The organism is Microcoleus sp. Aus8_D2 (assembly GCF_036702665.1).
Classification (GTDB): Bacteria; Cyanobacteriota; Cyanobacteriia; order Cyanobacteriales; family Microcoleaceae; genus Microcoleus.
Genome location: NZ_JAUBUN010000022.1, coordinates 1 through 57,671 on the forward strand (window position 1 = coordinate 1; position 57,671 = coordinate 57,671).

Consider the following 57,671-nt stretch of genomic DNA (forward strand, 5'->3'; position numbering starts at 1 on the left):
GGTGATGTTGTCGGGGATGGTGATGTTGTCGGGGATGGTGATGTTGTCGGGGATGGTGATGTTGTCGGGGATGGTGATGTTGTCGGGGATGGTGATGTTGTCGGGGATGGTGATGTTGTCGGGGATGGTGAGGGATTTAATGGAATGGTGTCAGATCCCGATCGCACTAAAGCCACACCTAATAATAACGGGCCTTGTCGATCAGTCTTCGGATCGAACTCCAATTTCTTAGTAGTCAAATCGCTTTCCGCCCAACTTTCCTGACTCGTCCAAAGCAGCGGTTTTTCCTCTATCCCCACTACTGGCGAAGTTGAGAGAGCACGCGCAAACGGAAAGAAAGAAATGCGGGTGTCAAAACTTTGAGTAATCGGATGTTGGCCGTAACGCCTGACTGTCGGAACCGTGGGGCCCAGGCCAAATCTTTGACCGGTGCCCGAAGCATCGATGGCCAAACGGGAGTCTAGTTTTACGCCCCATTCTTGCAGGAATTTGTCCAATCCCGTATTAATTGCGGGATCTACCATTAAAAATAAACTGCCGCCACGATCGAGATAAGCTTTTAATGCTTTAATTTCTGTATCGGAAAACGGTTTTTCCTGACCGGGAACGATTAAAGCATCTGCATCTTCGGGAACTTCTTTGCGTTCGGTCAAATTCAGGGTTTGAGTGTTGTAGTATTTATCTTTCAGAGCTTTTTCAGCTTGCTGAATTCCGCCTTGACCTTCTTTCAGCGGGCGGGATCCTTTCCCTTGCAAAAAGTAAACTGTAGGAACGCGAGTGCTAAGAATTTCTTCTAAGCCATTGGTAAGTTTGATCTCAGAAAGACCTTGATTCGGGTCACTACCAAAAGCCGTACCACCTTTTTGCAGCACCTGTTTTTTGTCACCGGATTGCAAGTAAACTTCTCCGATGCTGGTAATGTTAAATTCTCGGATTTTTCCCGGTTGGGCCTGCGGGTCAACAAACTCGAATTGGAACTTTTCGCCTCCCTCGCGTTTGTAGCTTTGCAGCAATTCTTTAATTTGCGGGTTTTGGATGGGGTCAAATACCCAAACTTTGACTGTTTGTTGCAGGTTTCGCAGGATTTGTTGAGTCTGGGGGGCGAGGGTAAATTGTTGGCTTTCGGTTAAGTCGATGCGGACGGGATAGCGAAATGCTATGAAGTTAATTACCCCGATAATCACAAAGACGGCGAGGGTAGCAATCAAGGCGTTGGTACTCGCTTGAGTGGAACGCCGCCCCCAAAAGCCTTGTTCGTAACTCAAAGATAGCAGCCAAAGCGCGATCGTCACTATTCCAGCAATAACTAAGCCGACTGTCAGCGGTTCCCATACTCCGGATACAAGTGCTGCTGTTACCCCCGCTGCGGTGAGAAGGGGGCCCAGCAAAAAAACGTATTTCCAATTTGTTTTGCTAATTTTCATAACGTAAATATTGTGTGACCAAATTCCGGTTAGAGAATGTTATTCTATATCCTATTAGCCTGCTGCAACCACGCTGTTAAATCTGACTGATGGTTGAAATCCAGCACGGCATCTCCTAATTCTTTTAATTCCTGTACGCCTAATTGACGAATGCTGTTTTCTGTTTCCGGTTGTATTGTGCCTAAACGCCGCACGATTTGACGCAATATTAACGATAGTTGAGCGGTTTTTGTCACCTCGTCTATTGCTAAATCTATGGCAATCTGCTGGGATTGAATCCACAGTTCTTGGTTCTGCAATTCATTTAATTCTTCCTGAGTGAAGTTGTCCTCGCTGGTTATCCTCAAAGCTTTATGAATTTCGGGAACAGCACTGAGTGTTTCTGGTACGGTCTCCAGATTCCTGGTGTTTTTTAGAAAGTAAATCCATTGTTCGGCGGTTGTTTCTAATTGTGCTAATTCTTTGCTAAATTTTGGCAGTTCTACAAATACTAATTCTATTTCTGTATCGGGAAAATCTAACTGTTGCTCTTTTTCTTTGAAAACAAACCTAGTCATAAATTCTGGCTGATTTTCAAACATTTCAAAATCGGCAATTTTCAAGGAAATTACTGTTTTCAGTCTTTCGTAGCGTTCTTCTCCTGTTAATTGTAGGCTGTAGGTTTTGGCAGCGTTGTACAACACTCTTTTCTCCAAGGAAGGCACGTTAAGTAGTTGGATTTCAATGAGGGCGATTCTGCCGCTGTTAATTGTGGCTTTGACATCTAGGTGTGTGTCTTGGATTCCCAAAGTTGGATTTACAGGTTGGGAGTCGATTATTTCTAAGTCTTCGATGACAGGCTGTGCTTCATAAAGGATGGCGTTTAAAAAATTAATTAGGATGTCTTTGCTGTCGGTGGAACCGAATATTTTTTTAAACGCAAAGTCGATTTTTGGATTGACAAATCTCATTGTTTGAGGTACTTTTTAGTAGTCAGTAGTCATTGGTCCTGCCGTCATTGGTCAGTAGTCAGTAGTCAGTAGTCAGTAGTCAGTAGTCAGTAGTCAGTAGTCATTGGGAATTCGTTGCTCCTCTTCCTCTCCGTGTCTCCCCATCAGACCCTCTCCGTGTCTCCCCCTCTTCCTTCCCCTTCGCTAAGAACGCTGATATCGCAAGGCGTCGATGGATTGGGCGGTGAGAAATACTCCTAAAATGATGTAACTGACCAACATAATTAAACTGCTGGTATCAAAAACTCCCTTGACAAGATTGGTGTAATGTGTTAGGAGCGAAAGTTGTCCTAATGCTGCTCCGAAGGGGCCGCCGATAGTGACGGCGGCGGCATCGATTACCCACAGAAATAATACTAGAGCGAAGGTGAGGATGGCTGATAAAATTGTGCTGTCTGTGAGGGAGGAAATAAACATTCCGAGGGACAATACTGCTGCTGCTAGGAGGATTAAGCCACCGTGTCCTAGCGTGAGGACGCCGGGGGGTACGGGTGGGGTTGAGGAACTGAGGGCGATCGCCTCGCAGAAGAGCAGGGGCAGCAACATTGTGGTATAAAATGTTAAGACGCCGAGGAGTTTGCCGGTAGCAACTGCCCAGTTTGTTAAAGGCGATGTGGCTAAAAGTTCCAAGGTGCCACGTTTGCGTTCTTCTGCGTAAAGTCCCATTGAGAGTGCGGGTAGTACGAACAGTGACAGGGAACCCATGATTCGCAGGAAGAGTTGCAGGAATTCGTAGGCTACGTCGATGGGAGGTTCGGTAATTCCCGCTTGGTCTCGCTGGGCGATTTGGGGAATTAACCCGTCGGGGGCGAGGAGAATGGCGATTAAAAAGTAGCCTGTGATCAGCCAAAAGACTGCGGCGATGGCATATGCTAATGGCGAGGCAAAATAGCTTTGCAGTTCTTTGCGGTAAATTGCGACAATATTACTAATCATTACTAACATTTAGGAACTGGGAATGGGTAATTGGTTATTTGTAATTGGTTGATTCTGAGTCGCCTGCGGGTGGTGTTTGGCTGTCGTTGCTATCCTGGCTTTCTTTCTATTTGTCGCTTTCTGGTAGCAGGTGGCTGTTCTGCTTGAACATCGCTACTCGGTTGTTGCTTTTTCTTGAGTAGCCGATTTTTTGCAACTGGTTGCGATTGAGGTGGAGAATGCTCGATCGACTCTACAGTTTCCGCAACAGGTTCGGATTCCGGTTCACGATGCTCGATCGACTCTATGATTTCCGCAACAGGTTCGGATTCCGGTTCACGATGCTCGATCGACTCTATGATTTGTGCAGCAGGTTCGGATTCCGGTTCACGATGCTCGATCGACTCTAGGATTTCCGCAACAGGTTCGGATTCTGGTTCACGATGCTCGATCGACTCTAGGATTTCCGCAACAGGTTCGGATTCCGGCCCAAGATACTCGATCGACTCTACGGTTTCGACAACGAGCAGATTTTCGACAATCGGTTCCGGTTCACGATGCTCGATCGACTCTAGGATTTCCGCAACTGGTTGCATTTCTGGTTCACGATGCTCGATCGACTCGACGATTTCCGCAACTGGTTGCATTTCTGGTTCACGATGCTCGATCGACTCTACGATTTCGACAACTGGTTGCATTTCTGGTTCACGATGCTCGATCGACTCTACGATTTCCGCAACTGGTTGCATTTCTGGTTCGTGATGCTCGATCGACCCTTGTCTTTCGACAAGGAGCAGAAATTCTGCAACAGGTTGCATTTCTGGTTCTATATCGCCGATCGACTCTACAGTTTCTACGACTGACTGGGATTCTGGTTCGTGATACTCGATCGACTCTACAGTTTCTACAACAGACTGGAACTCTGGTTCGTGATGCTCGATCAACTCTACAGTTTCTACGAATGGTTCGGATGCTGGTTCGTGATGCTCGATCGACCCTACAGTTTCTACGACTGGTTCGGACGCTGAATCTGAATCATAGAGTGACTCTACAGTTTCTGCAATCGGTTCGGATGCTGAATCTGAATCATAGAGCGACTGTTGCCTATCTGAAACTAGCAGATTTTCCACAATCGGTGGCGATTCCGATTGATGAGCATCCGCGATTGTCGGTTGTGATTCCGATTGATGAGCATCCGCGAGCGCATCTTGAATTTCTGCCACTGCTTGCAGATTTCGATCGACCTCCGGTTCGCTGTGAACCAGACTTTCTTCCGGTTTCTGTTGGGCCACTGTCAGCCGTAAAAACACATCTTCCAGACTAGCCCGATTGCGGCGCATTTCGCAGAGTCCGAATCCTGAGGCGATAATAGCTGTGGCGATGTCTCGTCCGGGTTCTATGTCCGATTCGCACAATGCCCGCAGGCGGTAGCGACTGGTTAAAAATTGCTGGCTGGGAATCAATTCGACCGATCGAACTCCCGGCACATTTTCCAAAGAAGGCAACAGCAGACTGTTCAGCAAATCCGCCTCACCTTCAACTTCGACTTCGTAACCTTCCCCGGTGGCCAACTCTCCCATCAAATGTTCGGGAGTACCTGCTGCGACGATTTGACCGCGATTGATGATGGTGACGCGGTTGCAAGTCATGCTGACTTCCGGCAGAATGTGGGTCGAAAGGATGATTGTGTGTTGGTCGCCGAGGCTTTTGATTAAATTGCGAACTTCGATGATTTGCCGAGGGTCTAGGCCGACTGTTGGTTCGTCTAAAATAATCACGGGCGGGTCGTGGACGATCGCCTGCGCGATACCAACTCGTTGCTTGAATCCTTTGGAAAGTTTGCGGATTAAAACTTTGCGTTTTTCAATCAGGCCGCAGCGTTCGATCGCGGAAGTAACTCGTCGCGCGCGATCGCCCGCAGGTACTTGCTTAATCCGCGCCACAAAAAACAGAAACCCTTCCACGCTCATTTCTGGATAAAGCGGCGGGTTTTCCGGTAGATAGCCGATGCGCTGTCTGACAGCCATCGAGTTTTCGTGAACATCGAGGCCAGCGATGCGGGCGGTACCGCTGGATGCGGGCAAATATCCCGACAAAATCCGCATGGTTGTGGTTTTACCGGCGCCGTTTGGCCCCAAAAACCCGAGAATTTCTCCTGATTCGACCGAAAAAGACACGTCCGCGATCGCTGCGGTCGAACCGTAAGTTTTGCTTAAATGTTCTACTTCAATCATTTGTCAAGGGTTTCAGCCGATGGGGGGCTATTTTCTAGGAATTGTCCAGTAAATCAACCAATTTAGGTACTTTCAGACCTTGCTGCCACTTACCAGTGTCCCTTAACTGCTACCGCTACACAAGCAATCTCATCTAGCATTATTCTAGAGCTAGCTTAGGATCTTGTATTTTATTACTCACCCATTTTAACCCCTTAAATAAGGAATTAAAACATAAAAATGAGCCCCCCTACCCAAAGGACTCATTAGCATATTTATTTGCGATTATCTTACCGATGTCTCGACACTGGTAAACCCCCCCAATCTAAAGTAGTTTCACCTTCTATTTCCCTACCCAAAAAGAAGGGACTAAGCGCTTTGTTGGCGTGAGCTTGACACAAAGAAAGTTGGCTACTGTCAGTGTCTTCTTGCCACACAGAAGGTTCGTTACCGCCGGGTAAAAGTATCCACCTAATATACGAGTCAAGTCCTAAGTTTGTCAAGGTAGTTACCTCTCGTCTTCTGTGTCCTGCAATTGGACACTTAGCGATAGATATGCGTGTATAAACAGGTTCCCAAGAAACTTTTAAGTTTTGAGATTTGCCTACATAAATAACTTTTGGTTCTGTTTTGCTTGCCATCACAAAGAACAAACCACGAAGAGCGGGTAAAAATTGTGGTGAAGAAAGAGGCAATATCGGTAGCTGCAAAATACTTGGTGGGGTGATGTCAGTTACCATGTTTATTTGCGCTTTGTCGCTATTCCCTAAGTATTCCTCCATTACAATCGCTTTCTTAAGAGCGATATGTGGACTCTCATTCGGTAACTGCGTTTTTCGCTCTGTTCGCTCTATCGATTCAGGAGGAGGAAACTCACCCTCATAATGCACTAGACGTTTCCATGTTTCCGTTATAGTTAAGTGACCGAAACATTTTGCATAGGAATCTATGCCTAACTTTTGGGCAAGCTTTTTGTAAAACGGAAGGGGATGCCATAACTCGTATTCTGTCCGATTTTGTCGTGCCGACGTTACGATTTGCGATCGCAAATCACTTGATAACGGTAAATCTGTCATAATTATTCTGTTCCAATCGTTGTGTGGCAACTTTTGGGGAAGCCGTGGTTAGTTGGGCTGTGAGAAGCCTCGCTACCGCGCATCAATCTTCCTTAACTACTTACCATTGCAGGTTTGCAGCCACTTGTCAACAGGTGCGACTGTAAAGTTTTTTTACGGGTAGTGGTACAGAAAAAATAAAAGTTCGTTATATAACCTTTGTTTGTAGCGTAAGTCGCTAATATGGTTTATTTATTATAGCTTACTTAATTAGACTAAAAGGTACAAAAAAGTTGAATAGGAGGGTTTTTAATTTACTATTTACACCCTATCCTAACATATTTTGGAATATGTTGTTTTAGTCCATTTTAACGCTATACTATTTTTGTAGACCTATATGGTTTAGAATTATTTTGACCTATACTGAAAACAGCCAGCGATTTAAGCGCAAAGTATTCTGAACAAGGAAGTGGCAGAATGACTGTGAATTACGAAAATACACCCGTCTCTATGCCCCATTATTGGGAACACATAGTAACATCTCATTACCTGACAAAGAATAAGTACGTCCCTGCTTATAAGCTAGAAGCGCTTAAGGATGGCGATAGCATAATTGATAGATGCCGTCGGAGATGGTGGAAAATTAAACTAGACGAACACAACCAACATTTGAAACCACAAGGTGCTATTATCCGTTTTGTTTACTGTAACGGCTAAAGCACTATTAAACCGTAAATCAAAGTAGGTCAATCTCAGTTGGTCTACTTTTTTGTGGGTAAATAAAGCGGATTTAAGTAGTACAAATTTACAGAACTTTATAGGTTGGTAACATCGTTGTCAACATTAAACAGTGTTATTTAAGTGATGTACATATGTAAGATTTGTAAACATTTACGAGTATAGGGGGTAGAATAGATAAGTTTTATTAATATTAAAATTAGAGTAATTGTAAATTAATGTAACGGAAATATTGCATTAGAACTAACTAACTAGATAAAAAACATGAACAGAGAGGTACAAAAATAGTGGGTAGAAAGAGGTAGTAAAGAAAAATAATTCCCCCCCGGGTTTTGTAACTTTCAAGTCTTAAAGGAGGCAAAAATGGCTGTTTCTGTAGCGATTAAGAGCATGAGTGATATGTAAATTACAAAAAAATGAAGGGAAAGGATAGCGACTCACTTCATTAATAAAACTTATCTATTTAAATATAGCGGGGGATTTAATTTTGATTAGTAGCTGTAATATATTTACGATTTATCCCCCTATTTAAGGGGGTAAATGGTAAATCATATCTGTATTCTCGGTAAAGTAGAACATGATGGCTGCTTAAATCCCGTTCACTCGCGGTCGGAACAAAATTAATCTTCAGTCGAGGTATGCACATAGTGTGAGTGAAGCAAAGGTAAGTGTCAGGTAACAGACAAAGGTTGTAAAATAGTCAATAAAAAACCCCCTAATTTAACCTAGGGGGTTTATTTTTTGTTTGGTTTATGTACTGGTAGGGTTAGATGTCAGGGAACTGTGCGTTTTCGTTAACGCCTAGGTAGTGTCGTTGGATAACTTCTACACTGTTACCGCACGCCGTAGCTAGCAGGAATAAGTCAGTACCAGCCTGTGCCATTAAGGTAATGAATGTATGACGTGCATGGTAGGGAGAGAGGTAGCGGGAAATTAAGGTAGATGCTACTAAACGACTAACAACGCCGGGATTTTCGTTTCTTATTCCGTTTTTGTCAGTCTCAGGTTTACCATTCCATACAATACCGATACAGCCAGAGTTGTATGCGTCCCCACGGGTATTAGTAAAAACTAAATCGTTAGGTTGTGCAGTAGCAGGTTTGATACGTAGCAATAGCTCGCGTAGCTTGGGGTACATTTTGAAGATGCGTATATCACCTGTTTTGGTGACTTGGACATTTTTAATTTGTCCGTTATAGGACTTGCTAAATCGGATATAGTCTCCATCTTTTCCCATAAATAGGTCTTTCCATTCAAGCGCAAAAGCTTCACCGGGACGACAACCTGTTAAAAACAGAAATTCGATTAAAGGTGCAGCTTTTCGATCGCCGTGTCGTGTAGACTCATAAAACGCTTTGATGATGATGTCCCGTTCATCTTTTGTAAATGCACGTCTATCGCGTTCGGCTAGATTCTTTTCTGTATCTTCCTTATCCCACCATCGGTAATTAACCGATCCCTCTGTATCGACTACCGATTTGTATTTATCAGTTTTGTTTTCAGCAATGGTACTAACGATTGCAAAGGGATTTACCGCTAGCTTAGTTTTACCCTGTGACTGTAGGCGCGTGAAGGCTTCTGACAAAGAAGAAAATAAGTTGCTTTTGCTGTCAGCGCTCATTTTGTGAGCCAATATCAAGTCAGTAACACTAGGGCATAGCGGTAAATCCCATACACTGTTTTGGGAACCTGTAAATGACTTAGTTTTGCCATCCCAAACTAACCCTTTAAGCGCGTTAGTAAAGGTACTGTTAAACTTAAACTGAAACGTAGTTGGTTGCAGTTGTGGTTGTTTCCAAATTAGGTAATCCTCCCACATTGTACCTACCGTTATCTCAGGCTCTACGATAGGCGGAGCTGCCAGCTTCAACGCCGCTGATGTGTACTTGACCGCTAAGCCGTACTTAACAAACGTAGGGTCAAATAGTATTTGCCAGTTTTCAGAGTCTGACAAATCACGCTCTATACGCAGCGCTGCTGACTGGGCTAACTTCCAATTCTCAGGTGACTCCCTTAAACCTAGTCCCATAGTCCGTTGCTTAGTTGGGGCCTTGCCGTCCAAGATTTCAAACAGCGGATTGTACTTGCTGCTGAATCGGAAGGCTAAGACGCCCTTCTCAGCGTAGACAGAGACTAGGGGCTTAGGGGTTGTAGTTTTAGCTTGCATATTCTGTTTTCAATGTTCGGTAAGGGTAACAGCATTCTAGGAAAGTTCTAGACTATTGAGGAGATTAGCTAGAAATACATTTCTGGATTTAACCCCTTATTTAAGGGGATAAACCAGAAAATCAGTATAACAGAATAGTTGCTAAACCGGCTTAAGTGTTCTACTTCAATCATTTGTCAGAAGTCAGTCGATTTTAGGTTTGAGATTTGAGATTGATTCTGCCAAAGCCTGTTCCGCTAAGACCGGCCCGACGGCTGTTCCACAAAATGCACAGTCCCGCTAGCAGTGCGGGTCGATCGAATTTTTGGCGCAAATTCTAATTTGATTTTGTCTTCCAGTGTAGTCCGGCAAGAACCAAATCTATCATAAGTGTCGATCGTACGATAGAAACTGGTGGCGAGTTTTCGGCTGCTGTTGTCTGACTTCGGCTAAGGCTGAGATTGCTTTTGCTAATTTATAGGTTTAAATAATACTTTTGTCACTTCAGTTTTAATTTTTCAAACAATCACTATTTTTATGGCTGTTGTGTTCGCTTTTTTATTGATTTCATTCTCATTTATTTTACGAATTTAGGTCGTTTGCGTGGTATTATCATTTTGAGAATCTTGGCGACGTATATCAATTTATCAAATTCAGCTTGAAACCCTTTATATTGCGTTGTTGGGGGTTGTGTCACGTAGTTAATTGTTTTTTATACAAGTGTGTCAAAATATATTTTTGTTGCGGATTGTTAAGCAAGTGTCAAGTGGGGATTGACAAATTGACGCTTTTATGAATAAGACTTTTGAACGAACCGCAAAGGCGCAAAGGGCGCGAAGGAAGAGATGAGGAAAAAAGCAGGGATTATTGTTGCTGAAATTGAGTTAACAACCAAGCACCTACCTGGGCTTGGTCTTGAGTCCGACTTCGGCCCAGGGCTTCTAACAAAGCAAAGCAATAGGTAGTCCTGGCAAAACTTCGGATTGTACGAGTCGCCGGCTGCCATTATCGGCGATGATGGCAAAGGCAAGGATTTCTGTTTTTTTACGTCTATCACCCAGTATTCAGCGACTTTTAGTTCTTCGTAAAGCAACCGTTTTTCGCCGATGTCGGATAAGGTTGAGTCGGCAACTTCGATGACTAAATCTGGCTGTGGGGTAAGGTCAAGACAGGCGATCGCACTTCCTTGAGGTGCTAATTGCGATCTTTCTCCAATTTCGATCGCCCGTTCAATTCTCAATTTAATCAAACGATAAAATCCTAAACATCATAGTTAGGTTGCTCTAGGAAACTCCAAGTATTTGACCCGACGAGCCCATCAACCGTTAGCTTGCGATCTGCTGGGAATTGCCGTACCAGAGCTTCAGTTTTGGAGCCAAAGCTGCCATTGACAACAAGTTGATCTCCATAGTACCCATTTAGCCGCACTTGTAAATATTTGACCTCATCGCCTCGCTCGCCACTGCGTAAAGTAGGGTGAGTTTTTCCGGTGTTATATTTAACTTGTTCTAGATCGAGCCACGTCTCGCTCGCCAACTATGCTATTAACCGTTAGGCTGCAAGCTGCTTGGAATCGCTTAACTAAGTCTTCAGTTTGGGAGCCAAAGTTACCATCAACGGTAAGTACAGAACCGTAGAAATGATTGAATCGACGACTTTGAGCCACCTTTAATATTAAGGGAATAATATGCCATCAATATCACAATTGGGAACCGTCAATTTTATTGGAAAGATTCTTCACAATCAAGATATCAGCGCCATCGATGTCAGCGTCATCAATGTCAGCAAGAAATTCCTGGCGATCGGCTCAGACGAGGGAAACCAAGTGCAAATCTTGGGGCGTGACGGTGAGGATTATCAGGTCATAAACGAGATCGCCCTGAACAAGTATGCTGTTGAGATCGACATTGAGGGAATTGCCTGTGAGGGTAACACAGTTTATGTTGTGGGTTCTCACTCATGCAAAAGCAACAAGAACAACAAGGAAGCGAAAATAGACCCAGATCGCGATCGCTTGTTTCGCTTTTCCCTGGACGACTACGGTAAAAAGCAGGCATTGGAGGAAACTAGCCTGCGAGACTTCCTCGATAGCCAAGAAGTCTTGAAAGACTATAGCCACATTCCAAGTCAAAAGAACGGCGTTGATATTGAAGGGATTGCTGTCCGCAAGGAACAATTGTATATCGGCTTCCGCAGTCCTGTACTGCCAGGAAACTGGGTACCAAGTATTGAAGTGTCGATTTGCAAACCCGATCGCTGAGGCGAAGTTGGTTTACGTGTAACTGGGTGGACTAGGTGTCCGTGACATCACTCGTGTTGAAAAAGGCTTTCTAATCCTGGCTGGACCACGTGAGGATAGTTCGGATTCATACCAAGTTTATTTTTGGGACGGCAAGGATTGCCAGTCTGATAAATCAGGGAGAATTGGTCAGATGGAGCATTTGGGCGAAATTCCCACCCCCAAGGACGGGAAAGCAGAAGGTTTAGTAATGTTGGAAGAGAGTCCTTCAGACTATGAAGTCCTGATTATCTACGATCACCTAAAGAATGGCGCTCCAACTCGATTAAGAATTGAGAAATGATTCCGTTGTATGTAGCTGCGAGCAGAGTATTTGCGGATGAAAGAGGGATGGTAGTCCTGCAAAAGCGCTGTAGCTGTTGGTAGTGCAACAATCCTCGGTGAGTTGCGCGGTACAACTTCACCGTTAGTAGCAGAATTACACCGACTCCACTACCCAAGAGAGTTCGCAAATCACCCCTCCCTTGGGCAAAGATTCTCGCCGAAACAGTCCGCCCAATCTTGTGGCCAAAAGGTTACAGTGCTTGGTTCTCTCTCCCTCTCCAGGTTTCATTCCAGCGCCATTGTCCTGCACTTTCAGGATATATTGCCGATCGAGATGTTGTCCCGTCACCACAATTCGAGTCGTTCCCTGAGCGTGTTTCCCCACATTGCATAGAGATTCCTCTAACCACAAACACAAATCCCGCTTCATCTCTAGGGTGAGGGTGGGTCGATCGAGGGGGGGCGAAATTTCGCACTTTGACTTGAATGGTTTTGAAGTAGAGCAATAGGCAAATACTTTCTCACTGGCGTTAGAGCTTCCTGGACTGTTTGGGCTGAGCGGATTTGTGTACTAGGAAAGCGATCGCTTTCCCAGACTAATCGTTCCATTGAGAAGCAGGCGATGGTCATCAACAATCAAAATTTTTACTTGCTGCGCATCCATCGAGTTATAGGAAATTAACGCTGACCTTACGCAACAATTTTATCTTACAGTATTTTTCAGCAGAGATAGAGGACACGGCAGTGCCGTTTCCCGCTTAAACATCGATCGCAAACCTCTCTCCTGCATCTCTCACTCTGCGCCCTCTGCGCCCTCTGCGGTTCATTTAAAAAAATCTTAACTCCTTTTCCAAATCTTAATTTCCCCCAACCAACCCGCACTCACAATAGTCTTAGCATCAGCGCTAATTCCCACAGCAGTAACGTAGCCAGAATGACCGCTCAAATTACCCCTCAATTGGCCCGATCGCAAATCCCACAGTTTCACACTCTTATCCCAACTCCCAGTAACCAGTATACTGCCATCCCGACTGATTGCCACAGACCAAACTCCGTCAGTATGTCCGCTTAAACATCGATCGCAAACCTCTCTCCTGCATCTCTCACTCTGCGCCCTCTGCGCCCTCTGCGGTTCATTTAAAAAAATCTTAACTCCTTTTCCAAATCTTAATTTCCCCCAACCAACCCGCACTCACAATAGTCTTAGCATCAGCGCTAATTCCCACAGCAGTAACGTAGCCAGAATGACCGCTCAAATTACCCCTCAATTGGCCCGATCGCAAATCCCACAGTTTCACACTCTTATCCCAACTCCCAGTAACCAGCATACTCCCATCCCGACTGATTGCCACAGACCAAACTCCGTCAGTATGCCCGCTCAAGCGCCGAATTAACTGCCCGTTTCCGGTATTCCATAACCCAACAGTACCGTTGCTGTTTCCGGCGGCCAAAGTTTTGCCATCGGGAGTAAAAGCTAGGGACAAAACAGACAAGTTTTTGCCGCCAATCGTCTGAATTGCTTGACCGTTAGCTAAATTCCACAACCTAATTGAACCATCTTTGCTACCGCTAGCCAAAGTTTGGCTATCGGGACTGATTGCAACAGCATTTATCAGCCCAGAATGCCCGGTTAAAGTCCGCAGCAATTCCCCTGTTTTCGCATTCCAAATCTTAATCGTTTTATCCCAACTGCCACTCGCGACAAACTGAGCGTCGGGACTGACGGCAACGCTCGAAACAGCACCGGAATGCCCGCTCAAAGTGCGTACAACCGCGCCAGTTTCTAAATTCCAAATTTTTACAGTTTTGTCGTCGCTGCCGCTAGCTAACACGTTTCCGTCCGCATTCGATGCCAGTGCATTTACCGCTTCCGCGTGTCCTTGCAAGGTAGTTTTTAATGGCCCGCTGGGAAAATTCCAAACAGAGATTGTGCCGTTGCTGTTTCCTGTGGTAAAATAAGCGGAAGCAAGGGCAAGGGAACTGACAACTTCCGAAGGCCCTTTGAGGGTATTTGTCGCAGCAAAGGCGATCGCACTTGCAGGGTTCCGTGGCGCATTGTTCGCCGGAGTTTTTGGGTTTCCGGCTGTTGGAGATTGGGGTAGTGCAGGTAGCGAAACAGTCGATCGCCATTTCATGAAAGTATTGATTTCTATCCCCGCCGCCACGATTTTATCCGAATTCTCTTCTAACCTGACAATACCGTTAATTGCCACAACTCGCCCCGCGTCATCGAGCACTGGGCCGCCGCTCATGCCAGCTCTCACTAAGTTATTGTATACCAAAGTATAACCGTTCCAGGGAGTTTGGCGGCCGGTAAGTTGACCTTCCGTAGCTATGAAAATCGGTTGTTGCAGGGAACCGCCGGATATCGGCCAACCAGCCACATAAGCCTTTTTTCCGGGAGTTGCCGCAGAATTGGCTAATTCAGCGAGACGGTAGCTTTGAGGGCTGCTGATGGGGACGATCGCTAAATCCGCACCGGGCATTCGCCGGATTAGACTGTATGATACAGAGTGAGCTTTGCCGTCGGGAGTTACAACTTCGTAATCGCCAGCTTTATCGACAACGTGCCAGTTTGTGAGTATATAGTATGTGCTGCCTTGTTTCTCTAAAATTACTCCTGAACCGCCTTTTGTGCCCTGGATGCGCACGGTGATTTCTTTGGCGACGGTTTTAACTGCGTCGGCGGTTAATCCTAGGGCGATTTCAGGTGATGTGAGTGGAATAAGTGCGATCGAGCTTAGGGCGATCGTAGCACTCAAAATAGCCGGAATTGTTCTGCTGTAGTTCATTATTGTGTCAATTTAACATACCCACCTATCAACGGACGGATAAGTTTTCCGGTTTGTGGCATATTGTCACACAAACAGGACTGACGCATTTGGGACTCCTCGAAACCGGGTTTTTTACCTAATCTACGGGTAACAAGAAAGATTTTCGTCCATCAAACCCGGTTTCTGTCCACCCGTGCGTCCAGGACTAACAAGCAGGAGGACGCTCAGTCCTCACTACGAACTTATAATGGCATTTTTATTCTCGCAATACTTGAATTAGTATCAAACCGAGCTAATGAGTTTGTCCTCCATTTAAAGAATGAATTTTTGTAAAGGTTTAGAGAAAATTTCTGAAGCTATCCTGCAACAGGCGTAAGGGTATAAATCACTTGTCGCAACCAATTACGAAAAAATATCAATGAATTTTTGTAAAGGTTTAGAGAAAATTTCTGAAGCTGTCCAGCAACAGGCGTAATGGTGAAAATTACTTGTCGCAACCAATTCCGAAACAATATCAACTAACACAATCTTTCCCATTGGTTGCGAGAGGCTGGCTCCTACTCGGCGCTAGCTCATATTCAGGATGCATCTGTTGACCAAATCAACCTTTAAAAAAGGACAAACTAGAATGTCAAAAAGATCGCTTGAAATCTTCGGCGATGGTCGCGTATACGAAATCAAAGACGACCTAGCTATTAAAGTCACGGAGACTAACGGGCAAATAAAAGCATTAATCGATGCTTTAAAGTTCAGCGTGGCTAAAACATATCATATTCATCCTGCCGACAAACAACCGCCTGATGTGGCAGAACGCAAAGGTTCAAAGCACATAAATCAAGAAGGCTTTAAGCTTCTGACTGCGTTTGAAGGATGCGAGCTGACTGCTTATGATGATGGCGGTGGAGTTTGGACAATTGGTTACGGACACACTGGCGATGATGTGTTTCCAGAAATGACCATTAGCCAAACGGAAGCAGAAGACTTGCTGATCGGAGATTTAGAAAAATTTGAATCCTATGTTGAGGATGCCGTTGAAGTTCAGCTTAATGACAATCAGTTTTCTGCGCTGGTTTGTTTCTGCTTCAACGTCGGCCCAGGAACAGAAGGTTTTGGAGGTTCAACTCTTCTGAAGCTGTTGAACGACGGAGATTATCAAGGAGCAGCCAATCAGTTTCCTGTGTGGAATAAAGTCAATGGTGAACCCTGGCCAGGGCTGACACGCAGGCGCTTGGCCGAGCAAGCTCTGTTTTCAGGAATGCCTGAAGTTCGGGTTCTCAAACTTACCGAGCCAATAATCCAAGGTGAGGATGTGCGACAAGTGCAACAAGCTTTGATTGATGCAGGTTTTGATGTCGGAGCTGATGGAGCTGATGGCATCTTTGGAAAGGGAACGGATCGAGCTGTCAGAGAGTTTCAAAAGCAAAAAAAACTGACTGAGGATGGGATTGTTGGTGATGAAACTCTTCAATCACTGGGATTAACAACTTAACCTGCTTGAGTGCTGCACCTAGAACTTTGATGCAAATTGACTAAGGCTGTACGGCTGGTTTTACCTAATTCTGCCAAGTCCACGTCCAAAGAGCGCAGGCTCTCCAACAAAGTTTTTGCAACAGGTACTTGATGGCTAGTTGCAACACAAAACAGATTCAATTGCACAACTTACTCAACAAATAAAAGACCTATGAATATCCAAGATTTCGTCGGCAAAAATATCCGCTACGATACCAACGACATTGCAAAAGACAAAGAGTTAACCGTTGAACTCCAAAAGCTATTCATCGAGCAGGGATTGCTCAACGATCCACCAGAGGACACATTTGGCTTGTTGTCCACAGCAGCTCTCAAGAGATTTCAGCAACAGACTGGCTGTGACGAACCAGAATTTCTCGGGCCCCAAACCGCTGACAAATTAATAGCAGCTCCAAAAGGGGTAACCAGAGGAGATGCGTCAATCCTGCTTCAGGTGATTAAGAACACCATCATCAAGAATAAACCACTCCAATCTGAGGCCCTCTCTGACAAACAGAAGTACAATCTCACTGCGGGAACTCAACTCAATCTTGTCTTTTTTGACGTGGAGCGCCAACATTTAAAAATTACCTTAAGCGAACCATTCCATAACTCTGTGGTTTGGTATGTCTTTGCAGAACACGTCGAAGTTTTGGAGGGTAACAATAAAGTTTATCCCCAACAAAACCCCGATCAAATAAAGTTTGATGTCCCCTATAAACCTCAGAATGACAATATCGAAAACCCTACAGGCGCTTGCAATGTGACTTCACTTGCTATGTGCTTAGAATACTTTGAAGTTCCTCGCCGTACAAGTGAGGGACAGTTTGAAGACGAGCTTTACCGATATGCCTTAGACCAGGGATTAGACAGGCACGATCCTAACGATCTGGCTCAAATTGTACGAGACTACGGAGCGAAAGATAGCTTCACCCAAGCAGCAACCATCGACGAGGTAAAAGACTGGTTAGGCAACAAAAAGCCGGCAATAATACACGGCTACTTTACCCGATCCGGTCACATTATTGTAGTGGTTGGATACGACAGCACTGGCTTCATCGTTCACGATCCCTACGGCGAATGGTTTGCTGATGGCTACGATTTCAACGACCCAGAAGGAAACAATGAAAAGGGTAAGTTTCAGCATTACTCTTACAACTTAATTCGGGAAGCCTGCATTCCTGATGGACAGTTTTGGGTGCATTTTATTTCCCAATAGACTTGGGTGTATCTCAAGCAAAACGGTTCAGTTAAAACTGTTTGTTCCTCGGATATCCCCGTCGCATCCCCGCAACGATTCGGGGGACGCAAGATTAAGTTATTGTCCCCCATTTTTAATGGGGGCTAGGGGGATATGGCTTAACTGAACCCTATTGGAATATAAAGAGAGCGAGTTCTTAGCCCGATTGAGTAAAAACTAGAAAGTGAAGCAATATCATGACTGATAAATCTGAGCAAACACCGAATATTTACGCCTTATTAATTGGAATTGACGGCTATAAACCTAATCGGTTCTACAAGAATCTTAAAGGATGCGTGCGCGACATTAATCTTGTAGCAAGCTACCTCTTAAAGACACTGAATATTCCATCCGAACGGATTTTTAAGCTGACTTCTCCGAATCCCGAAGTGGCTGAAACCATCGAAACGAAAGACCCGGAACCAACTTATGAAAATATTGTGGCGAAGTTTGATGCCATTACAGAAATAGCGAAACAGGGAGAGCAGGTATACATTCACTATTCTGGGCATGGAGGACGTGCGGCGACAATTTATCCACAACTCAGAGGACAGGGGCAATTCGATGAAGCACTCGTCCCAATGGACATTGGCGAAGACAAATCCCGCTATCTGCGCGATCTTGAATTCATAACACTTCTCAAACGGATGACTGACAAGGGATTAGTTGTCACAGTTGTGCTAGATAGCTGCCATTCTGGAGGGGAAACACGAGGTGAATACTCTGACATTCGAGGAGGGGATAGCGATGACAACTCCCAGCGACGAACCGACAGCTTAGTAGCATCAGAGGAGGAATTGATCCGTAACTGGGGCTTAACCGGGGGAACAGCTCGCAATGCGACTCCTGGGGGTTGGTTCCCTCAGTTGAGCGAGTATGTTGTACTGGCTGCTTGTCGTCCTTCGGAATTGGCCTATGAGTATGCTTTTAATGGTACAGAGCGTCAGGGAGCGCTGACTTACTGGCTGTTAGATACTTTAGCTAACCGGAGTTCTGAACTGACTTATCAGTTACTTTACGATCGCATCTATGCTAAGGTGCAGGGCCAGTTTCAAACTCAAAGCCCCATGCTTTTCGGTGAGGGAAATCGTCAAGTCTTTGGCAGCGATCGCACAGAGTATCATTACACTGTCCATGTTATTAAGGTAGATCCAGCCGAGAAGAGGGTGCTGTTGGACGCTGGCAGAGCGCAGGGTATTGGCAAAGGCGCACAGTTTGCCATTTATCCATTGGGAACAACGGATTTCAATCAGAAGGAATTAGCAATTGTTGAAGTTACAGAAGACATCACTGTAGTAAATGCTTGGGCGGTTATTGAGCCTGATTCCTTGCCGGTAGGAAGCAAGGTTGAGGCTGGAGCTCCAGCAGTCATGTTGGCCGCCCCTATAGAGCTTATCCAGCGAGTCCGTCTGTTTTTCAAACAAGAGGATACAGGAGATCGGAAACTGCCACCAAATCAGGTGCTGCCTCCAGAGATACTAAAAATTCAGGCTGAAGCACTCGCGGCAATCAAGTCAGCTATTCCTCATGTAGGAAAAGGTTGGGTAGAGTTAGTTTCTGAAGGTCAAGCCGAACAATACCAAGTTGCTATCACTAAAGATGGCGAATACGAAATTTGCGACCCAAGTGGAGAGCCATTTGAAAATTTACGACCACACCTGAAGGTAAACGAGCCTAATGCTCCTGAAAAGGTAGTCAAACGCTTAATCCATCTCGCTAAGTATCAGGCTGCCGAAGTGCTTAAAAATACTTCAGCTTTAACCAACAAGCTAATCGTCCAGTTAGCAGACGAAAACAAAAATCCCTTGGCTGACCCAACAACGCAAACCCTGAAGGAGGCAGAAAGAACATACTTGCATATCAAGAATGATTCTCCTCAAGATTTGAGCGTTGTCGTACTAGATTTTCAGTCAAATTGGGCGATCGATCAACTCGATATTTTTGGAGATGGTGCAGAGTTTGCCACATTTAGTCCCGGAGCCGAAGAGTTAATCCCCATAAAATTCAGTCTTCCCAATGGATACAAAGAAGGCCAAGACATTTTGAAGGTCTTTGCTGTTGCCAACAAATCGGCTAAGTTTCACTGGCTAAAATTACCACCTCTCGACGCACCGATTGAACCTAAATCAGCAGTAGAAAAAGGAGAACAAGAAGCAGCAAGAAACAGCACAAACCCACTCGATAAACTCCTCGCAGCGATTAGTGCTGACGTTGATAATGAACTTTCTCTTCGTGCAGTACAAGTTGACGATCCCAACCGAGGTTGGATGACTAAATCGGTGACAGTGACCGTGACCAGGTAAGCAGAATCAGGGGGCGATATCCCCCTGAGCGGCGTTTGTATAACCGTTTTTCGTTTCAGAATGGGAGGCTCAAAATGAGCGAGTTTGACTTCTTACAGCACGGTGTTGACTGCTTTAACCAAAAAAACTATGAGGAAGCGATCGAGGCATTTAATCAGGTACTACACATTAATCCCAACTTAGCTGAAGCTTATTATCTACGAGGGCTTGCTCGCAGCCAACTGGGTGATACTCAAGGAGCCATTGGAGATTACGATTTAGCATTACAAATTAATCCCGACTGGGTGGATGTTTACAGGAGTCGAGCCTCCGCCCATACAGCGCTTGGAAATCAGCAAGGTGCTGTTGAAGACTACACTCAGGTGTTGCGGATTAATCCCTTAGAGATTGAAGCTTACGTTAATCGGAGTCTTACCCGCACTCGACTAGGAAATAACCGGGAAGCCATTGAGGACTGTACCAAAGCAATACGCCTCAATCCCAACTATGCTGAAGCTTACGTCAACCGAGGTCTGGCTCGCTCTAATCTCAGAAACCTTAAAGGCGCTCTTGAGGACTGGACACAAGCGCTGACCATTGCTCCAGATGACGCTCAAGCTTACTCTAACCGATGCTTTGTTCGCGCAGAACTTGGAGAGCCTCATGGCGCTTTGGAAGACTGCAACCGAGCCTTGCAGATTAATCCTGAGTTTGACCAAGCTTACACTAATCGGGGTTTTGTCCGATCGCAAGTTGGAGATTACCAAGGTGCATTAGAAGACTGCGAACAGTCACTGCAAATTAATCCCAATGAGCCGGAAACCTATTACCATCGAGCCACTGCACGTTATTACTTAGGGAACCGTCAGGGCGCTATTGAAGATTCTCAAAAAGCGGCTGATTTATATGTACAACAAGGCAGGACAGATGATTACCATTACCAAGCTGCACTAGACAATATCAAACAGCTTGAACTCGGTGCTACTTTAACGCCTCCTATAGTGTCTGTTGCTGATGAAACTCAAGTTATTGATATCTCAATTAGCTCTCGTCAAGCTGAGGCTGATTCTCTGTTGCGGCAAGGTCTTGAACAGAGCAAGACTAATCAGCTTGATGCTGCTTTAGCGTCCGATCGACAAGCTTTGACCATCTATCGAGAGGTAGAGGATAGCTGGGGAGGAAATCTTGCCATCCTAGCTTTACAAAACTTAGGGGGTACGTATCACGATCGAGGTCAAGAACAATATCAGAATAGAGAATTTGAAGCATCTTTAAACTCTTATCAACAAGCCCTGAGCATTTATCGAATCAGTGGCGATCGTGCTGGAGAAGCCAACGTTCTCTACAATTTTGGAATAGCTTATGATGTTTTCAACAGATACGAAAAGGCGATTGAATACTTTCAGCAGAGTTTAGATATAGCACGGGAAATTGGCGATCGTTCTTTTCAGGGGCGTATTCTTGGAAGTCTTGGTATCTCCCTAGGTAGAAGAGAGAGCAAAACTAGCGAGGATTATCAAAAGATAATTGATTGCCATGAGGAAAGTTTGAGAATTGCTCTAGAAATTAGTGATTTGCGCGGTCAATCGTTAGCTTTAGAAAATATAGGAAATGTCTGGGCGCTGCAAGAAGACTACAACAGTGCAATTGATTACTATCAGCAGAGTTTAGCTAAAGCCAAGGAAATCGGCGACGCCTACGGAGAAATGTTTGCTGTGGGAAATATAGGGGCTGTTTATCTATATCAAGAAAATTACAACCAGGCTATTGAATATTTCCAGCAGGGGTTGAAGATTGCCAAGGAATACAAAGAATGGCAGTCAGAAGCCATCAATCTGGAACGATTAGGATTGGCTTTTTTCAAAGCTAAAAACTTAGGAGAAGCAGAAAGTCACCTACACCAGGCTATTGAAGTTTATGAAACAACCTGGGCAGGCAATGGCAACAACGATCGAGAAAAAACATCAATGTTGGATATCCAACAGATGGCTTATCTTGTTATGCAAGAAGTATTAATTGAGCAGCAAAGATTTGAAGAGGCTTTAGAAATTTCAGACCGCGGTCGTGCTAGAGCAATTGCCTATCTATTAGCAAGACAGTTATCTTCAAGCCAACCGGAGCCAGTACCAAAATTTCATCTGACAATTGAACAGATTAAAAATGTAGCAAAATCTCAGAATTCCACCCTCGTAGAATACACAATTATTAATAATTATGATGGCACAACAGAAGCCAAATTACGGCAATCAAAACTGTTTATTTGGGTGATTAAACCCACAGGTGAAATCACTTTTAAATCGGTTTACCTCAAACCCTTGTTACAAGGACGTATTACCTCTTTGGAAAAACTGGTTGGCAATTATCGCCACTCGATTGGTGCTAGGGGGCTGAACCGCAAGGCTGTAGTGGACAAGGAAGAAACAGTCCCTGGTGACCCGGTTGAGCGATCGCAGAAACTTTATCGCATTCTGATCGAAGATATCGCTGACCTTTTACCAACCAATGTGGATGAGCGCGTCATCTTTATTCCCCAAGGTTCACTATTCCTAGTTCCATTCCCAGCTCTCAAAAATGAGTCGGGTAAGTATTTAATTGAGCAACACACTATCCTCACAGCTACCTCAATCAAAGTTCTAGAACTAACTCACGAACAGCAGGAACGAGTCCAAGCGGTAGGTATGGAAGATATGCTGGTAGTTGGCAATCCTACTATGCCGTCTATTTCATTTGAATTTGGGCAAAAACCTGAAAAGTTAGACTCTCTTCCTGGTGCAGAAAAGGAAGCTCTAGCCATAGCTCCTTTATTGCACACTCAGGCATTAATCGGCAACGAAGCTACTAAAGTTGCGATTGTCAAACGAATGCCATCTTCACGGATTATTCACTTAGCAACCCACGGCTTGCTCGAAGACTTCAGGAAACAGGATGTCCCAGGAGCCATAGTGCTAGCACCATCAGCAACAGATGACGGTTTGCTAACAGCAGCAGAAATTTTGGAATTCAAACTCAATGCTGAGTTAGTCGTTCTGAGTGCTTGTGACACCGGACAAGGAACATTAACTGGGGATGGTGCGATCGGGCTGTCTCGCTCCTTGATTGCGGCAGGCGTTCCCAGCGTGATTGTGTCCCTGTGGTCAGTACCAGATGCTTCCACCGCCTTGTTAATGGTGCAGTTTTATCAAAATCTCGATCGCAAGTTAGACAAAGCTCAGGCGTTGCGGCAAGCGATGCTGACCGTAATGAAAATGAAAGAATATCCCAATCCAATCAACTGGGCTGCCTTTACCCTAATTGGTGAAGCGAACAGTGCTTTCAGCTTTGCAACTACAGGTAAGTTGGTGGGAGTATCTCAGTAACTAGAATATTGCTGATCGTCCTTTGCCGGGGAAGCTGATGAGTGAAAACCCATCTATATAGCTTAACCAAGACAGAGCTACAGAGCGGAAATCTTAACTATTATTTAGAAAAGTGCGATCGACCGTCAAACTGCTGCTCAGTATGTTAGGATGCGGCATTTTATGCTAAATTAAACGGTATTAGTAGGGTGCGTCAGCTAGAGTTTTTTCTGCATAATGCAGAGTTTAAGAACTGACGCACCTGCAACTAATATTTGGCATCATTCCCAACAAGCTGGTAGGGGCGGGTTCACCAATAATCCCAAACAGTACAAACAGATTAAATAAACCCGCCCCACCCCACCAGCCAACCCTTTGCTGACAATAGAAACCTGGAATAATGGTGAAATAGGAGGTATAACCATACAGAAACAATGTTTGTACTATGACAATTTTATGCCAAATCGAACAGCAAAAATTCCGCATCTTCCGCCGCTTCGATCGCCAACTCAGCCTCGCCGCTAACCGCCGCACCGTCACCTTTTTCTAAAGTCAAGCCGTTGAGCAAAACAGCGCCGCGAGCAACTTGTATCCAAGCATGGCGATTTGGCTGCAAAGCATGAGAAACCCGCGAGTTTTTATCCAAAACAGCAGCGTACAAATCCACATCTTGATGCACTTTCACCGCACCATCTCTCGCATCATGCGCCGCCACCAACCGCAGTTGTCCGCGCCTTTCTGCTAGGGGAAACTCCCGCTGTTCGTAACTCGGCTCTAAGCCATTTGTATCGGGTAACAGCCAGATTTGCAGCAAATGAACTGGGTCAGTTTGCGAGTGATTGAACTCGCTGTGCTGGATGCCCGTACCTGCACTCATCCGCTGCACTTCACCGGGTTTAATCGCTGCACCAGTACCCAAACTGTCCTTATGTTCTAATGCTCCTTCCAGTACATAGGTAATGATTTCCATGTCCCTGTGCCCGTGAGTGCCGAAACCTTTGCCGGGGCTAATCACATCCTCGTTGATTACCCGCAACGAGCGAAAATTCATATAATTGCGATCGTAATAATCGGCAAAGGAAAATGTGTGATAACTGTCCAGCCAACCGCGATTAGCGTGTCCTCTTGCTGCACTTTTTCTGATGGTAATCATTTTCTGAATCCTCCTGCGATTTTAGATTTTAGATTTTAGATTGAATAATTGGGAATGACTGAGGTCGCTCGTGTTTGGGAGTACGGGCCTACAGTTCCATTGTTTTCGGGAACTGGTATTAGTGAAAATTCTCGGGTATTCCTGGGATGTTTCTACTTTAAACCGAGTCAAGCTATTATGGGAAGTACGTACTGAAAAGTGCGGTAGTTACCAAAAAGATACTATGCAAGTTAAAGCCGGAAGTATTGAGCGCGCAAATTGCCCGGTCGAGAGGACTTTAGAGGTGATTGGCGGGCGCTGGAAAGTCTTAATTCTGCGGGAGTTGTTTCAAGGAGTGAAGCGTTTTAACGAGCTGCAACGAGCTGTCAACGGCATTACTCAAAAAATGCTGACGCAGCAATTGCGGGAGATGGAGTCAGACGGGATTGTGCATCGGGAAATTTACCTGCAAGTTCCGCCGAAAGTTGAATATTCGCTCACGCCTTTGGGCGAAAGTCTCAAACCGATTATTGATACGATGCACGAATGGGGAATTAAGCATATTAACTATAGTTAAGTTTATTCAAGTCTAGTTAATTCCCAATTTGCGATCGTCGCCGATTATATCATAAAATAACCCTTATAAAGTTTGTAGTGAGGACTTCAGTCCTCTCTGATTTGAAGAGGACTGAAGTCCTCACTACGAACCTGTTATAAAGTTTGTAGTGAGGAATGCGAGTCCTTTATGACTTGAATAGGACTGAAGTCCTCACTACGAACCTGTCAGGGCGATGCTTTTTCCGTCTTCCGACTGATGGCAATTTTTCCAGCTAGTTGAACAATAATAGCATGAACAAAATAGAGCGTCTCGCCACCCTCAACCGCATCCGCAAACTCAGCCGCCTGATGGATACCGCCATTGGTATCCCCGGCACTAAATTTCGCATTGGTTTAGATCCAATTATCGGTTTAGTTCCCGGTGCTGGGGATATAGTAGATACTGCGTTTTCCGCCTACCTAATTTATTTGGCTACTCAATTCAATATCCCCGGCAAAACCCTAGGCAAAATGATTTACAATATCGGTCTAGAAGCTGTTATTGGCTCAGTGCCTTTAGTCGGAGATATCTTTGATGCTTTTTATAAGTCAAATATGAGAAATTTGGCGCTTTTGGAATCGCATCTCGAAGCAGAGGAACCGGAATTAGCCGCTGTTGCAGAACCTATTCCTGAATCGATTAAACTCTAGGTTCGTAGTGAGGAATACGAGTCCTTAGGTTTTTAGAAGGACTGAAGTCCTCACTACGAACCGTTTTAAATATTATGGGAAAGCTCGCCCTTACAAAAATCAACAAAAGCATTAACATCTGCTTCTTTAGTATTAAAAGCCGTTACCAGTCTCACGCTAGATTTATCCCACCCATAAAACTGAAAACCCTGATTCAAAGCTGCTGCAATCAATGATTCGGGAAGCTGCACAAAAATCTCGTTAGCTTCGACAGGATGGCAAAAGTTGACTTTCTCAAATCCCGCCAAACCTTGGGCTAATTTAGCTGCCATCTTATTGGCGTGAGTCGCATTCTTTAGCCACAAATCATCCGTTATATATGCTTCCAACTGCGCAGACAAAAACCGCATCTTTGAGAACAGATGCCCGCTGCGCTTGCGGTAAAATGGGAAAGTCTTTGCTAATTCTTGATTAAAAAATACCACAGCTTCCGCAGCCATTGCGCCGTTTTTTGTCGCTCCAAACGAGAGAATATCCACACCTGCGCGCCAAGTAATCTCCGCAGGAGCACAGCCCAAACTCGCCACAGCATTAGCAAAGCGAGCTCCGTCCATGTGCAGGTGCAAATTATGGCTGCGCACAACCTCCGAAATCTGGGCAATTTCCGCTGGATTGTAGACTGTGCCGGCTTCTGTGGCTTGCGTGATGCTGACGGCGGCGGGCTGTACGTGGTGGACGACTCCTGCACCGGCGCGATCGACTATTTCACCTAAAGTCTCTGCCTTGACCTTACCATGACTTCCTGTTAATGTCACCAACTTTGCACCGCCCGTAAAAAACTCCGGCGCGCCGCATTCATCCAGATTAATGTGAGATTGAGCGTGACAGTAAACAGCCCCGTAAGGAGGAGTCATCACTGCTAGGGCTAAAGCGTTAGCAGCAGAACCGGTTGCTACCGGAAAAACTGTCACCGATGTCTCGAACAACTCGGAAAATTTAACTTGCAAACGCTGTGTATATTCATCGTCTCCATAGGACATAACTGCACCACAATTAGCGGCTGCAATCGCTGCCATAATTTCCGGCGAAACCCCGGTTGCATTGTCGCTACAAAAATTCATTTGAATAATCGGTAAACAGAATCTATAATATAACTCAACAGTCACAACTCAACCGTCAAACATTAAACTAAGAGGAACTATGGCAGAGTATCGCCAAATAGAATACCGCATCGGCAAAGACGGCAAAATTACCGAAACCGTCCTCAACGCCACAGGTTCGAGTTGTACCGAAACCACCGCCGGAATTGAAACAGCCCTCGGTAAAGTAGAATCTCAAGACTTGCTGCCAGAATACTACCAAGGCGAAGAAAATTTGACCGCCGAACAAACTCAGACTTTAAAACAAGTTTAGAAAAATTAACAATGTTCTATCTCCTCGGTGCAACAGTTGATATAACAACAGGGCCTGCTTTCGGTATCGCGCTAGCTGTCGGGGGCATTTTTCTAATTTTAGTCTATGCTTATGCTGCATCGGAGGCCGGAGATGCGATCGACTTTAAGTACGATACAGTCCTCCGGGAACGCATGAATCAGCTAGAGATTCTCGATTGGCAAGATTTAGGCGAAAAAGCCGGCTTAAGTCGGTTCGGGGTGCGCCTAGTGCGGCAGGGAGACGTGGGAAAACTCACGCTGAACCAACTGCGGCGGCTGGCAACTGTGCTAAATTTGAATTTCCAGGAATTCGATCGCACTTTAAGCGCACTGCCCGTATCGACTGGAATCACCACGTCTCCCAGCGAAATCGAAGAATTGAAACAGCAGTGTTTCCGGCTGCGCGAAGAATTGCAGCAGCAAAAAACTCAACTCACTGCCGATTTTCGGCGCGCCACCTTTGAACAGTTGCAAACTTTGTTAACCAACTATCCCGCCGCCCGCAAAATGGCCGAAGCCAAGCCGGATATGCCTGCAAAAAATCTCTCTGCTTTGTTTACTCCCTTAGAAAATCTCTTGTCTAGTTGGGATTTTGAAACAATCGGTTCGGCTTGGGAACAAGTGACTTACAATCCGCAGTTGCACCAGCCGGATGTTGAGGATATAGTAGAAGGAGAATTAGTCTATGTTAGATTTGTCGGGTATCGGAATCGAGAGGAAATTCTTACTCCTGCTAAAGTTAGTCGCACTCTTCCAGCGGGCATGAAAAAGTAAATCTAAAATCTCCCGAAGCATGAAATCTAAAATTCTCAATCTTCGCCAATAAATCTAAAATCTAAAATCTAAAATCGACATGGCTACAGTTGCAATTGACTTCGGTACCAGCAACACAGTTGTCTGCATTCTCAACCCGGACACGCAAACACCAGAAACTTTGAGGTTGGGCGAGATGTCCCGGATTTTTAAAACGAATAAATCGGGCGCAGATATTCGAGAAATACCTGTAGTGCCGACTTTAGTGTTTGTGAAAAATGCGAGGGAGTTGGTGTTGGGAGAAAAAGTGCGAGCGCAACGCTTAGGACAATCCCAGCCCGACCGTTTTTTCAAAGCTTTTAAACGCGATTTAGCCGCCGATTATCAGCCTCCAGCCAGGAATTTAGACGGCGAAACCTACACACCAGAATCAGTAGCAGAACAATTTATTAGAACTATATGGAAACAATTATATCACCAAAATATCCAACCAAACAAACTAATTTTTACAGTGCCAGTCGGAGCATTTGAGCGCTATCTGGATTGGTTTCGCGACTTGGCGGAAAACTTAGGAGTTGAGGAAGTTCAGCTAATCGATGAATCTACAGCCGCCGCCCTGGGATATGCCGTGAAACGCCCCGGTTCTTTAGTTTTAGTAGTCGATTTTGGCGGCGGTACTTTAGATTTAAGTTTGGTGCGCACAGCGCCTCCTTCCTCTGTCAAAAATAGCCAATCTCAGAGTCCGAATTTAATGCGCGGCGAAGTGTTAGCAAAATCCGATGCTTATGTCGGCGGCGAAGATATTGACATCTGGATTGTTGAAGATTATTTGCGGCAAATTGGTTCGTCGCGCGCAGAAGTTGGCGGCGTGGGCTGGCAAAATTTATTAGAAATAGCGGAAAAGTTAAAGATTCAAGTTTCTCAAGTTAATGAGGCGAAGGAAAGTTGGTTTGATGACGAAAATTTTATGTCTTACGACTTGCAGCTAAACCGAGATCAACTTGAGGAAATCCTGGAATCTCGGCAGTTGTTGGAACAGTTGCGGGAATCTTTAGATGAAGTGTTGAGCATTGCGCTGGGAAAAGGTATCAGTAAAGCAGATATCGAACAGGTTTTGCTGGTAGGAGGCACTTCTCTGATTCCGGCTGTATCTAATTTAGTTGTTTCCTATTTCGGGCGGCAAAAAGTTAAAACTGACAAGCCTTTTGAAGCAGTGGCGCACGGTGCTTTAGCCTTGACACAATTGGCGAGTGTTGACGATTATTTGCGCCACACCTATGCAATTCGCCTCTGGGAACCTTATGCTAAAGCTTATGCTTATTCGCCGATTTTTAGCAAAGAAATGAAGTATCCTTGTGAAAGTTCCGAAGAGTTGACGCTACAAGTGGCAATTGAAGGTCAAAGGGAAATTAGGTTAGATATTGGGGAAGTTGCGGAGGTGTCGCAGGCGGAGGTTGTTTTTAATGAAAAAGGGCAAATGACGAGCAGTTTGCTCAACAAACACAGCGATTTTCGCTCTTTGGAAAGCCACCACCAGCAGGTTTGTGTGGCGCATTTGAATCCGCCGGGGGTTTTGGGGATCGATCGGGTTTCGGTGAGTTTTGAGGTGGACCAGAGGCGGGTGTTGTTGGCTACGGTGCGGGATTTGGTGACTGGTAAGGTTTTGGTGGCTAAAGGGGCGATCGCCAAACTGCAATAATGATATAATTTTTACTAAGCTTTTTGACGAAGATCGGATTCGGCGATTGAAATCGCTGCTAGACAAACGAAGTCCGGATGGTGTGCGGACTGAATAAATTCGGCGATTGAAATCGCTGCTAGACAAACGAAGTCCGCCTCCGCGGACTGAAGAGTATCGATTTAAATCCAATTTATGCCACCATGAAGAAGCAACAAAATAAATTCAGCCACCTGACGGCAATCGAAAGAATTTATCTATCATTTCCGGCGAAAATTTTATTAGAGCAAAACTTGCTACAAGGAAAAATATTAGACTTTGGTTGTGGCTTTGGTAGCGATGTTAAACTATTACAGCAAAAAGGTTTTGACATTGCGGGCTACGACTCTTATTATTTTCCAGAATTCCCCGAACAGCAATTCGATACTATTATTTGCTTTTATGTTTTAAATGTCTTGTTTCCCGAAGAACAAGCGAATGTGCTGATGGAAGTTTCGCATTTGTTGAAACCTGGAGGTCAAGCGTATTTTGCAGTGAGAAGAGATATCAAGAAAGAAGGCTTTCGAGAACATTACGTCCACAAAAAACCTACCTACCAGTGCATTGTAAAACTTCCATTTAAGTCATTTCTGTTAAATGAGTCTTGCGAGATTTATGAGTACGTGCATTACAACTATCAAAGAAATTCTACAAATAACTGCATATTCTGCAATCCGCACCGCAAGCTAACTTTGCTCACGGAGTCAGCAACAGCCTATGCAATGTTTGACGGCTATCCCGCCAGCAAAGGTCATGTTTTAATTATCCCCAAGCGTCACACAGCCAATTATTTTGAATTGCCGTTTCGAGAGCAATCGGCTTGCTGGTTTATGGCGAATAAAGTACAAGAAATGTTAATTAAAGAGTTTCAGCCTGACGGTTTTAATGTCGGAATTAATATTGATAAACAGGCTGGTCAAAGTCGCAGTCACGCCGCTATTCATATTATCCCCCGCTACAAAGGCGATGCCGCTGCAAATAAAGGCGGTATTAGATATGTGATTCCTCAAGTTCAAAATAAAAGTTAGCAATTTGTAAAATACTTTTTTTACCGCAGAGGCGCAGAGTACGCGGAGGAATAGAGAAGAGAGGGATTGATAATTTTTTCAACGATTGTTATACAGGAATTAGGCGCTGCGAATAAAGAAACCGGGTTTTTATTAATTCTAGGGTTTGGACGAATGATTCTCGCAAAAAAACCCGGTTTCTCGATACCCGTGGTAATTTTTGTAAGTTTTTTTATATTTTAGCAAACGGTGAGCAAAATAGAGTTAAAATGTGTTTTCCAAGTCTCAAACTACACATTAGCAGTAATTTGGTGTTCTGTTTATGTCTAAGCGCAAAAAGCAAGAATGGCTCAAGGAAACTCTAGAGCTTAAAGAAGACCACAATTGGAAGTCAAAGCCCGGAACTCGCATCTTTGTCGCAGGAAGAGGTGCAGTCCGCTTTGATGTCCCTGAAGATTGGCATTTTGAACCGGATACAAAGTCGTTCCGGTTTACGGATAAGAAACCGCCGAATGATGATTGTTGTTTGGAGGTTTCGTTTAATTTGTTACCCCCAGGAAATTGGGGAGAATTTCCGCTGGTGCCGCTATTACAGAAGATTGTTGAAGATGATACCAGAAATCCGATCGCTCCTGGGGAAATCATTCAATTAAAGCGGCAAACTGCTCGGGTTGTTTGGACTGAATTTAAGTTTATTGACCCTCCAGAACAGCGGGAAGCTTATTCGCGGATTTGTATCGGGCTGGGTTCTAATGTTCAGTGTTTGATTACTTTTGATTATTGGGTTGATGATGCTGAACGTTTGACTCCTGTCTGGGATACGGTGATGGACTCGCTGGTTTTGGGTTTGTTTATTAGCGACCCTCGGACGGGTTTCGCACGTCCAGATTAGGTTTGGGGAAATTTTCAATAAGTAGTTTTCCTGAGTGTTGAATTGGCAAGCCACCGTCGAGTAAATTTAGAACCTGCATTAAACTTTACAACTGTTTTGTCATGTAAATATCGGGCTTGCCAATTCTGTTCGGGTGGGGCGTCACTCTAGGCTAATTTTGCCATAAATATCGGATTTGGCGATCTGTACGGGCGATCGCTCTTTTGCGGGGATAATTTGCGATCGCTAGTTTGCTAGATTTAAGTCGATCGGCTAATCCCGAAAATTCTATCCTCATTCAATACCTTGTAGATTATACTGGTGCTTGTGAAACAATTTTACTTGAGGTAGCTTGTGACGCTAGATTTGCTAACTGAAATCTACAGTTCCTTTGAACCATTTCAGCCTCCGTCGAAAGAGGCTTATGTCGATTGTCAGGAAGTCCGTGGTGGTTGGGAAGTAGTACGGGAGTTAGGCCGAAAAATTACGCGATCGAAGAAACCGACTTGCCAGCTTTACTCCGGACACCGAGGAGTGGGAAAATCCACAGAACTTCTGCGGTTGAAAGAATACCTGGAACAACAGAAGTATTTTGTGGTTTACTTTGCAGCAGATGATGAGGACATTGAACCACAGGATGCTGAATATGCTGACATATTGTTTGCTTGCACTCGGCATTTAGTAGAAGCAATAAAGCTACAAAACCATAACCCTTTACTAGATTGGCTGAAAAATCGAGGTCAATCTCTCAGAGATTTGGCACTGACAGAAGTATCATTTGAAGGTTTAAATTTAGAGGGACAAGTTGCCCAGTTTGCCAAAATTACGGCCAATTTACGAGCAAATCCAGATAAGCGGCGCGAACTGCGACAAAAAATTAATGCTAATACTCCGTCTTTGGTAGAAGCGCTGAATGATTTCATCAAAGAAGCTGAAAAATCTCTACCTACAGACTGTCGTGGCATTGTGATGATTGCCGATAATTTGGATAGAATCGCAGAAACTAAAGAGGAAGGAACTCCCAGCAATTATGACGAGATTTACTTAAATCGGAGTGAAATTCTGCGGGGGTTGGCGTGTCATGTAATTTATACTGTTCCGATCGCAATGGTATATTCGGGACGGGCGACACAGCTTGAAGATAACTACGAAAAAACCAATATTTTACCGATGGTGATGGTGAAAAATCCCGACGGTACAGTCAACTCAAATGGACTGGGTAAATTGCGGGAAATTATCTGTCGGCGGCTTGAGGCGATCGACTCCAGACTGACTCAAACTATGGATGGTAGTGTGGCAGGTTTAGATTTTCCCGCTGTGTTCGATGGTTCGGATACATTGAACCATCTTTGCATCATGAGTGGCGGCCACGCTAGGAATTTGATGCAGATGATCCGAATCGCTGTCAACTGGACTGACGAATTACCAATTAGCGCTGAAGCAGTTCAAAGAGCAATTGCAGAAACGCGAGAAACCTATCTCAATGCCATTCAAGAACATCAGTGGGAAATTTTGGCTGATGTTTATTGTACAAAGCAGGCAAACAATAACGAACAGTTTCTGCGCCTGTTGCTCACCCGCTGTTTGTTAGAATATCGTTATTATGATAAGGGCAAGCTCAAACGCTGGTACAACGTCCATCCTCTGATTGAAGAAATCGAGCAGTTTCAAGCTACAGTTGCCAAAATTCGGCAATCATCATGATGAGTCAACCTTCTACTCAAGCACTCGACACTAGCCCAGAGGGAGTCTATCGGGCTTTATTGCGATGCCTAAAACGAACTAAAGGCTTCGGTATTGTGTTCGTGCAATGCTCTCCGGCAGAAGGTACTGAGTTAATTTATAGGGTGCAAGAAGATTTATCTGATAAAAAAATTGCAGTTCTAAAATTGACAGAACCAATTGATAATCTGTATGACATTGTTGCAAATCGGGACGATCGCAACGACTTAAATATTCTCTTCATTCAAGGAGTAGAAAAGTCACTGGAACCTTATATCAAACCGGGATATGGTGGTGATGGTGATTATTATAATTTAGATACGGTACCTCCGATTCTCAGTCACCTCAATCAACGAAGGGAAAATTTTCGCGATCGCTTGAGTAACATTTGCTTTGTTTTTATCCTTCCACTTTTTGCTATTAAATATATCATGCGTCGTGCTCCTGATTTTTTTGATTGGGGTTCTGGCGTGTTTGACTTGTCTACTGATAGCTCAAGCAAATTTATAAGCATAAATATGATAGAAAAGATAGCAAATGACAGCTTTAATGAATGTAATTTTTATGTAAATAATAATATGTGTGGTGATAATTCTCAGGTAGTGATGACAATGCCGACAAAAGAGTATCAAGAAAATATGATTAAACTCCCTAGAAATGAACTAATTGGTTATTATGATGAAATAAAATTAAAGCAATATGAACTTTGGATAAAACTAGGAAACTTACTTCAAGAAATAAGCCGTTACGAAGAAGCTATACAAAGATATGACAAAGCTATTAAACTCAAGCCTGATTCATGCGAAGCGTGGAATTTTCGCGGTATTGCTCTACTGCAACTAGGGCGCTATGAAGAGTCTATTGTCAGTTTTGATAAGGCATTAGAAATAAAGCCAGATTATCAAGTCGCTAAAACTAACCGAGATATTGCATTAAAAGAATTGAATTAGGATAACTTTGGCGCTCCAACTATCCTTCTCCCCAAAATTTCAACCTAAATATCGCACAAGTGCCCTACAATAATCCCACCATCCGGCATCAACCCACCTGCTAACGCCATGCTTTGCGATTACCTAGTACAAATCCTCACCGCCCGCGTCTACGATGTTGCTCAAGAATCCCCCCTAGAAGTCGCACCCAATCTATCAGAGCGGCTCAACAATAAACTGCTGCTGAAACGAGAGGATATGCAGTCTGTCTTTTCCTTCAAACTGCGGGGCGCATACAACAAAATGGCGCAAATGTCGCCGGATTTGCTAGCGCAAGGCGCGATCGCAGCTTCTGCCGGCAATCACGCCCAAGGAGTCGCCCTCGCTGCGCGCCACCTGGGAACTCGCGCGATTATCGTCATGCCCGTAACGACGCCGCAGGTCAAGGTAAATGCGGTGATAGCCCGTGGTGGAGAGGTGGTTTTGCATGGGGATACCTACGATGATGCCTACACCTTTGCGCGCCAATTAGAGGCGGAAAAAGGGATGACTTTTATTCATCCTTTTGACGATCCCCACGTGATTGCGGGACAGGGTACGATCGGCATGGAAATCCTCCGGCAACATCAAAAACCGATTCACGCGATTTTTGTAGCAATTGGTGGCGGCGGATTGATTTCGGGAATTGCAGCTTACGTCAAGCGGTTGCGCCCGGAAATTAAGATTATCGGTGTGGAACCGATCGATTCCGATGCGATGAATCAATCGCTGAAAGCAGGTAAACGAGTGCGTTTGTCCCAGGTGGGTTTGTTTGCTGACGGCGTTGCGGTGCGGGAAGTTGGGGAGGAAACTTTTCGGCTGTGTCAAGAGTATGTGGATGAGATTATTTTGGTGGATACGGATGATGTTTGTGCGGCGATTAAGGATGTTTTTGAGGATACGCGATCGATCTTAGAACCGGCTGGCGCTTTGGCGATCGCAGGTGCGAAAGCTTATGTGGAACGGGAACAAGTCGCAGGAGAAACATTAATTGCGGTTGCTTGTGGCGCGAACATGAATTTCGATCGCCTGCGTTTTGTAGCAGAAAGAGCGGAGTTTGGGGAACGTCGGGAAGCAATTTTTGCAGTCACAATTCCCGAACAACCGGGAAGTCTCCGCAGGTTTTGTGAATGTTTGGGTAAGCGCAATTTGACGGAATTTAGCTATCGAATTGCAGATGAAACAGCAGCACATATTTTTATCGGCGTGCAAATTCAAAACCGCGCTGATGCGGTTAAAATAGCGGCAAGTTTTGAAGATTGTGGCTTTAAAACTTTGGATTTAACTGATGATGAATTAACGAAATTGCACTTGCGGCATATGGTTGGTGGCCGTTCTATGCTAGCAAATCACGAACTGTTTTATCGCTTTGAATTTCCCGAACGTCCGGGTGCGTTGATGAAGTTTGTGGGTTCGATGAGTCCTAATTGGAATATCAGCGTTTTTCACTATCGGAATAATGGGGCTGATTACGGGCGAATTGTGGTGGGAATTCAAGTACCGCCGGATGAGATGCAGGAATGGCAGGCTTTTTTGGATACTTTGGGCTATCAGTATGGGGATGAGAGTCAGAATCCGGCGTATAAGCTGTTTTTGGCGTAGGTTTTGGGGTGGGTTTTTGGGGAAAGGGCGATCGCACGTTTGTGAATTTTTCATAGATCTAAATTCTAGGCGATCGCAAATTCCTGATTTTTTCAATGCTGAGTCCGGTTGTTTGGCTGATGGTTTCGTCATCTAGGCGATCGAGTAACTGTCGTGCGATTCCCAGTTTTGATTCTTTAACTGCTTTGAGTAAAGCTCCTTGTTGGTCGTAAATAAACATTTCTTGTTGTTCGAGTTCTTCCAGTTCGTCAGGGTTTAAATTAACTTGATTTGCTATATCAAAGGCTTGATGAATCTCTGGAACAATATCCATTGTTTGTGGAACTTGTGTCAGCGTATTAGCATATTTCATGAAATAAATCCATTTATCGGCTAGGGTTTCTAGCTGTGATAATTCTTTGGTGAATTTCGGGAGTTCTATAAACACTAATTCCAGGTCATTATCGGGATATTTAAGATTAGTAGTTGTTTCTTTGTAAACAAATCTAGAAATTAGCCGACCGCTATTTTCAAACATCTCGAAATCAGTCAGTGTCAGTGCAATCACGGGTTGCAGCATTCGGTAGCCTTGTCCTTTCTGCAATTGAGAGGCATAGGTTTTTGCAGCGTTGTACAAAACTCTCTTACCGAAAGACTCTACATTTAATACTTGCATCTCAATAATGACTAGAGTTCCATCTGCGAGTCGGGCTTTGACATCTAAGTAAGTATCTTTTAATCCTGTGATTTTTGGTGGTAAGTTAGGATTAATAATTTCTAAGTCTTGAATAGTAGGATTACCATCATAAATCATGGCGTTGAGAAAGCTGATGAGTATGCCTTTGCTATTTAAGGAACCAAAGATTTTTTTGAAGGCGTAATCGGTTTTGGGGTTAATGAATGTCATAATTTAAATCCTGTGCAATAACAGCTACAGTTTAAGCGATTTCTTGACGTACCATCTCAGCTAGACTATCCCACTGAGCATCTGTTGTAGCTTCAAATTGAGCCTTCCATGCTCGCTCATCTTCTAATTCGGTGAGGCTACGAGTGGCGATCGCATCTTGCTCATCTGCTGATAAAGTTTTCAATTGGGCGATCCTCTTCGAGGGCTTCGCTAACGCACGTTCGAGCAATTCAGTCATAGTCGCCGTTTTGTATAAGAGATATTGCTAATTATAGCTTGCCCAGTTGTCAGGTTTTGGTATTTCGGGCGATCGCCCTTCGGGATAGCTTCGCTCGCGCGCACTTAGTTTTTGTTCGTAAGGGCGATCGCGGTCTCAATCCCTACTTCGCTGCAAATAAATTATTATTAGTTACGAATCTTGATAAAGCCTGTGCATTGAGGCTCTTTGCCTGGATACTCAATACACCCTTTAGTCTCTGTGTCTGTGAAAAACATATCGGTAAAATGTGCATCTTTGATACCATCATTCATGATCTTTAGTGACTCATATCTTTTCCCAGCTTTATCCTCAAAGTAGATAGTTGATCCTATCAATTGCGGTGCTTTGATCCAACTAGCCTTACATCTAGCAGAGTATCTCATCTCCAATCTGAAGTTCTTGAATTCCTCACCCAGCTCTGGGAAACTAGCAACTGTTGACGTAATTGTATCTACTCCTTTATCGCAGCCAGCATCCTTGGGGTCTCTACCTGTACAAGTATCTGCATAGCAAGCTAGACCAGTTTGAGTTTGGGATTTTTGCAGATTGGTGTTATAGTCATATCCTAAGAGTACGAACAGCATGGCAGCAATTGCCAAAAGAATCCACAGGACTCGGTTAATAATTTGGACGAACAGATGTGGTGGGAGATATTTAAAAAACTGTTCTTGAGTTTTTTCTAGTCCATTGGTGAACTTGAGGACAAGTAGCAAAGCCGCAATGAGCGCGACTACGATAAACGCAATCAATGTTATGGGGTTAGTCACTGAAGTAATTGCCTTGAGGAAAGGAACTAAGTCCATATTATTTAAAAGTAATTATCAGGTTTGAATCTGGTGATGATTCAAAATAAATTAAGGTAAGGGAGTGCTACCAGGGGCATCGCCAAAAACCCAAGCAGCAGGTATATACCGTGTGTTATCTAGAAAACCATAGCTCCTTAGTCCTGGAACATCAACCAAATACCATCTAGCATCATAACTACGTAATCCTAAACCTTGTACTTTTTCTCCGTATGTCCAGCCAATACAATGAAGCCTCATACCCTTGGGAAAAATGTCACCCGATCGATCCTCATTCCTTGTCCGAGTTGAGAGGCGAGCATCTATTCCATTATCACTTGCAACAGTGACCCAAAAGTCTGCCTTCTGATATTGACCAACACACTCTATATCATTGCAAGAAGCTTGAGCCAAAGATGGTGATGCAGTCAGAGAGATGTCATATATAACAATTAATCCTGTAAAAGCACTAGCTGCAAATCCTAACGCTAAAAATTTTCGCGTTCTCATATAATTTGAATTAATTGGCTTGACCCATCGATCTCTTTATATAGGTTAGATCGCTCTCGTCAAACTGAACAGCAGCAAAAGTTGGAAAAAGTTGGATCTTCCGAAAATTGGGGCGCGAGGGAAAAAAGTTGCAAAAAGGTGGTAAAAGTTGGTTATAGTAACTACAGCCATCTCACCAGCCCAGCTATGGACATTCCTCAAACAGTCCAATTTGTCGATGAAGCTGTCTGCACCAAGACAGGCAAACGTCTAAATGACTTGCAGCGCAGAATTATCGCGGGAATACTGAACCGTCAAAAGTATGCTGATGTTGCAGAAACCTATGGTTATAGCGACAAGCACGTTAAAAAAGTCAGTCACGAGCTTTTGCAAATGTTATCTGATATCTTTGGCGAACAAGTTAAGAAAAGTAATCTTGAATCTGTTTTAGAACGGCAAATAAATCTAAATATAACTTTTGGTGATGACAACAAAATTAATAAAAATCTTATTGGTATTGGCTGCATAAACAATAATCCCGCTCCCTCTACTCCTACCCCAGAGAAAAGTCAGCCCGAAACACCTGAGTTTCATGGCAATAATCAAGCTAATATTGAAAAAATTGGTAAATTACGGCAGTTTGGCTTGAGCGACGAGCAAATTGCAGAGGTACTAGAACTACCTTTGGATGTGGTTAAGCACGTGGATTTCGAGGAGTAAGTCTGCGCTACTTGCGACTTTTACTAAAGTGAAGCTAAAAAAAGGAGATACTTCAAGCGTTGTACATAATTCCCAGAAACCGGGTTTCTTCCGAGATATTTCGCCACCCAACCCAAATTTCGTGAGAAACCCGGTTTCTTAGCCTTTGCCTACTTCTCAGAAACCGAATTGGAGAATCAATTGAAAATCAAAATTATCATCTACGAAGCAGAAGAAGGCGGATATTGGGCAGAAGTTCCTGCTATTCCTGGCTGTGCAACACAGGGAGATACCTTCGAGGAATTGCTCCAAAATCTCTATGAAGCAATCGAAGGCTGCCAAGCGTGTAGATATTGAATCTATCGAGACAAATGAGCGAGACAAAATTATGGAGATTGCGATATGAATTCCATGTCTGGCAAAGAGTTAGCGAAGCTGCTAGAACGTAATGACTGGATATTATTAAATAAATTATTATTTCAAACCGATATTGGCCGACTTCTCAACGGTACAAGAATTTCGTGTAAAACACTAGGCTTTGCGCTCAGATACACTTCACAACAGTTAGCCTCATTATATCCGACAACAATTGCCCCGATCGCACTACCGATTTCAGGATACATCTCTTGACTCATCTCTCCCTCATCCAAAAAGTCAGGAATCTTAATCAAGCCTTTCACCGCATTTTCACCAAGATCGACAAACACTCCAAAAGGAGCATGATATTCAACTTTCCCCAGCACAAACTGCCACAATTTATACTTTTTTTTGGTTTGCTGCCAGTTTTGACTATCCATAATATTCAGTCTCGTTTTAGAACTCGTGGAAATTGATTTAGTATCGCAAACAAGCGTTGAGGCACAACTATCTCAATTCGCTCGTAACCGTCTTTCTCATCATAGCGATATTCCAGCGACTTGAAATACTGCTCGTAAATTGACTTATCAATTGAAACCTCCAGTATCCCTTCTTTATAGCTTAGATTATACTCTTCGGCAATATTGCGATCGTTGGGCCCAGCAAAATAGCAATTTCCATCCAAATAAGGAGGATTATAGGGAAAATCTAGCGAAAAGCTGGAGGCGAACCAACCGCCTGCCAAATACTATCAGCTATAACTAATCCAGGAAAAGATAGATTAGAAGACTCTTCAATCAACTCGCTGTAAGTTCTAAACTCGTCCACTTCCAAACCAACCAAAGCATACCGAAAAGTTGGAGCCGATCGCAGATGCTGATAGATCAAAATACCCAATTCGGTCATCAGATAAGCAGTTTCCGGTGTATTGATGCCAATTTCACTGATATTGCTGGGACAAACTCGGCACCACCAATTATCCTCGATATCCTGAAAAACTCCGGTGCGACATTGGGATTGGCTACCGTTTGATAGCATCCAGGAAACATTATCGAAATATTGGGAAAAATCCTCTGCAATAGTTTGTTATGCACCGCATTCAGCAGATAAACTAAACATCCATGCCATTGCTATTTCCTCTTTGACTGTTTGGGATTATCTCACCATTTTTCAATCTTTCTGAGTATTTGCCAGCGCTGCTTTATACTTCATTGATATTACTCCCGATTAATCCGAATCAGATCGGTCAAAATATTATCCAAACTGCCATTAACTTGAATCCGATCGATCTTCTCAGCAATCCGTTCCAAAACCTCCAACTCCTTCAACCGCAAAGCAACCGGATTATCCTCCATCACCTTCGCCGTATTCAACATACTCCGAGTAGCAGCCGTTTCTTCCCTCCGCCTGACTACATTTGCTTGTGCCGATTTTTCCGCCTCCACAACCTTGCTCAAAATACTCTTAATCTCGCCCGGTAAAATGATATCTTTTACACCTACAGAATCGACCTCAATGCCATAATCTGCGGTTTTGGCGCGAATATATTCAGAGATAGTGCGATCGATCGCGCCTTTAGCCTCCAACAGCGCATCCAGAGTCTGTTCGCCCACCGCACCGCGCAACGCAAACTGCAACTCCTTGTACAAAAATCCCGCAATATCCGACAAACCGTTTTTTGCCCGCAACGGATCTTGAATGCGGAAACCAGCAGTCAAATTCAAGCGCAAAGGCACTTTATCCTTCGACAGAATATCTTGACCGGATACTTCGATATTTTGCAAGCGCAAATCAATTGCTTCCGTTTGAAAAGAACGTCCAAACTTCCACCAAGCGTGAGTTCCAGGTTCCAGTTGCGATTGAAATTCTTGGTTGATGTACAACAGTCCGACGTGCTGCGGCGGAACTTCGCAAATGTGCAAATAGCTGTGACTTAGCAACAATACTTCTGGCGTACCCGACACTAATTCAGCTACTAAATTAGGCGGGAACTTAGCATCAGTGCTGATGTCGATAACTTCTACTTCCACACCCTGCCAAAATAGATGGCGGCTGGTAGGTGGCAAAATTGCGATCGCCCTTTGTCGATGCCGCACAATTGCCACACGTTCATTAGCTAATTGTACTACTTCGCAATAGGCCGCAATAAAATCAGGATGCTGTTCAATTAGTACATCTTCTAGGGGAAAACTAGGATTAGGTACAATCCGGCTGAGGTTTTTAACAGCAACTTTCCGATTGACAGACCAAAAAGCATATTCCCCCGGTTCGAGAGGTCGGATAAAGTTAGTTTGCACGTAAAGCAAACCAATTTCATATTCGGAAACTTGGAATTTATTCAGTCCATTTAAAGCAATCGAGCGCACTTTTTGGACGAATTCAGCTTATTATGTATTCCTGGACGCATTAAGACTCCTAGAAACCGGGTTTTTTACCTAATCTTTGGGTGAAAACCAATAATTTTCGTAAAAAACCCGGTTTCTGACCACTGCGTAAGTCGTAATTACTGACAAATCATTAGCATAGAAAGAGGATTTTTTGTCTGTGGATGTATCGTCTCGTCGAATTCAACTACCCTCCAGCCAGATTTTGACACTTGTTGAAACCACGAACTAACTGTGCGAAAATACCACGGCATCGGCGCTTTAAAATCTCCGCCCAAATTGTCGAAAGTCTCGGTTTTCCATCCATCAACATAGGGCTGTTGCTGACACGCTGTGAATGGATGAACTGTCTGGATGAACAGATGTCCGTCTGAGACTGTGGCTTGGCGCAACGATCGCAATAAATCTCCAATTTCCTCACCGAGTAGCGAAAAATTGCAGACAATCCCATCGTAGGATTGACCGAGTATCAGAGGATCGGCAATAATTTCATCGTAGCCGATCGCCCGAAAACAACCGTCGCTTTTCTCGATCGCGCGATCGATTAAACCACCGATCGCATCTACTCCAACCACTTCTACACCTTGCTTTCCTAACGCCCGCGCCAGCCAACCTTCACCGCATCCGACATCCAACACTCGCCGAAGCTGATAGCGCACAACTGCTTGGACGATCGCCTCATCGGTTGCTGCGCGGCGGCTGGCGATCTGGTTTTGGTCGATCGCCCGCGTCCACGCCTCAGCATTTACTTCCCAACTTTGTCGAATTTGTTGCTCTCGATCGGATTGGATCGTCATTATTTTAGTTTATTGATATCATGTCTGCACGTGCGAAGTGCGATCGATCGGGTTCGTAGTGCGGACTTTAGTCCGCATCTTTTTGCGGACTAAAGTCCGCACTACGAACCATTTTTGTTATGGTAATCGACCGGATATGTAAAGAAGCTGCCGCCCGTTTAATTTGTCAGCTACTGTTTGCTTAAACTGCTGTGGCGCGGGCACGATCGCCCGCGCTCTAGCTTCAATTTAAATACCCAATAGCTTACAACGCAAGTCAAGCGCGATCGCTAAACCCATCTACCCACTACAACCCTCACCGTTCCATCCGCCAAAGTTTCCTCTTGTTCAACATTAAAACCCTCAGACTGCACCGCCGCCATCAAACTTTTGTGCGCGTATTTCTGACTAATTGAATTAACAAAATCCTGCTGGTTAATGCGAGCGCCCCAAAAATCCGCCACCAATTCGTAATCCTCTCCGCTGCTGCGAAAACCCAAATCGTAACCGTTGGATTGCCGAATCACGTACTCAGCATTAGTTTTGTCGCCGCGATAACCCCGCACCTGCACATTGCACTCTACTTGATAACCCAACTCTTCCAACACTTGATGCAGCAGTTCGCCGTTTTTGATCTGAACCTTGATCGTTGTGAAGTGTGACATATCACTTTCGGATTTTTGTGTGAAACGCTGATTTGATTATAATAACATAAATAGCAACACTCAATAAGTTAGGACTTACCCTATTTAACCCGATATTTACGAAATATTGCGGGTTTTGCAGGTGGCGCCCGCACTTAAACCCGGTTTCTGGCAGCTTGGTACCCAGCGTCATGCCCTTGCCAAAATTTAAGTTTTAAATCGATCTACCAATTGTCAACTTTCGTGTCTCGCCAGTTAATTACTAATTCCCCAAATCTTCAATTCTTCAAATCTTCAATTCTTCGATCTAAAATGGTATGATTTCCGATAATTATAACCAACCCAGAGAATATGATGCCGTCCTCGGCGGCCAAAGTCAAATCCCGATCGCCGCCGCCGTTTTGGGAGGCATCGCCGGAGTCAAGCAGCGCTTGCACAGTCCTAGTATCGAGCCGCGCATGGCCGCCGTTAAAGATGCTCCTAAATACGGAGACGCCGGTTTGAATTTAGCAATTGAAGCGTTGCTTGACCCCGCACCAGAAGTGCAGCGAGTTGCTTATTCAGTTTTGCGACAAAGGACAGAACCTTTTGTCCGCCAAGCTTTAACAGAATTCGTGCCTTACCAGTTGTTTGACTGCATCCGCACTGTGAAAACTGGGACAAATGTAGCGATTAGTCCCGGAGGATCTCGCACGGCGAGTTTGCACGGCAAAATAATTAGAATTTGCGATTTAGAGACAGGAGAAATACTCTATACTGTTGACAAGTATCCCCGCGCTCAAGAAACTTTTGTTCTTTGCCAAGAAACCGAAGTTTTTGTCAGGAGCAGAAATACTCCGAAACACCGCGCGATCGAAATTTGGCAGGAAGGAGAATTGCGGCATACTTCCCTCGGACACGAAGGGGAAATTACTGCAATTGTCATCAGTCCCGACAGTCGAGTTATCGCCACCGGTTCGGCAGATACTACAATCAAAATTTGGAATTTAGAGACGGGAAAGTTAATCTGTACTTTTGGCAATCTTTTAACTTGGGGAGCGCACAAAGGAGGAATTGCCAGTCTTGCTTTTAGCCCGATCGCACCAACTCTCGCTAGCAGCAGTTCTGATGGTACCATTAAACTCTGGAACCTCGGCAGCCGAGAATGCTCCCAAACAATTAAAGGTTATGCGAATTGTCTAGCTTTCAGTCGAGACGGGCAGACTTTGGCTGCTGGCGGCTGGGACAGAAACATTCAACTGCGCCAGCTATCGCACCCGGATAGTCCAATAACTTTAGCAGGACATTTTAACTCGATAAATGCGATCGTCTTTAGTCCCGACGGGCGCACTGTTGTCAGTGCTAGCGCCGATGGTAATCTCAAATTATGGAATGCCAGTACCGGCGAACATATTCACACTCTCTCCGGACATCAAAACTCTGTTACTTGTCTTGCTTTTAGCAGCGATGGCGAAACTATTATCAGCGGCAGTTTAGACAAAACTATCAAATCTTGGGGAATTAATTGAAGGCAGAAGGAATAAGAAATAAGGCAGAAGTCAGAAGGAAGGGTAATATCAAATCCGCCCTTCATCGTCCTGTACTCATCTCTCTTATCTCCCTCTGTGTTCTCTGTGTTCTCTGCGGTTAAATAATTCCGATGCAACCGGAAATGATATAACATCTCTGGGGAGAGAGACTAAAAACCGTTTTTTACTCTCCCCAGAGCGTCCCCGCACAGCAAAGCTGATATACATATAGTGAGTGTCCCCGCACAGCAAAGCTGATATATATAGCGACTGTCCCGCACACCAAAGCAGCGTGTAAAAGCAAAACACAGATGCGGCTCTTGGAAAAACCAAGAGGAAATAACGAAGAGGGAAGGGGCAAGTGCAATGCGAGAACTTCCTAACCGTCGGGCGCGGTGGTTATATTTCAAAATTCGCGATTTCCGATTCCTGGGTGCGTAAATATACGCAAGCAAATATAATAACTTTATAATTATAGGTCTTGTGCAAGCCGAGGATTGCGAAACTTCTTTTTGCACTACTACACATACTTAGGGTAAGAGTATCGATTCGCAACCATGATTCAGCTTGTTGTCAATTTCTGAATAGTCGCCACACAAGCTGGCAAGCCGCTATTTATGAATCCTTTACACTAGCTTGAAATTATCGAATTTTCCTCGGATGAGTATCGTAACGAACTGTAATATTTGATTTAAAAAGTTTATGCTTAAAAGATAGGCAGGGGTTAAATATACAGTGCTTCCCTGAGTAACCATGTCACACTGCAACCAATCCATCTATGCTTCCTGCAATGCCGCAGAAATCTGCGGCACTGCTGCCAGTTGGCAACAAAGAGCCGATCGACTAACGGTAGAATTAAGCAACACGCGCGATCGGCTGCACGCAGAAATCGATCGGCTGAAACAAGACAACGAAACCCTGCACGCCGCCGTCAGTTGTGCTCCAATTTTTCTGTGGGTAACAGACAAAGACGGCAGGTTAACCCTTGCAGCAGGCAAAGGATTGGAAAATTTGGGGATCGAACCGGGTGAGGCTGTGGGGCAGTCGATTTTTGCAGTTTACAGCCAGCCAGATATCATAGAAAATATTGCCCTGGTACTAGCAGGAAACGATCGCATTTGGAATGCCCGACAGGGGGATTTTATTCACGAAATTCGATCGACACCGCTGCGAGATGCCAACGGCGAAGTTGTCGGAGCTGTCGGTATTTCTACTGACATTACCGAGTCCGAAAAGTCGATCGCAACTCTCTCTCTTTCAAATCAAGAATTAGAAGACAAACTTACTCTGCAAACGGCAGCCTGGAATGCAGCACTTGCCGAAAGCGAAAAAAAGTACCGCAACCTCGTAGAAACGTCGCAAGAGTTGATTTGGTCGATCGATATTCAAGGCATCTTGACTTTTGTCAATTCCGCCGCCAAACGGATCTACGGTTACGAACCGCCAGAAATGATCGGGCGCCGCTTCAGCGAGTTTTTGTTGCCCCAACAAAAAAACAGACAAAGAGAAATATTTGCGCAACTTTTATCTAGAACCAGCATTCAGCCACAAACCCCTAATTCTCCTTACGAAATAGTACACATCCGCAAAGACGGTACTCCCGTCCACCTGCTCGTCAACAGCATCGTCAACCAAGCTGAAAACGGCGCTATTTTAGGCGTCAGCGGAACGGCGACAGATATTAGCGATCGCAAGCGATCTGAACAAGCACTCCAAGAAGCTACAGATCAACTTCGCGCCGTCTTGGATGCCGTGCCCGGACTGATTTCTTGGGTAAGTTCAGATTTGCGGTATATTGGAGTCAACCAGCACCTAGCAACCTCGTTCAAACGGTCTCCTGAAAGCTTTGTCGGTCAAGAAATCAACTTTCTCGACAAAGGCTCCACTTTTGGACAACTGATCCGAAACTTTTTTCACAGTTCATCTCAGCAAACTTGGCAAGAAATAGACATAGAAATTAACGGCTTTCTCCGCAATTATTTGATAGTAGCTCAGAAATATCATCAAGGAACCGCAGCAGTTTCGGTAGGAATAGACATTACCGAACGCAAGCGCGCCGAAGCTCAAAAAACCCAATTAATCGCTTCTTTGCAAGAGTCTGAATGCAAATTCCGCAGCCTTTACGAAGCCACCAGCGACGCAGTAATGCTGATCGAAGAACAAAAATTTTTTGACTGCAACCTCGCCACCTTAGCAATCTTTGGTTGCAGCAATCAAGAACAGTTTTACGGCAAGAAACCGAGCGAATTTTCCCCGCCATTTCAGCCTAGCGGACAAGACTCATGCAGTCTAGCAACACAGAGAATATCCACAGCAATGCAAACAGGTAGCTGTCGCTTTGACTGGGTGCACAAACGGCTAGACGGTTCAGAATTTCCCGCAGAAGTGCTGTTAAATGCAATGGAAATTAACGGTCGAAAAATACTTCAAGCAGTAGTGCGGGACATTACAGATCGCAAGCGCGACGAAGATCGCATCAAAGCATCCCTCGCAGAAAAAGAAGTCCTCCTCAAAGAAATTCACCACCGCGTCAAAAACAACCTTCAAGTTATTTCTAGTTTGCTCAAACTTCAGTCCCGCTACATCCAAGACAGCCGCGTTAGTGAAATGTTAAAAGAAAGTCAAAACCGAGTCAGATCGATGGCGCTGGTTCACGAACAATTGTATCAATCCAAAGACTTGTCAAACATTGACTTTGCTGAATATATCCAAAATCTTGCCCACAATTTATTCCAAGCTTATGAAATTGATACAGAAGGCGTCAAGTTGCAAACAAATATTGCGCCGTGTTCTCTGAATATTGATACGGCAGTTCCTTGCGGATTGATTATCAACGAGTTGGTGACAAACTCCCTAAAGTATGCTTTTAAAGGACAAACTCAAGGTACAATTAAAATAGATTTCACTTTAGATAATAACAGGGTTTGCGTGCTAGCCGTGAGCGACAGCGGAATTGGTTTTCCTCAATACTTAGATTATCGAAGTGCCCGAACATTGGGTTTGCGGCTGGTCGGGTCTTTAGTTAAGCAAATTAGGGGAAAAATAGAACTATTAGAAACGGCAGGCACGACTTTTCAAATAACCTTTTCCAAGCCAATTAGCACTGTGAGGAGACAACTTAATGTCACATAAAAAAATTCTGATAGTTGAAGACGAAAGCATCATTGCCGAAGATATTTCCGACAGTTTGATATCTCGAGGATATAGAATAACAGGTATTGTCTATTCCGGAGAAGAAGCGATTGAATCTGTAGCAGAATTACGACCAGATTTAGTTTTGATGGATGTTAACCTGCAAGGAGAAATTGACGGCGTTACAGCAGCAGAAGAAATTAGAGCGCGCTTTCAAATACCAGTAGTTTATCTAACAGCTTATGCTGACGAAAATACTTTGCGGCGCGTCAATGCAACCAAACCCTTCGGCTATATTGTCAAACCCTTTGAAGACAAAAACTTGCACACAACTATTCAATTAGCTCTCCACCGACATCAGTACGATAGCTTGACAAACTTGCCAAATCGTTGGCTGTTGCGAGAGCAGCTAAATCAGGTATTAGACAAGCAAAAAGCATTGCCAGCAATGATTCCTGTTGTCACTCTCAGTTTAGATAGAATTAACCGGATTAACTGTACCTTGGGACACGAGATCGGCGACTCGGTACTTTGCCAAGTTGCCGAGCGGTTGAGTAACTGCACGGAGAACATTAATAGTGTGGCTCGTTTGGAAGCTGCGGAATTTGCAATTGTTCTCGAACCAGTTGCCAAAAAACAAGATGCTGCCAAGATTGCTCAAAACATTTTAGATATTCTAGCCCAAGCTATGATTGTCAAAGGAACGGAACTTTACGTCACGGCAAGTATCGGCATTTCTTTATCTCCGGGCGACGGCAGCGATGGAGACGAACTGCTTAAAAATGCTTATACCGCTATGTACAATTCTCAGCAACAAGGTGGCAATAAGTATCAGTTTTATACGGCAAAAGCCGCGAGGATTTCCCTCAAAAGATTCACTCAAGAAACTTGCCTCCGCAATGCTTTAAAACGCTCGGAGTTTGAAGTTTACTATGAGCCGCAAATAGAAATTAAAACTGGGAAAATTATTGGTGCTGAAGCTTTGGTGCGCTGGAACCATCCAAAAAGGGGCAGAGTTTCCCCGGCAGAATTTATTCCCATGGCTGAAGAGATGGGCTTGATTGCACCGCTGGGCGAATGGGTGTTAGAGACTGCTTGCAGGCAAACTAAAGCTTGGCAAATAGAGGGTTTGCCTCCGCTGCGGGTAGCTGTCAACGTATCAGCCCGCCAGTTTGATCGCAAAAATTTGACGGAGACAGTCAGCCAGATATTGAGAGAAACTAATCTCGATCCTAAATGTCTGGAATTAGAATTGACAGAAAGTCTGATTTTGCAAGATGAAACGGCAGCGGCTAAAGCTTTTACGGTGTGGAGAGATCTGGGGATTAGGATAGCAATTGATGATTTTGGAACGGGATATTCTTCTTTGAGTTATCCGAAACGCTTACCGTTTGATGCGATCAAAATTGACAAGAGTTTTATTCGCGATATTGCCGACGATCGCCAAAATGCTGCGATTACAATAGCGATTATTCAAATGGCGCACTCCATGAATATGACTGTGATTGCTGAGGGGGTAGAAAATCAGCGGGAACTTTCTTTTTTGTGCGCACACGATTGCGACGAAATTCAAGGTTATTTTTTCAGTCAGGCTTTGCCAAAGGCTGAGTTTGAAGTGCTGCTCAAAAGCGATAAGTGCTGGGAGTTATGCTGAAGGAAGAAGGAATAAAAGCGAGGGTTTCAGCGTTTGGTAATTGGGAAAAAGACAATTGGTAATTGGGAAAAAGGTAATTGGGAAAAAGGTAATTGGGAAAAAGGTAATTGGGAAAAAGGTAATTGGGAAAAAGGTAATGAGAAACCCGGTTTCTTGCTATATTTCTCATGACTCAACAAAAAAAATCGTAGAAACCGGGTTTCTCACCCCCATACCTGGGCCCTGAACCTGAATTCTTACCTCAGCCTGCACGATTCTCTCATTGCTTTTCAAGATATCTCATTACAATCAATTCCATTGTGCCAGTTGCGGGTGCCGAATGTGGGTTACAATTTTTGGGGAAGATGGGACGCTGGTTTTTACTCCCGAATCTGGTCAATTAATTCAGGGAGAAAACAGGCAGGCGATCGCAGTGGGAACGTGACGCGGTTTGTTTGCTAAAGATACAGATATGGTGTTAGAATATTTGTTAAATGTACGCCTTTGTCTGTAAAAAATACCAGCATTTTGTACGCTTTGAAAGTTGTGAATGTAGCGGGGCTATCGAGTGATATCGAGGAAAATGTCGCACTTAGCAATTCGTAAAAAACTAGCGAAAAATATTAAGATATTGGAACAATTTAGGTAAAAATTTGGCTCAGCAAATCCGCAATCTGCCGATCGATGTTGGTTTGGTGAAAACGCTGACTCGCTATCTCACGTGCAGATTTGGCGATCGCGATCGTATACTCAGGTTGGTTGTGACAGGTATTAATAACTTCTGCGAGTTGTTGCGGCTTGCCGGGAGGAACCAAAAAGCCATCGATCCCAGGCTCTATTAATTCAATAGCACCTCCAGATTCAGCAGCAACTATAGGTTTACCACACAGCATAGCCTCGACAATAACTCTGCCAAAAGGTTCGGGTGCGATCGAGGTATGTGCAACTAGATCGCAAATTGCCATTAACTGCGGAACATCCGAACGAAATCCTAAAAACTTCACTCGATCTTCAAGTCCTAATTCTGCGACTTGTTTGTGTAATTGCTGCACATAATCCTGCTCGCCAAAGAGCGCATCACCCACTAAAATAGCTGTGACATTTTTCGGACAGTAGGTAAGTGCTTCAATTAAAATATGTTGACCTTTCCAAGGTGACAATCGACTGAAATGACCTACTATAAATTGCCCATCAAGTTCTAGTTGTGTTTTGAGTTCGCTAATATTAGAGCGATCGCTCTGATAGACTTCTGGATCGAAGCCATTGTAGACGACATCGATGATGTCCGATCGCCCTCCTGCTGCTAAGAAAGCAGCCTGACTGGCTTTGGAGTTAGCAATAACTAATGATGCAAAGCGATTAGCCAAAGTTACGGCTACTTTTAAGTTAGTTGGACTGAAATGGTCTGTAGATAAAATGTCATGCAAATGATACACTAGAGGGCGACGACTCAAAAAGCTAGCTAATGCACCAACAACAAGAGCTTTTTGCGTGTTGGCGTAAATCGAATCGTATTGACGAGCTTTTTGCACAACTTTAGCAATCAAAGGCAGTAGCGCGGTGACACTACTTAAACTTTGTATCAAGCTGCTTTCTTTACGAACTTTTATTGATTCAGTGGCTAACACTTCAACAGGAATTTGCTGTTGCTCTAGTAATTGCCTAAAAGAACCATCTACAAATAAGCCAACTAGACAGCTATCTCGATAGGGTTTGGCAATATCTATGAGGCAAAGTTCTGCGCCACCGGGCTTTCCGCTCTGGTCTAGAAATAGTATTTTCATCGGTTTTTTACCTAAGTTTTTTTCATATATTCTACAGGACTTACAGCATATTCCAGGTTGATGAAGTAGGGACACTCCAAGAGCCTATTGGTGTCAACTGAAGGTAAAACCGATAGTCCGGCAGGGGTTTAAACCCCTGCCGATGGAGCGAAAGTCCTCGCTATGAGGACTAAGAAGAAAAATTATAAACTCATTAGTCCTCTTTGAGAGGACTTTCGCTATGAGACTCTTAATTCATTCCCTGTCGGACTGACGGGCGGACGGAAGGACTGGGCGGACTGACAGCTAAAGTTGACACCAATGGGCTGAGCCTAAGTCCCTACGGCTGGAATAGATCGATCGTCAATCTAACAAAACTTTTCTAACTTTTTGCGCGATTTTTTGCCAATCAAAATTCACAGCAGCATATTCCTGACACGCTTCTCTAGAAGGCATAGGTACTTTTTTAAGTAACAGTTGTTCCAATCGCTCAGCAATAGCTGTTGCTTCTATAGACGTAGTAATCAAATTGGGTGAAAACGGTTCTAAAATTTCTGGCATTCCACCTACAGGAGTGCATAGTGCTGGAGTGCCGCAGGCGAGGGATTCTAGCACGACTAATCCAAACCCTTCTAAAGATTGGCTGGGTATCACGCTTAAATCGGCGGCTTGGTAAGCTATAGGCAGTTGGTCATCTGGCAAAAAGCCGAGAAATTTAACGTTGTCATTGAGTCCCAAATCTGTTGCTTGCTGCTGGAGAACCTCTTGTAGCGGCCCTTTTCCAGCGATCGCCAACCAGATATCGGGAATTTGAGGTTTAATAGTTGCTACAGCTATCAACAGCTTATCGATTCCAACTCGACGCACTAAACGACGCGCTGTAAATAGAATCGGGCGATTTTGGGGCCAATTGAGCTGCGATCGGGCTTCTGGGCGCGATCGATCGATTTGAAATCGCGACAGATCGACACCGCCGGGAATTACGTGAATTTTGTGCCGCGGAACTTGATATTCTTGATGTAAAATATCACCAAATGCTTTGCTAAGGACAATAAATCGATCGCACCGGTGATAAACTCTGTCTTCGACCCAATGCTTCAAAAAAACGCTCAGTTTACCAGAACCCTCCTGCTTAGATTCTAAGGCCCAAGGTCCCTGAAAGGAAAAGGTAATAGGAACTCCCTTAGGTAACACCTGCAAAAGAGGAAAACTATAGAGTGCAAAATGCAGATGAATGGCATCGGGTTTCGCAAATTTTATCTGCAAAAAGTTGGAGCGAATCAGCCAAAGCCGCTCCCAGAGTGGACGATCGGGTTCAGCTAAATTAGTGAGTTTTACACCAGAGTTTAACTGAGTTTCTGGTAGACCAACTCCACACAATTCAACTCGATCTTTACGGGCAGCTAGTTGATGTGTAAGCTCATAGGCATATCGATCCAGACCTCCCGATGTTTTTGGGAACCATCCGAGACCAACGCAAAGAATGTTTGCTGGTGCATCAGCAGGGTTACTTGTATCGTTTTCCATTTGTTTGTTTGCAAATATACATTAACTTTACAATAACTAAGATATCCTGATGATAGCTGTATATTCCTCAGCGAGATTATGAAGAATCGATTCCTGTTGCTACTAAACAAATTATGGCAAAAACAGCGGTTGTTCGTCCAAAAACTGAATCATTCCGTGAATAATTTTAAGCCGATCGCCTGGGATTGCCAACATCGCAGGATGAGTTTCCGATCCAAGGCGATCGCAGGAATCATCATCTTTATTGTAACGGCACTGTCCGTAACAGCACTGTCCGTAACTTCCAACCCTTTATCCAATATCTCCTACAAAACATCTTGGATCGGTAACACCTTTGGCGGTGGCAGTAAGTGGGTACAAATTCAAATCAGTGCCATGTACGTAGCAAGCGATGGAACAGTTTACACCAATAGCGTGTGGGACGAAGCGGGTAGAGAGGCAGGAATTTATCAAGATGGAGATGCGATCGCCAAAGCTAGCAATCTTCATGGATGGGGCAGAACGGGAGGAGAAGCAGTCACAGCAAATAGTAAATACCTTTATATCGCCATGACTCAGGGGGAAATAGGCTATATCGTACCTCAAGATTATCCTTCCTCCGGGACAGACTGGTATTGTGTGAGACGCTACAACTTATCAGGAGAGCCAGCTCCCTTTGCGGGTGGGCGTGGTTACGATCAAAGTATGTTAGTTGTTAGCACCTCCGGTCCAGTAACTGGATTAGCTAACGCTGGTGGTGAGCTTTATGTCAGCGATCGTGCCGCTAACCGCATCCGCGTCTATAATACCGAAACCCTGACAGAGTTGCGAAGTTGGCCGAGCGATCGCCCCAAACAAATAGCTGTAGATGCTCAAAGTAATTTATGGATTCTGCAAGCGAAAGATGCTAGCAATCCTCCCCAGATTCTGCACTATTCCAAAACAGGAACCTTATTATCCCAGAAAATTACCGATGTTGTAGACCCTACAGCCCTGGCGATCGATCCTCAAGGCCGGCTATTAGTTGCAGAAAATGGCCCCCGCCAACAAGTGCTGATTTACGATATATCGCCAACCCCTAAATTAATTGGGACTTTTGGCACTCCAGGTGGTATCTATTCTGGCACTAAAGGAGAAGTTGCAGAACTTAAACTCAACGGTTTAACAGGAGTGGGTGCGGATAAAGCCGGGAATATCTACGTTAGCAATGATGGTTTTGGCGGTTCAGGAACCGACTTGAGAAAGTTTTCCCCTCTGGGAAAAATGCAATGGCAATTATTGGGTTTGCAATTCGTAGATAATGCCGATGCCGATCCAGGTACTGACGGACTCGATGTGTTCACCAAACACGAACATTTCGTCATGGACTATAGCAAAGAAAACGGTCAGGAATGGAGCTATAAAGCATATACCCTGGATAAGTTTCGCTACCCAGACGATCCGCGACTGCACAACGAAACCCATTCGGCCGCCTCAGTTTTTGTCCGTCGAATAGGGGGAAAACGTTTCTTATATCTTACGGGGATGTTTGCCCACCAGATTAGCGTCTACCGTTTTGATGGAGAAATTGCCGTTCCCTGCGCCATTTTTGCGAGGGATCATTCTACCTGGCCAACCAATCAACCAGCGACGGGAAGCTGGTTGTGGCATGACAAAAACGGAGATGGCTCAATTCAAAGCAATGAATATGAAAGTTTAGGTGCAGAAGATGATTCGATTTGGGGTTGGGAAGTTGACAGTAATGGGGATGTTTGGCAAGCATCTGAGTCTGGGGCGATCGGGCATTATCCTGTTCAAGGATTAGATACCTATGGCACTCCAATTTACCATGCTGCCACTGCCCAGAAAATGCCAATGCCAGCACCTTTTAAGAGCTTAACAAGGATTAAGTATTTCCCAGAAACCGATACCATGTATCTGACAGGCTATACCAATGAACGTCCAAATATTAAAGGATCGGGCATCGTCGGTACGGAGATTATACGCTATGATAACTGGAGCAAAAGTCGAAATATTCGCTGGCGTGTTGCTCTTCCCTATCAGCCTTCGGATCATCCCGATCCATCCGCCAAACATTTTGTAATCATCAAGGCGATGGATATAGCGGGTGACAGAATTTTTGCCACTAGTGTTTTACAGGCAGAGGTGTATGTGTACGATACTGCAACGGGAGCTGCGATCGCTAAGCTAAAACCAGGTATAGAGGTCGCAGGTGAGAGTGGCTGGGTGGATATCCCCTACGGATTAAGAGCTTATCAGAGAACCAATGGTGAGTACCTGGTATTTGTAGAGGAAGATGCAAAAGCCAAGGTGATTATGTATCGACTCGGACAAAGATAGTCCTGAACTTAAAAACCCGGTTTCTTAACCTAATTGCGTCATTTTAGGTTGAGGAGCTGAACGATAAACCGGGTTTTTTCGGTTTATAGTGCGTCGAGGACTGAAAGAGACTGAAAGTTCAGGCTTCGTAATCGAATTATTTTATAAATGCTCAGTCTATAGAACAGTACCCTAATTTCAGCCTAACTAAAACTTTCAAACTTTATTTTGTTTCCATACCGGAGCACTCGCAATACAATTCCACTATCTTCTCAACCATCAGTTCCCGATCGAATACTGAGGAAGCATACTCCACACATTGTTTACCCATCTGCAAGCGAAAATCCTTGTTCACAAGCTTTTCGATTGCCTTTGATAAAGCCTCTGGATCGTCGAAGGGAACGACATAACCTGTTTTTCCTTCCTGAATCTGATCCATAGATCCCGCTCCTGGTGTCCGGATCGGGACTATTCCACAGCACATCGCTTCCGCCACCACTACACCAAACCCTTCCGAGCGACTTGGTAGAACAAGAATATCCGATGTCCAATACACTTCCCGCATATCCTTCATATGGCCAGCAAATAGAAAACAATCCGAATCATCTTCACTAGCAAAGGCATATTCCTTAATCTGCTTCTCCCGATCGCCAGAACCCGCGAATAAACACTTTACAGTTATTTCAGGAACTGCTTTTCTCATTCGCCTAACTGCGTCAATCAAAACGTCATGTCCCTTAATCCAATTGAGTCTTCCTACGAGAGTACATACCAGATCTTTTTCCTCAAATCCAAACTTTTCCCGTACCCTTTGTCGCTCTTCTGGACTGGGGGGACGAAAATATTTTGTATCAGTGGCCATTAAGATTTTGCGGACCTTGTTTTTATGAAAGCCCAAATCTTGGAGCAAAAATCTTTCAATCTCTGAAGAGTATGCAATAAAGGCTTTTGGGGCAAACGCGCTCAAATATATCTGATATTTTCTGATTTTCGGTCGCAATACAGATTTTATGAAGGTTGAATTGTCATCTTCGATTAATAAATGAAAGGTAGCAACACACTCTAACCCCGTCAATAATTTGAGGATACGTGCCAGCATCAACATCGAGTATCCATGTGCGTGAAATACGGAAATTTCGTATTTATTTACTATTTCCTTAATCCGACGAATACTATCCCAAGTTGGAAGAAAAGGTTTCATATCATCAAATACTATCCAGTCTTCTGATAAGTCTTTGAGTGCTTGAAAACTGTCTTCAGAACCTGCATCATAATTCACTGGTCCCGTAATCAAGACGACACTCCACCCAAGCGCTTTCAAACCACGAATTATAGTCTGACAATGGGAGGCAACCCCGTCATTACAATCGACACGCTTCAAGAGAAATCCTACTGTTTTTTGTTTTTCCATTTTCTGTTGTTTACCTCACCAACTATTACCTTGACAAAAAAATCCTGACTGAGTATATCCGCATCAACGTATAGCCTTTCTCCGATTAAATCCATAGCCACGGAAATAACTTACACCCTATACTACGGAGATAGAACTTCCATAAATTTTTACCTTCAGAATAGTTTTGGTTATCTGACCCTCGGTAACCATCAATTAGAGGAATCTGGTTAAACCGTCGTACAATCTTGATATTTGGTATAGGCTGCTCCATCAAGTCGATAAAAACTTCTTCTGGCTGTATGAGTTGCTCTTTGTCGGCGATAAGTTTGTGATACATATTTTGTAGACAAGCTTGATAGCCTTTGATTGTCCACGACATCAAGAACATATCTGCCCATCGTTTTGGAACATGGCGGCAATTATAGTAGATGTCAAAACTTGAAGGCTTACGGGTAATGATCCGATAGAGATTTTTTACCATATAACGACCTGTCACTTTCCAAACAAGTATCTCCCTATTTTGAGTTGGGCTGTTGATGATATGCGAATTATTCATTACATAGTCATTCAGTTTGAATTCTCCGTAGGCACGACCATAGATTGGAGGATGATCCAATCCATCAAAAACGATAAACTCCACCCGATCTGTGAAACCCGCTAGATCAACCATATTTTGTAAAACTGAGACATCGGAATTGGAATTCTCTGCGAAGACAATTGAATCAATACATCGGTTCAGGAGTGGCAAATAAAACTTTAGTGATCTCTCGTAATCTTGAAGACGATCGTGCGGATTGGCTCGTTGTAAAAGAGGCACTCCAGCCGGAGGCGTAATTGTGGCAGTCAGTAGTAATATATTAGATTGTTTCCTCTCGGAAGTATGATTAAAAATCATGTTTGGATGTGTTGAATGTTAGCTAAACTTCAAGGTTGAAAAACTCTAAGCACGTCCTTGATGCTGATGGTATTTGATAGCTGCCATGCCGATACCCAGAAATCCCCAGAAAACCATGCCAGAGATACCAGCGATCACATTTGAACCAGCTAGCATCGGCAGGAACCCAACAACAATAGCACGAGCTGCACTGGCAAACGGATCGGAATTAGATTTAGAGGCTTGGAACAGGCTGTAAAAACTTAGGAGTAGCCCACTTATATAGGGAATGGCTCCCATCCAGCCAAAGGTGAGAAGTAGTTCGATAATTCCACTGTCAATCGGCTGAAGAGTTCCATTTCCCTTACCAATAACCTCACTCAGCGCAAGATTTAATGTTGTGCCGTAGAGGTTTGCTCTGTCCTTTGCACTCTGATCGTCTTTAACGTTAGACAAACTGGTTACACGAGACTGAATGACTTGGGAAAATGGCTCGACTGTAGACAATGGTACCATACATAGGACGATCGTCAGGATCAAAGCAATTAAACGAATCTGAAAACCCCCTTTTAGAGAAACGAGCAGGGTAATTAAGGATATTATAAATCCTCCCCAAACTGTGCGTACCGATGTTAGCAGGATAGACAAAATG

At 44.3% G+C, this 57,671-nt stretch carries 54 protein-coding genes (1 of these 54 running past the window's edge); 24 read left to right on the forward strand and 30 right to left on the reverse strand.

Going from position 1 to position 57,671, the window contains the following annotated elements:
- From QUB64_RS18125 to QUB64_RS18145, 5 genes are all read right to left on the reverse strand, one after another.
- Positions 1-1,424, reverse strand: a 1,424-nt coding sequence (locus tag QUB64_RS18125; protein ID WP_333394157.1) for a GldG family protein, incomplete at its 3' end; no start/stop codon positions are given.
- 44 nt (positions 1,425-1,468) lie between these two features.
- A complete protein-coding gene (locus QUB64_RS18130) occupies positions 1,469-2,374 on the reverse strand; it encodes an Rpn family recombination-promoting nuclease/putative transposase (RefSeq protein ID WP_333273513.1) in 906 nt (301 codons plus the stop codon).
- Between the two features lie 183 nt (positions 2,375-2,557).
- Complete coding sequence (locus QUB64_RS18135; RefSeq protein ID WP_333273510.1) at positions 2,558-3,358, reverse strand: ABC transporter permease; 801 nt, start codon at positions 3,356-3,358, stop codon at positions 2,558-2,560.
- An 80-nt stretch (positions 3,359-3,438) separates the two neighbouring features.
- Positions 3,439-5,562: an ATP-binding cassette domain-containing protein gene (locus tag QUB64_RS32995; protein ID WP_442921671.1), complete on the reverse strand. Its 2,124-nt coding sequence runs from the start codon at positions 5,560-5,562 to the stop codon at positions 3,439-3,441.
- 269 nt (positions 5,563-5,831) lie between these two features.
- A complete protein-coding gene (locus QUB64_RS18145; protein ID WP_333273508.1) occupies positions 5,832-6,617 on the reverse strand; it encodes a hypothetical protein in 786 nt (261 codons plus the stop codon).
- Between the two features lie 456 nt (positions 6,618-7,073).
- Between QUB64_RS18145 and QUB64_RS18150 the strand changes: the two genes are divergently transcribed.
- On the forward strand, positions 7,074-7,313 hold the full coding sequence (locus QUB64_RS18150; protein ID WP_333325677.1) for a hypothetical protein: 240 nt from the start codon (positions 7,074-7,076) through the stop codon (positions 7,311-7,313).
- 787 nt (positions 7,314-8,100) lie between these two features.
- Here QUB64_RS18150 and QUB64_RS18155 read toward each other — a convergent pair.
- From QUB64_RS18155 to QUB64_RS33000, 4 genes are all read right to left on the reverse strand, one after another.
- Positions 8,101-9,501, reverse strand: a complete 1,401-nt coding sequence (locus QUB64_RS18155; RefSeq protein WP_333273505.1) for a tyrosine-type recombinase/integrase — start codon at positions 9,499-9,501, stop codon at positions 8,101-8,103.
- 769 nt (positions 9,502-10,270) lie between these two features.
- Positions 10,271-10,729, reverse strand: a complete 459-nt coding sequence (locus tag QUB64_RS18160) for a Uma2 family endonuclease (protein WP_333273502.1) — start codon at positions 10,727-10,729, stop codon at positions 10,271-10,273.
- A gap of 11 nt (positions 10,730-10,740) precedes the next feature.
- The gene (locus QUB64_RS18165) at positions 10,741-11,016 is read right to left on the reverse strand and encodes a peptidoglycan-binding domain-containing protein (protein ID WP_333273499.1); all 276 of its coding nucleotides are present in this window, start codon (positions 11,014-11,016) and stop codon (positions 10,741-10,743) included.
- Positions 10,979-11,146 (reverse strand): peptidoglycan-binding domain-containing protein, encoded by a 168-nt coding sequence (locus QUB64_RS33000; protein ID WP_369124808.1) that lies wholly within the window; start codon positions 11,144-11,146, stop codon positions 10,979-10,981. Before QUB64_RS33000 ends, QUB64_RS18165 begins: the two co-directional genes overlap by 38 nt.
- Positions 11,147-11,167: 21 nt before the next feature.
- On the opposite strand from QUB64_RS33000, the gene QUB64_RS18170 reads away from it, so the two are divergent.
- A complete protein-coding gene (locus tag QUB64_RS18170) occupies positions 11,168-11,740 on the forward strand; it encodes a DUF3616 domain-containing protein (RefSeq protein WP_333273496.1) in 573 nt (190 codons plus the stop codon).
- Between the two features lie 22 nt (positions 11,741-11,762).
- Positions 11,763-12,062 (forward strand): DUF3616 domain-containing protein, encoded by a 300-nt coding sequence (locus tag QUB64_RS18175; protein WP_333273525.1) that lies wholly within the window; start codon positions 11,763-11,765, stop codon positions 12,060-12,062.
- A gap of 135 nt (positions 12,063-12,197) precedes the next feature.
- Here the strand turns inward: QUB64_RS18175 and QUB64_RS18180 are convergent, their stop codons facing one another.
- From QUB64_RS18180 to QUB64_RS18190, 3 genes are all read right to left on the reverse strand, one after another.
- A complete protein-coding gene (locus tag QUB64_RS18180; RefSeq protein ID WP_333273493.1) occupies positions 12,198-12,455 on the reverse strand; it encodes a hypothetical protein in 258 nt (85 codons plus the stop codon).
- Positions 12,456-12,881: 426 nt separating this feature from the next.
- On the reverse strand, positions 12,882-13,235 hold the full coding sequence (locus QUB64_RS18185; RefSeq protein ID WP_333273491.1) for a WD40 repeat domain-containing protein: 354 nt from the start codon (positions 13,233-13,235) through the stop codon (positions 12,882-12,884).
- Positions 13,192-14,835, reverse strand: a complete 1,644-nt coding sequence (locus tag QUB64_RS18190) for a trypsin-like peptidase domain-containing protein (RefSeq protein WP_333273487.1) — start codon at positions 14,833-14,835, stop codon at positions 13,192-13,194. The genes QUB64_RS18185 and QUB64_RS18190 overlap by 44 nt, the downstream gene beginning before the upstream one ends.
- 610 nt (positions 14,836-15,445) lie before the next feature.
- Here QUB64_RS18190 and QUB64_RS18195 point away from each other — a divergent pair.
- Positions 15,446-16,306, forward strand: coding sequence for a glycoside hydrolase family protein (locus QUB64_RS18195; RefSeq protein ID WP_333273485.1), 861 nt, complete (start codon positions 15,446-15,448; stop codon positions 16,304-16,306).
- Here the strand turns inward: QUB64_RS18195 and QUB64_RS18200 are convergent.
- Positions 16,303-16,473: a hypothetical protein gene (locus QUB64_RS18200; RefSeq protein ID WP_333325570.1), complete on the reverse strand. Its 171-nt coding sequence runs from the start codon at positions 16,471-16,473 to the stop codon at positions 16,303-16,305. The two genes, QUB64_RS18195 and QUB64_RS18200, sit on opposite strands and share 4 nt — an antisense overlap.
- Before the next feature lie 25 nt (positions 16,474-16,498).
- Here QUB64_RS18200 and QUB64_RS18205 point away from each other — a divergent pair, with 25 nt between their 5' ends.
- The 3 genes from QUB64_RS18205 to QUB64_RS18215 all read left to right on the forward strand — a co-directional run bounded on the left by QUB64_RS18205 (position 16,499) and on the right by QUB64_RS18215 (position 23,204).
- Positions 16,499-17,545 carry a C39 family peptidase gene (locus tag QUB64_RS18205; protein ID WP_333273483.1) on the forward strand — a complete coding sequence of 349 codons (1,047 nt, stop codon included), beginning with the start codon at positions 16,499-16,501 and terminating at the stop codon, positions 17,543-17,545.
- Positions 17,546-17,763: 218 nt separating this feature from the next.
- Positions 17,764-19,869: a caspase family protein gene (locus QUB64_RS18210; RefSeq protein ID WP_333273480.1), complete on the forward strand. Its 2,106-nt coding sequence runs from the start codon at positions 17,764-17,766 to the stop codon at positions 19,867-19,869.
- Between the two features lie 74 nt (positions 19,870-19,943).
- Positions 19,944-23,204: a CHAT domain-containing protein gene (locus QUB64_RS18215; RefSeq protein WP_333273477.1), complete on the forward strand. Its 3,261-nt coding sequence runs from the start codon at positions 19,944-19,946 to the stop codon at positions 23,202-23,204.
- A 433-nt stretch (positions 23,205-23,637) separates the two neighbouring features.
- Here the strand turns inward: QUB64_RS18215 and QUB64_RS18220 are convergent, their stop codons facing one another.
- The gene (locus QUB64_RS18220) at positions 23,638-24,336 is read right to left on the reverse strand and encodes a pirin family protein (RefSeq protein WP_333273476.1); all 699 of its coding nucleotides are present in this window, start codon (positions 24,334-24,336) and stop codon (positions 23,638-23,640) included.
- A gap of 223 nt (positions 24,337-24,559) precedes the next feature.
- Here QUB64_RS18220 and QUB64_RS18225 point away from each other — a divergent pair, with 223 nt between their 5' ends.
- On the forward strand, positions 24,560-24,892 hold the full coding sequence (locus QUB64_RS18225; protein ID WP_333273522.1) for a winged helix-turn-helix transcriptional regulator: 333 nt from the start codon (positions 24,560-24,562) through the stop codon (positions 24,890-24,892).
- A 272-nt stretch (positions 24,893-25,164) separates the two neighbouring features.
- A complete protein-coding gene (locus QUB64_RS18230; protein WP_333273473.1) occupies positions 25,165-25,563 on the forward strand; it encodes a DUF4112 domain-containing protein in 399 nt (132 codons plus the stop codon).
- A gap of 65 nt (positions 25,564-25,628) precedes the next feature.
- Here the strand turns inward: QUB64_RS18230 and QUB64_RS18235 are convergent, their stop codons facing one another.
- On the reverse strand, positions 25,629-26,663 hold the full coding sequence (locus tag QUB64_RS18235) for a threonine aldolase family protein (RefSeq protein WP_333273471.1): 1,035 nt from the start codon (positions 26,661-26,663) through the stop codon (positions 25,629-25,631).
- 79 nt (positions 26,664-26,742) lie between these two features.
- Between QUB64_RS18235 and QUB64_RS18240 the strand changes: the two genes are divergently transcribed.
- The 5 genes from QUB64_RS18240 to QUB64_RS18260 all read left to right on the forward strand — a co-directional run bounded on the left by QUB64_RS18240 (position 26,743) and on the right by QUB64_RS18260 (position 31,344).
- Positions 26,743-26,955: a DUF2997 domain-containing protein gene (locus QUB64_RS18240; protein WP_333273468.1), complete on the forward strand. Its 213-nt coding sequence runs from the start codon at positions 26,743-26,745 to the stop codon at positions 26,953-26,955.
- An 11-nt stretch (positions 26,956-26,966) separates the two neighbouring features.
- Positions 26,967-27,749 carry a nucleotide exchange factor GrpE gene (locus QUB64_RS18245; RefSeq protein ID WP_333273466.1) on the forward strand — a complete coding sequence of 261 codons (783 nt, stop codon included), beginning with the start codon at positions 26,967-26,969 and terminating at the stop codon, positions 27,747-27,749.
- 79 nt (positions 27,750-27,828) lie between these two features.
- Entirely contained in the window at positions 27,829-29,427 is a 1,599-nt protein-coding gene (locus tag QUB64_RS18250) for an Hsp70 family protein (protein WP_333273463.1), read from the forward strand.
- A 182-nt stretch (positions 29,428-29,609) separates the two neighbouring features.
- Entirely contained in the window at positions 29,610-30,473 is an 864-nt protein-coding gene (locus QUB64_RS18255) for an HIT domain-containing protein (protein WP_333273460.1), read from the forward strand.
- Between the two features lie 301 nt (positions 30,474-30,774).
- Complete coding sequence (locus QUB64_RS18260; protein WP_333273457.1) at positions 30,775-31,344, forward strand: hypothetical protein; 570 nt, start codon at positions 30,775-30,777, stop codon at positions 31,342-31,344.
- 151 nt (positions 31,345-31,495) lie between these two features.
- Here QUB64_RS18260 and QUB64_RS18265 read toward each other — a convergent pair whose 3' ends face one another.
- On the reverse strand, positions 31,496-31,621 hold the full coding sequence (locus QUB64_RS18265; RefSeq protein WP_333273454.1) for a hypothetical protein: 126 nt from the start codon (positions 31,619-31,621) through the stop codon (positions 31,496-31,498).
- Positions 31,622-31,677: 56 nt separating this feature from the next.
- On the opposite strand from QUB64_RS18265, the gene QUB64_RS18270 reads away from it, so the two are divergent.
- The 3 genes from QUB64_RS18270 (at position 31,678) to ilvA (ending at position 35,615) form a co-directional block, all read left to right on the forward strand.
- Entirely contained in the window at positions 31,678-33,027 is a 1,350-nt protein-coding gene (locus tag QUB64_RS18270; RefSeq protein ID WP_333273451.1) for an ATP-binding protein, read from the forward strand.
- A complete protein-coding gene (locus QUB64_RS18275) occupies positions 33,024-33,995 on the forward strand; it encodes a tetratricopeptide repeat protein (protein ID WP_333273449.1) in 972 nt (323 codons plus the stop codon). Before QUB64_RS18270 ends, QUB64_RS18275 begins: the two co-directional genes overlap by 4 nt.
- 108 nt (positions 33,996-34,103) lie before the next feature.
- Positions 34,104-35,615, forward strand: a complete 1,512-nt coding sequence (gene ilvA, locus QUB64_RS18280; protein WP_333273446.1) for a threonine ammonia-lyase, biosynthetic — start codon at positions 34,104-34,106, stop codon at positions 35,613-35,615.
- Positions 35,616-35,673: 58 nt separating this feature from the next.
- Here ilvA and QUB64_RS18285 read toward each other — a convergent pair whose 3' ends face one another.
- From QUB64_RS18285 to QUB64_RS18300, 4 genes are all read right to left on the reverse strand, one after another.
- The gene (locus tag QUB64_RS18285; protein WP_333273443.1) at positions 35,674-36,501 is read right to left on the reverse strand and encodes an Rpn family recombination-promoting nuclease/putative transposase; all 828 of its coding nucleotides are present in this window, start codon (positions 36,499-36,501) and stop codon (positions 35,674-35,676) included.
- Between the two features lie 31 nt (positions 36,502-36,532).
- Complete coding sequence (locus tag QUB64_RS18290) at positions 36,533-36,739, reverse strand: hypothetical protein (protein WP_333273440.1); 207 nt, start codon at positions 36,737-36,739, stop codon at positions 36,533-36,535.
- Between the two features lie 167 nt (positions 36,740-36,906).
- Positions 36,907-37,563, reverse strand: coding sequence for a DUF2690 domain-containing protein (locus tag QUB64_RS18295; protein WP_333273437.1), 657 nt, complete (start codon positions 37,561-37,563; stop codon positions 36,907-36,909).
- Between the two features lie 51 nt (positions 37,564-37,614).
- Entirely contained in the window at positions 37,615-38,052 is a 438-nt protein-coding gene (locus QUB64_RS18300) for a hypothetical protein (RefSeq protein WP_333273431.1), read from the reverse strand.
- A gap of 138 nt (positions 38,053-38,190) precedes the next feature.
- On the opposite strand from QUB64_RS18300, the gene QUB64_RS18305 reads away from it, so the two are divergent.
- Together QUB64_RS18305 and QUB64_RS18310 are read left to right on the forward strand one after the other, a co-directional pair.
- Positions 38,191-38,751: a hypothetical protein gene (locus QUB64_RS18305; protein ID WP_333273428.1), complete on the forward strand. Its 561-nt coding sequence runs from the start codon at positions 38,191-38,193 to the stop codon at positions 38,749-38,751.
- Between the two features lie 168 nt (positions 38,752-38,919).
- A complete protein-coding gene (locus tag QUB64_RS18310) occupies positions 38,920-39,087 on the forward strand; it encodes a type II toxin-antitoxin system HicB family antitoxin (RefSeq protein ID WP_442921672.1) in 168 nt (55 codons plus the stop codon).
- 122 nt (positions 39,088-39,209) lie between these two features.
- Here QUB64_RS18310 and QUB64_RS18315 read toward each other — a convergent pair whose 3' ends face one another.
- The 5 genes from QUB64_RS18315 to QUB64_RS18335 all read right to left on the reverse strand — a co-directional run bounded on the left by QUB64_RS18315 (position 39,210) and on the right by QUB64_RS18335 (position 42,912).
- Positions 39,210-39,527 carry an RNA-binding protein gene (locus QUB64_RS18315; protein WP_333273425.1) on the reverse strand — a complete coding sequence of 106 codons (318 nt, stop codon included), beginning with the start codon at positions 39,525-39,527 and terminating at the stop codon, positions 39,210-39,212.
- Between the two features lie 268 nt (positions 39,528-39,795).
- Complete coding sequence (locus tag QUB64_RS18320) at positions 39,796-40,125, reverse strand: hypothetical protein (RefSeq protein WP_333273421.1); 330 nt, start codon at positions 40,123-40,125, stop codon at positions 39,796-39,798.
- Between the two features lie 179 nt (positions 40,126-40,304).
- Positions 40,305-41,453 carry a slipin family protein gene (locus QUB64_RS18325; protein WP_333273418.1) on the reverse strand — a complete coding sequence of 383 codons (1,149 nt, stop codon included), beginning with the start codon at positions 41,451-41,453 and terminating at the stop codon, positions 40,305-40,307.
- A 137-nt stretch (positions 41,454-41,590) separates the two neighbouring features.
- The gene (locus QUB64_RS18330; protein ID WP_333273414.1) at positions 41,591-42,268 is read right to left on the reverse strand and encodes a class I SAM-dependent methyltransferase; all 678 of its coding nucleotides are present in this window, start codon (positions 42,266-42,268) and stop codon (positions 41,591-41,593) included.
- Positions 42,269-42,537: 269 nt separating this feature from the next.
- A complete protein-coding gene (locus QUB64_RS18335; protein WP_333273411.1) occupies positions 42,538-42,912 on the reverse strand; it encodes a DUF1257 domain-containing protein in 375 nt (124 codons plus the stop codon).
- A gap of 296 nt (positions 42,913-43,208) precedes the next feature.
- On the opposite strand from QUB64_RS18335, the gene QUB64_RS18340 reads away from it, so the two are divergent.
- The 4 genes from QUB64_RS18340 (at position 43,209) to QUB64_RS18355 (ending at position 49,356) form a co-directional block, all read left to right on the forward strand.
- The gene (locus QUB64_RS18340) at positions 43,209-44,399 is read left to right on the forward strand and encodes a WD40 repeat domain-containing protein (protein ID WP_333273408.1); all 1,191 of its coding nucleotides are present in this window, start codon (positions 43,209-43,211) and stop codon (positions 44,397-44,399) included.
- A gap of 753 nt (positions 44,400-45,152) precedes the next feature.
- Complete coding sequence (locus QUB64_RS18345; protein WP_333273405.1) at positions 45,153-47,531, forward strand: PAS domain S-box protein; 2,379 nt, start codon at positions 45,153-45,155, stop codon at positions 47,529-47,531.
- The gene (locus QUB64_RS18350; protein WP_333273402.1) at positions 47,521-49,185 is read left to right on the forward strand and encodes a putative bifunctional diguanylate cyclase/phosphodiesterase; all 1,665 of its coding nucleotides are present in this window, start codon (positions 47,521-47,523) and stop codon (positions 49,183-49,185) included. The genes QUB64_RS18345 and QUB64_RS18350 overlap by 11 nt, the downstream gene beginning before the upstream one ends.
- 33 nt (positions 49,186-49,218) lie before the next feature.
- The gene (locus tag QUB64_RS18355; protein WP_333273399.1) at positions 49,219-49,356 is read left to right on the forward strand and encodes a hypothetical protein; all 138 of its coding nucleotides are present in this window, start codon (positions 49,219-49,221) and stop codon (positions 49,354-49,356) included.
- Between the two features lie 449 nt (positions 49,357-49,805).
- Here QUB64_RS18355 and QUB64_RS18360 read toward each other — a convergent pair whose 3' ends face one another.
- Positions 49,806-50,948 (reverse strand): glycosyltransferase family 4 protein, encoded by a 1,143-nt coding sequence (locus QUB64_RS18360; RefSeq protein ID WP_333273396.1) that lies wholly within the window; start codon positions 50,946-50,948, stop codon positions 49,806-49,808.
- A gap of 342 nt (positions 50,949-51,290) precedes the next feature.
- The gene (locus tag QUB64_RS18365) at positions 51,291-52,454 is read right to left on the reverse strand and encodes a glycosyltransferase family 4 protein (protein WP_333273392.1); all 1,164 of its coding nucleotides are present in this window, start codon (positions 52,452-52,454) and stop codon (positions 51,291-51,293) included.
- Between the two features lie 78 nt (positions 52,455-52,532).
- On the opposite strand from QUB64_RS18365, the gene QUB64_RS18370 reads away from it, so the two are divergent.
- Positions 52,533-54,773 (forward strand): hypothetical protein, encoded by a 2,241-nt coding sequence (locus tag QUB64_RS18370; protein ID WP_333273389.1) that lies wholly within the window; start codon positions 52,533-52,535, stop codon positions 54,771-54,773.
- 202 nt (positions 54,774-54,975) lie between these two features.
- On the opposite strand, the gene QUB64_RS18375 is transcribed toward QUB64_RS18370, so the two are convergent.
- The 3 genes from QUB64_RS18375 to QUB64_RS18385 form a co-directional block, all read right to left on the reverse strand.
- Positions 54,976-56,163: a glycosyltransferase family 4 protein gene (locus QUB64_RS18375; RefSeq protein WP_333273386.1), complete on the reverse strand. Its 1,188-nt coding sequence runs from the start codon at positions 56,161-56,163 to the stop codon at positions 54,976-54,978.
- Between the two features lie 85 nt (positions 56,164-56,248).
- On the reverse strand, positions 56,249-57,040 hold the full coding sequence (locus QUB64_RS18380; RefSeq protein WP_333394161.1) for a hypothetical protein: 792 nt from the start codon (positions 57,038-57,040) through the stop codon (positions 56,249-56,251).
- A gap of 45 nt (positions 57,041-57,085) precedes the next feature.
- Positions 57,086-57,671, reverse strand: the 3' portion of a protein-coding gene (locus QUB64_RS18385) for an O-antigen ligase domain-containing protein (RefSeq protein ID WP_333273381.1). The gene runs 800 nt beyond the window's last position; 586 of the gene's 1,386 nt are visible here — the last part of the coding sequence; its start codon lies off the right edge, out of view; it ends in the stop codon at positions 57,086-57,088.

What these genes read in the sequence shown, in the direction of transcription:
- QUB64_RS18315 (WP_333273425.1), bottom strand. Translation starts at nt 39,527, where the DNA reads ATGGATAGTCAAAACTGGCAGCAAACCAAAAAAAAGTATAAATTGTGG.
- QUB64_RS18370 (WP_333273389.1), top strand. Translation starts at nt 52,533, where the DNA reads ATGAAGAATCGATTCCTGTTGCTACTAAACAAATTATGGCAAAAACAG.
- QUB64_RS32995 (WP_442921671.1), bottom strand. Translation starts at nt 5,562, where the DNA reads ATGATTGAAGTAGAACATTTAAGCAAAACTTACGGTTCGACCGCAGCG.
- QUB64_RS18195 (WP_333273485.1), top strand. Translation starts at nt 15,446, where the DNA reads ATGTCAAAAAGATCGCTTGAAATCTTCGGCGATGGTCGCGTATACGAA.
- QUB64_RS18330 (WP_333273414.1), bottom strand. Translation starts at nt 42,268, where the DNA reads ATGACGATCCAATCCGATCGAGAGCAACAAATTCGACAAAGTTGGGAA.
- QUB64_RS18245 (WP_333273466.1), top strand. Translation starts at nt 26,967, where the DNA reads ATGTTCTATCTCCTCGGTGCAACAGTTGATATAACAACAGGGCCTGCT.
- QUB64_RS18300 (WP_333273431.1), bottom strand. Translation starts at nt 38,052, where the DNA reads ATGAGAACGCGAAAATTTTTAGCGTTAGGATTTGCAGCTAGTGCTTTT.
- QUB64_RS18170 (WP_333273496.1), top strand. Translation starts at nt 11,168, where the DNA reads ATGCCATCAATATCACAATTGGGAACCGTCAATTTTATTGGAAAGATT.
- QUB64_RS18240 (WP_333273468.1), top strand. Translation starts at nt 26,743, where the DNA reads ATGGCAGAGTATCGCCAAATAGAATACCGCATCGGCAAAGACGGCAAA.
- QUB64_RS18275 (WP_333273449.1), top strand. Translation starts at nt 33,024, where the DNA reads ATGATGAGTCAACCTTCTACTCAAGCACTCGACACTAGCCCAGAGGGA.
- QUB64_RS18220 (WP_333273476.1), bottom strand. Translation starts at nt 24,336, where the DNA reads ATGATTACCATCAGAAAAAGTGCAGCAAGAGGACACGCTAATCGCGGT.
- QUB64_RS18285 (WP_333273443.1), bottom strand. Translation starts at nt 36,501, where the DNA reads ATGACATTCATTAACCCCAAAACCGATTACGCCTTCAAAAAAATCTTT.
- QUB64_RS18150 (WP_333325677.1), top strand. Translation starts at nt 7,074, where the DNA reads ATGACTGTGAATTACGAAAATACACCCGTCTCTATGCCCCATTATTGG.
- QUB64_RS18190 (WP_333273487.1), bottom strand. Translation starts at nt 14,835, where the DNA reads ATGAACTACAGCAGAACAATTCCGGCTATTTTGAGTGCTACGATCGCC.
- QUB64_RS18340 (WP_333273408.1), top strand. Translation starts at nt 43,209, where the DNA reads ATGATTTCCGATAATTATAACCAACCCAGAGAATATGATGCCGTCCTC.
- QUB64_RS18155 (WP_333273505.1), bottom strand. Translation starts at nt 9,501, where the DNA reads ATGCAAGCTAAAACTACAACCCCTAAGCCCCTAGTCTCTGTCTACGCT.
- QUB64_RS18295 (WP_333273437.1), bottom strand. Translation starts at nt 37,563, where the DNA reads ATGGACTTAGTTCCTTTCCTCAAGGCAATTACTTCAGTGACTAACCCC.
- QUB64_RS18235 (WP_333273471.1), bottom strand. Translation starts at nt 26,663, where the DNA reads ATGAATTTTTGTAGCGACAATGCAACCGGGGTTTCGCCGGAAATTATG.
- QUB64_RS18320 (WP_333273421.1), bottom strand. Translation starts at nt 40,125, where the DNA reads ATGCTATCAAACGGTAGCCAATCCCAATGTCGCACCGGAGTTTTTCAG.
- QUB64_RS18360 (WP_333273396.1), bottom strand. Translation starts at nt 50,948, where the DNA reads ATGAAAATACTATTTCTAGACCAGAGCGGAAAGCCCGGTGGCGCAGAA.
- QUB64_RS18250 (WP_333273463.1), top strand. Translation starts at nt 27,829, where the DNA reads ATGGCTACAGTTGCAATTGACTTCGGTACCAGCAACACAGTTGTCTGC.
- QUB64_RS18215 (WP_333273477.1), top strand. Translation starts at nt 19,944, where the DNA reads ATGAGCGAGTTTGACTTCTTACAGCACGGTGTTGACTGCTTTAACCAA.
- QUB64_RS18205 (WP_333273483.1), top strand. Translation starts at nt 16,499, where the DNA reads ATGAATATCCAAGATTTCGTCGGCAAAAATATCCGCTACGATACCAAC.
- QUB64_RS18265 (WP_333273454.1), bottom strand. Translation starts at nt 31,621, where the DNA reads ATGAGGATAGAATTTTCGGGATTAGCCGATCGACTTAAATCTAGCAAA.
- QUB64_RS18350 (WP_333273402.1), top strand. Translation starts at nt 47,521, where the DNA reads ATGTCACATAAAAAAATTCTGATAGTTGAAGACGAAAGCATCATTGCC.
- QUB64_RS18225 (WP_333273522.1), top strand. Translation starts at nt 24,560, where the DNA reads ATGCAAGTTAAAGCCGGAAGTATTGAGCGCGCAAATTGCCCGGTCGAG.
- ilvA (WP_333273446.1), top strand. Translation starts at nt 34,104, where the DNA reads ATGCTTTGCGATTACCTAGTACAAATCCTCACCGCCCGCGTCTACGAT.
- QUB64_RS18130 (WP_333273513.1), bottom strand. Translation starts at nt 2,374, where the DNA reads ATGAGATTTGTCAATCCAAAAATCGACTTTGCGTTTAAAAAAATATTC.
- QUB64_RS18145 (WP_333273508.1), bottom strand. Translation starts at nt 6,617, where the DNA reads ATGACAGATTTACCGTTATCAAGTGATTTGCGATCGCAAATCGTAACG.
- QUB64_RS18255 (WP_333273460.1), top strand. Translation starts at nt 29,610, where the DNA reads ATGAAGAAGCAACAAAATAAATTCAGCCACCTGACGGCAATCGAAAGA.
- QUB64_RS18335 (WP_333273411.1), bottom strand. Translation starts at nt 42,912, where the DNA reads ATGTCACACTTCACAACGATCAAGGTTCAGATCAAAAACGGCGAACTG.
- QUB64_RS18365 (WP_333273392.1), bottom strand. Translation starts at nt 52,454, where the DNA reads ATGGAAAACGATACAAGTAACCCTGCTGATGCACCAGCAAACATTCTT.
- QUB64_RS18230 (WP_333273473.1), top strand. Translation starts at nt 25,165, where the DNA reads ATGAACAAAATAGAGCGTCTCGCCACCCTCAACCGCATCCGCAAACTC.
- QUB64_RS18290 (WP_333273440.1), bottom strand. Translation starts at nt 36,739, where the DNA reads ATGACTGAATTGCTCGAACGTGCGTTAGCGAAGCCCTCGAAGAGGATC.
- QUB64_RS18375 (WP_333273386.1), bottom strand. Translation starts at nt 56,163, where the DNA reads ATGGAAAAACAAAAAACAGTAGGATTTCTCTTGAAGCGTGTCGATTGT.
- QUB64_RS18345 (WP_333273405.1), top strand. Translation starts at nt 45,153, where the DNA reads ATGTCACACTGCAACCAATCCATCTATGCTTCCTGCAATGCCGCAGAA.
- QUB64_RS18380 (WP_333394161.1), bottom strand. Translation starts at nt 57,040, where the DNA reads ATGATTTTTAATCATACTTCCGAGAGGAAACAATCTAATATATTACTA.
- QUB64_RS18210 (WP_333273480.1), top strand. Translation starts at nt 17,764, where the DNA reads ATGACTGATAAATCTGAGCAAACACCGAATATTTACGCCTTATTAATT.
- QUB64_RS18135 (WP_333273510.1), bottom strand. Translation starts at nt 3,358, where the DNA reads ATGTTAGTAATGATTAGTAATATTGTCGCAATTTACCGCAAAGAACTG.
- QUB64_RS18260 (WP_333273457.1), top strand. Translation starts at nt 30,775, where the DNA reads ATGTCTAAGCGCAAAAAGCAAGAATGGCTCAAGGAAACTCTAGAGCTT.